The organism is Microcoleus sp. Pol11C2 (assembly GCF_036701505.1).
Classification (GTDB): domain Bacteria; phylum Cyanobacteriota; class Cyanobacteriia; order Cyanobacteriales; family Microcoleaceae; genus Microcoleus.
Genome location: NZ_JAUBQX010000041.1, coordinates 1 through 57,671 on the forward strand (window position 1 = coordinate 1; position 57,671 = coordinate 57,671).

At 46.3% G+C, this 57,671-nt stretch carries 47 protein-coding genes and 3 pseudogenes; 25 read left to right on the top strand and 25 right to left on the bottom strand.

Translation table 11 applies throughout. The features are described 5' to 3' along the window. Positions 1–181 (top strand): annotated as a pseudogene (locus tag QUA42_RS20485) (chemotaxis protein); the annotation flags it as partial. An 81-nt stretch (positions 182–262) separates the two neighbouring features. Here QUA42_RS20485 and QUA42_RS20490 read toward each other — a convergent pair. Further along, on the bottom strand, positions 263–448 hold the full coding sequence (locus tag QUA42_RS20490) for a hypothetical protein (protein WP_333139575.1): 186 nt from the start codon (positions 446–448) through the stop codon (positions 263–265). Between the two features lie 417 nt (positions 449–865). On the opposite strand from QUA42_RS20490, the gene QUA42_RS20495 reads away from it, so the two are divergent. The 5 genes from QUA42_RS20495 to QUA42_RS20515 all read left to right on the top strand — a co-directional run bounded on the left by QUA42_RS20495 (position 866) and on the right by QUA42_RS20515 (position 9,989). Further along, positions 866–3,631, top strand: a complete 2,766-nt coding sequence (locus QUA42_RS20495; RefSeq protein WP_333139576.1) for an HAD-IC family P-type ATPase — start codon at positions 866–868, stop codon at positions 3,629–3,631. Between the two features lie 748 nt (positions 3,632–4,379). Next, entirely contained in the window at positions 4,380–5,774 is a 1,395-nt protein-coding gene (locus QUA42_RS20500) for a CmpA/NrtA family ABC transporter substrate-binding protein (RefSeq protein ID WP_333139579.1), read from the top strand. A gap of 64 nt (positions 5,775–5,838) precedes the next feature. Further along, the gene (ntrB, locus tag QUA42_RS20505; protein ID WP_333139581.1) at positions 5,839–6,684 is read left to right on the top strand and encodes a nitrate ABC transporter permease; all 846 of its coding nucleotides are present in this window, start codon (positions 5,839–5,841) and stop codon (positions 6,682–6,684) included. A 264-nt stretch (positions 6,685–6,948) separates the two neighbouring features. Beyond that, positions 6,949–8,949 (top strand): nitrate ABC transporter ATP-binding protein, encoded by a 2,001-nt coding sequence (locus tag QUA42_RS20510; protein WP_333139583.1) that lies wholly within the window; start codon positions 6,949–6,951, stop codon positions 8,947–8,949. A 194-nt stretch (positions 8,950–9,143) separates the two neighbouring features. After that, the gene (locus tag QUA42_RS20515) at positions 9,144–9,989 is read left to right on the top strand and encodes a nitrate ABC transporter ATP-binding protein (RefSeq protein WP_333139585.1); all 846 of its coding nucleotides are present in this window, start codon (positions 9,144–9,146) and stop codon (positions 9,987–9,989) included. Positions 9,990–10,717: 728 nt separating this feature from the next. On the opposite strand, the gene QUA42_RS20520 is transcribed toward QUA42_RS20515, so the two are convergent. The 7 genes from QUA42_RS20520 to QUA42_RS20545 form a co-directional block, all read right to left on the bottom strand. Further along, positions 10,718–12,484 carry a leucine-rich repeat domain-containing protein gene (locus tag QUA42_RS20520; RefSeq protein ID WP_333139588.1) on the bottom strand — a complete coding sequence of 589 codons (1,767 nt, stop codon included), beginning with the start codon at positions 12,482–12,484 and terminating at the stop codon, positions 10,718–10,720. 115 nt (positions 12,485–12,599) lie between these two features. Further along, the gene (locus QUA42_RS20525) at positions 12,600–13,235 is read right to left on the bottom strand and encodes a DUF6745 domain-containing protein (RefSeq protein ID WP_445301347.1); all 636 of its coding nucleotides are present in this window, start codon (positions 13,233–13,235) and stop codon (positions 12,600–12,602) included. Next, positions 13,168–13,377, bottom strand: coding sequence for a hypothetical protein (locus QUA42_RS27855; protein ID WP_445301348.1), 210 nt, complete (start codon positions 13,375–13,377; stop codon positions 13,168–13,170). Before QUA42_RS27855 ends, QUA42_RS20525 begins: the two co-directional genes overlap by 68 nt. Then, on the bottom strand, positions 13,364–13,657 hold the full coding sequence (locus tag QUA42_RS20530) for a hypothetical protein (protein WP_333139590.1): 294 nt from the start codon (positions 13,655–13,657) through the stop codon (positions 13,364–13,366). The genes QUA42_RS27855 and QUA42_RS20530 overlap by 14 nt, the downstream gene beginning before the upstream one ends. Positions 13,658–14,072: 415 nt before the next feature. Further along, on the bottom strand, positions 14,073–15,824 hold the full coding sequence (locus QUA42_RS20535; protein ID WP_333139592.1) for a leucine-rich repeat domain-containing protein: 1,752 nt from the start codon (positions 15,822–15,824) through the stop codon (positions 14,073–14,075). A gap of 43 nt (positions 15,825–15,867) precedes the next feature. Next, entirely contained in the window at positions 15,868–16,461 is a 594-nt protein-coding gene (locus QUA42_RS20540; protein WP_333139594.1) for a Uma2 family endonuclease, read from the bottom strand. 147 nt (positions 16,462–16,608) lie between these two features. Further along, positions 16,609–19,383, bottom strand: coding sequence for a diguanylate cyclase (locus QUA42_RS20545; protein ID WP_333139649.1), 2,775 nt, complete (start codon positions 19,381–19,383; stop codon positions 16,609–16,611). A gap of 612 nt (positions 19,384–19,995) precedes the next feature. On the opposite strand from QUA42_RS20545, the gene QUA42_RS20550 reads away from it, so the two are divergent. From QUA42_RS20550 to gmk, 11 genes and pseudogenes are all read left to right on the top strand, one after another. Beyond that, entirely contained in the window at positions 19,996–20,679 is a 684-nt protein-coding gene (locus QUA42_RS20550) for a class I SAM-dependent methyltransferase (protein WP_333139597.1), read from the top strand. A 326-nt stretch (positions 20,680–21,005) separates the two neighbouring features. Then, the gene (locus QUA42_RS20555; protein ID WP_333139599.1) at positions 21,006–21,551 is read left to right on the top strand and encodes an RNA 2'-phosphotransferase; all 546 of its coding nucleotides are present in this window, start codon (positions 21,006–21,008) and stop codon (positions 21,549–21,551) included. Positions 21,552–21,622: 71 nt separating this feature from the next. After that, positions 21,623–22,831, top strand: coding sequence for an AAA family ATPase (locus QUA42_RS20560; RefSeq protein WP_333062691.1), 1,209 nt, complete (start codon positions 21,623–21,625; stop codon positions 22,829–22,831). 586 nt (positions 22,832–23,417) lie between these two features. Next, complete coding sequence (locus QUA42_RS20565; RefSeq protein WP_333139601.1) at positions 23,418–25,628, top strand: PAS domain S-box protein; 2,211 nt, start codon at positions 23,418–23,420, stop codon at positions 25,626–25,628. Between the two features lie 26 nt (positions 25,629–25,654). Continuing rightward, positions 25,655–25,948 (top strand): TIGR03792 family protein, encoded by a 294-nt coding sequence (locus QUA42_RS20570; protein ID WP_333139603.1) that lies wholly within the window; start codon positions 25,655–25,657, stop codon positions 25,946–25,948. 50 nt (positions 25,949–25,998) lie between these two features. After that, a pseudogene (locus QUA42_RS20575) lies at positions 25,999–26,274 on the top strand (IS1 family transposase); the annotation flags it as partial. Positions 26,275–26,324: 50 nt separating this feature from the next. After that, a pseudogene (locus QUA42_RS20580) lies at positions 26,325–26,511 on the top strand (ATPase); the annotation flags it as partial. A gap of 704 nt (positions 26,512–27,215) precedes the next feature. After that, the gene (locus QUA42_RS20585) at positions 27,216–28,046 is read left to right on the top strand and encodes a hypothetical protein (protein ID WP_333139605.1); all 831 of its coding nucleotides are present in this window, start codon (positions 27,216–27,218) and stop codon (positions 28,044–28,046) included. Positions 28,047–28,265: 219 nt separating this feature from the next. Then, the gene (locus tag QUA42_RS20590) at positions 28,266–30,368 is read left to right on the top strand and encodes a M3 family metallopeptidase (protein ID WP_333139607.1); all 2,103 of its coding nucleotides are present in this window, start codon (positions 28,266–28,268) and stop codon (positions 30,366–30,368) included. A gap of 997 nt (positions 30,369–31,365) precedes the next feature. After that, positions 31,366–31,632: an extracellular matrix/biofilm regulator RemA gene (remA, locus tag QUA42_RS20595; RefSeq protein WP_006632566.1), complete on the top strand. Its 267-nt coding sequence runs from the start codon at positions 31,366–31,368 to the stop codon at positions 31,630–31,632. A gap of 78 nt (positions 31,633–31,710) precedes the next feature. Next, positions 31,711–32,280 carry a guanylate kinase gene (gmk, locus tag QUA42_RS20600; protein ID WP_333139609.1) on the top strand — a complete coding sequence of 190 codons (570 nt, stop codon included), beginning with the start codon at positions 31,711–31,713 and terminating at the stop codon, positions 32,278–32,280. On the opposite strand, the gene QUA42_RS20605 is transcribed toward gmk, so the two are convergent. Further along, complete coding sequence (locus tag QUA42_RS20605) at positions 32,277–33,011, bottom strand: hypothetical protein (protein ID WP_333139611.1); 735 nt, start codon at positions 33,009–33,011, stop codon at positions 32,277–32,279. The two genes, gmk and QUA42_RS20605, sit on opposite strands and share 4 nt — an antisense overlap. Positions 33,012–33,247: 236 nt before the next feature. On the opposite strand from QUA42_RS20605, the gene xseA reads away from it, so the two are divergent. Together xseA and xseB are read left to right on the top strand one after the other, a co-directional pair. Further along, positions 33,248–34,417 carry an exodeoxyribonuclease VII large subunit gene (xseA, locus tag QUA42_RS20610; RefSeq protein WP_333139613.1) on the top strand — a complete coding sequence of 390 codons (1,170 nt, stop codon included), beginning with the start codon at positions 33,248–33,250 and terminating at the stop codon, positions 34,415–34,417. After that, positions 34,414–34,641 (top strand): exodeoxyribonuclease VII small subunit, encoded by a 228-nt coding sequence (gene xseB / locus QUA42_RS20615; protein WP_242715540.1) that lies wholly within the window; start codon positions 34,414–34,416, stop codon positions 34,639–34,641. The genes xseA and xseB overlap by 4 nt, the downstream gene beginning before the upstream one ends. 85 nt (positions 34,642–34,726) lie before the next feature. Here xseB and QUA42_RS20620 read toward each other — a convergent pair whose 3' ends face one another. The 6 genes from QUA42_RS20620 to QUA42_RS20645 form a co-directional block, all read right to left on the bottom strand. Next, positions 34,727–37,696 carry a CHAT domain-containing tetratricopeptide repeat protein gene (locus QUA42_RS20620; RefSeq protein WP_333139617.1) on the bottom strand — a complete coding sequence of 990 codons (2,970 nt, stop codon included), beginning with the start codon at positions 37,694–37,696 and terminating at the stop codon, positions 34,727–34,729. Positions 37,697–38,012: 316 nt separating this feature from the next. Beyond that, positions 38,013–38,876: a DUF1822 family protein gene (locus QUA42_RS20625; protein ID WP_333139618.1), complete on the bottom strand. Its 864-nt coding sequence runs from the start codon at positions 38,874–38,876 to the stop codon at positions 38,013–38,015. Further along, positions 38,876–39,832 carry a hypothetical protein gene (locus QUA42_RS20630; protein ID WP_333139620.1) on the bottom strand — a complete coding sequence of 319 codons (957 nt, stop codon included), beginning with the start codon at positions 39,830–39,832 and terminating at the stop codon, positions 38,876–38,878. The genes QUA42_RS20625 and QUA42_RS20630 overlap by 1 nt, the downstream gene beginning before the upstream one ends. Before the next feature lie 295 nt (positions 39,833–40,127). Beyond that, on the bottom strand, positions 40,128–40,337 hold the full coding sequence (locus tag QUA42_RS20635; protein WP_333074046.1) for a CsbD family protein: 210 nt from the start codon (positions 40,335–40,337) through the stop codon (positions 40,128–40,130). Between the two features lie 200 nt (positions 40,338–40,537). Further along, the gene (locus QUA42_RS20640) at positions 40,538–41,365 is read right to left on the bottom strand and encodes a PHP domain-containing protein (protein ID WP_333139622.1); all 828 of its coding nucleotides are present in this window, start codon (positions 41,363–41,365) and stop codon (positions 40,538–40,540) included. 218 nt (positions 41,366–41,583) lie between these two features. Beyond that, positions 41,584–41,865 (bottom strand): hypothetical protein, encoded by a 282-nt coding sequence (locus tag QUA42_RS20645; protein WP_333082156.1) that lies wholly within the window; start codon positions 41,863–41,865, stop codon positions 41,584–41,586. Between the two features lie 472 nt (positions 41,866–42,337). Between QUA42_RS20645 and QUA42_RS20650 the strand changes: the two genes are divergently transcribed. Beyond that, on the top strand, positions 42,338–42,664 hold the full coding sequence (locus QUA42_RS20650; protein ID WP_333139624.1) for a hypothetical protein: 327 nt from the start codon (positions 42,338–42,340) through the stop codon (positions 42,662–42,664). A 148-nt stretch (positions 42,665–42,812) separates the two neighbouring features. Here the strand turns inward: QUA42_RS20650 and QUA42_RS20655 are convergent, their stop codons facing one another. Next, positions 42,813–43,280: a hypothetical protein gene (locus QUA42_RS20655; RefSeq protein WP_333139626.1), complete on the bottom strand. Its 468-nt coding sequence runs from the start codon at positions 43,278–43,280 to the stop codon at positions 42,813–42,815. A 55-nt stretch (positions 43,281–43,335) separates the two neighbouring features. Between QUA42_RS20655 and QUA42_RS20660 the strand changes: the two genes are divergently transcribed. Together QUA42_RS20660 and QUA42_RS20665 are read left to right on the top strand one after the other, a co-directional pair. After that, positions 43,336–43,956 carry a histidine phosphatase family protein gene (locus QUA42_RS20660; RefSeq protein ID WP_333139628.1) on the top strand — a complete coding sequence of 207 codons (621 nt, stop codon included), beginning with the start codon at positions 43,336–43,338 and terminating at the stop codon, positions 43,954–43,956. A 58-nt stretch (positions 43,957–44,014) separates the two neighbouring features. Continuing rightward, the gene (locus QUA42_RS20665) at positions 44,015–44,392 is read left to right on the top strand and encodes a VOC family protein (protein WP_333139629.1); all 378 of its coding nucleotides are present in this window, start codon (positions 44,015–44,017) and stop codon (positions 44,390–44,392) included. A 152-nt stretch (positions 44,393–44,544) separates the two neighbouring features. Here QUA42_RS20665 and QUA42_RS20670 read toward each other — a convergent pair whose 3' ends face one another. Beyond that, a complete protein-coding gene (locus QUA42_RS20670; RefSeq protein WP_190661269.1) occupies positions 44,545–44,835 on the bottom strand; it encodes a hypothetical protein in 291 nt (96 codons plus the stop codon). A gap of 42 nt (positions 44,836–44,877) precedes the next feature. Further along, a complete protein-coding gene (locus tag QUA42_RS20675; protein WP_333139631.1) occupies positions 44,878–45,549 on the bottom strand; it encodes a phosphoribosyltransferase family protein in 672 nt (223 codons plus the stop codon). A 193-nt stretch (positions 45,550–45,742) separates the two neighbouring features. Between QUA42_RS20675 and QUA42_RS20680 the strand changes: the two genes are divergently transcribed. Beyond that, the gene (locus tag QUA42_RS20680; protein WP_333139633.1) at positions 45,743–46,420 is read left to right on the top strand and encodes a uracil-DNA glycosylase; all 678 of its coding nucleotides are present in this window, start codon (positions 45,743–45,745) and stop codon (positions 46,418–46,420) included. Positions 46,421–46,522: 102 nt separating this feature from the next. Here the strand turns inward: QUA42_RS20680 and QUA42_RS20685 are convergent, their stop codons facing one another. Continuing rightward, positions 46,523–46,756 (bottom strand): hypothetical protein, encoded by a 234-nt coding sequence (locus tag QUA42_RS20685; protein WP_333139635.1) that lies wholly within the window; start codon positions 46,754–46,756, stop codon positions 46,523–46,525. A gap of 220 nt (positions 46,757–46,976) precedes the next feature. On the opposite strand from QUA42_RS20685, the gene QUA42_RS20690 reads away from it, so the two are divergent. Then, positions 46,977–47,423: a hypothetical protein gene (locus QUA42_RS20690; RefSeq protein WP_333139637.1), complete on the top strand. Its 447-nt coding sequence runs from the start codon at positions 46,977–46,979 to the stop codon at positions 47,421–47,423. A gap of 445 nt (positions 47,424–47,868) precedes the next feature. Here QUA42_RS20690 and QUA42_RS20695 read toward each other — a convergent pair whose 3' ends face one another. Genes QUA42_RS20695 through tyrS form a run of 3 tightly spaced genes read right to left on the bottom strand, consistent with a single transcriptional unit; the run spans position 47,869 to position 50,488 of the window. Beyond that, positions 47,869–48,465, bottom strand: coding sequence for a hypothetical protein (locus tag QUA42_RS20695; RefSeq protein WP_333139639.1), 597 nt, complete (start codon positions 48,463–48,465; stop codon positions 47,869–47,871). Positions 48,466–48,502: 37 nt separating this feature from the next. Continuing rightward, the gene (gene pyrF, locus QUA42_RS20700; RefSeq protein WP_333139641.1) at positions 48,503–49,213 is read right to left on the bottom strand and encodes an orotidine-5'-phosphate decarboxylase; all 711 of its coding nucleotides are present in this window, start codon (positions 49,211–49,213) and stop codon (positions 48,503–48,505) included. A 42-nt stretch (positions 49,214–49,255) separates the two neighbouring features. Next, a complete protein-coding gene (gene tyrS, locus QUA42_RS20705) occupies positions 49,256–50,488 on the bottom strand; it encodes a tyrosine--tRNA ligase (RefSeq protein WP_333139651.1) in 1,233 nt (410 codons plus the stop codon). Positions 50,489–50,665: 177 nt separating this feature from the next. On the opposite strand from tyrS, the gene QUA42_RS20710 reads away from it, so the two are divergent. Beyond that, entirely contained in the window at positions 50,666–52,585 is a 1,920-nt protein-coding gene (locus QUA42_RS20710) for a transglycosylase domain-containing protein (RefSeq protein ID WP_333139643.1), read from the top strand. Positions 52,586–52,711: 126 nt separating this feature from the next. Here QUA42_RS20710 and QUA42_RS20715 read toward each other — a convergent pair whose 3' ends face one another. The 3 genes from QUA42_RS20715 to QUA42_RS20725 form a co-directional block, all read right to left on the bottom strand. Next, positions 52,712–53,035 carry a DUF1825 family protein gene (locus tag QUA42_RS20715; RefSeq protein WP_006632589.1) on the bottom strand — a complete coding sequence of 108 codons (324 nt, stop codon included), beginning with the start codon at positions 53,033–53,035 and terminating at the stop codon, positions 52,712–52,714. Between the two features lie 224 nt (positions 53,036–53,259). Then, the gene (gene lepB / locus QUA42_RS20720) at positions 53,260–53,853 is read right to left on the bottom strand and encodes a signal peptidase I (protein WP_333139645.1); all 594 of its coding nucleotides are present in this window, start codon (positions 53,851–53,853) and stop codon (positions 53,260–53,262) included. A 399-nt stretch (positions 53,854–54,252) separates the two neighbouring features. Then, the gene (locus QUA42_RS20725) at positions 54,253–56,730 is read right to left on the bottom strand and encodes an ATP-dependent Clp protease ATP-binding subunit (protein WP_333139647.1); all 2,478 of its coding nucleotides are present in this window, start codon (positions 56,728–56,730) and stop codon (positions 54,253–54,255) included. Positions 56,731–57,671: the final 941 nt, after the last annotated feature.

Consider the following 57,671-nt stretch of genomic DNA (forward strand, 5'->3'; position numbering starts at 1 on the left):
ATTGAACAATCAACAAATTTCTCTAACGGCTCAACAACAAGCAGTTGCTATTAAACAAGTAGTGGAGGCGATGAACAACCTCAACCTAGCGGCAAAAGAAACAGCTAGTGGTATTAGTCAAACCAAAGTAGGCACTCAACAATTGAACGATGCAGCCCACAATCTCAATTCAATTGTCTAAAGGGTGCTCAGTGTTTTGGACTAAGAGACTAGCAATTGATAGCATTGAGTCATGAATTGAGCTGGCAGTCCTCCCAGCTTGTCAAACCTGCGGCATCCAAGTCAAAACGATCGCAGGCGAGTGCATCGCCAAAGCCAGGGGGAGGGAATTTCTGCCCTTAAACAAATCCTCTTTTGTAACGGACGATCGAACTAACACCCGCCCCAACCCCATTCCCCAGGCTAACAGTACCGAACCCAGCACCAGCTTCACAAGTATTTCCGTCAACTCAAAATTTTGTTGCTTAAACTAGGGTTTTAACATTTATGCGATCGTCCGTGGGGAAGCGGAGGAGGAGGAGGAGAGTGGGAGAATGGCAGCATTTTTCTTTTGCCTCCTGCCTTCTTCCCTCTTTCTTCAACCACACATAAAATTGGCAAAATGTCAAGGGATTTTATCGACTTTCCCCCACTTTAGCCACCAAGTCCCAAACAAGATTTAGCACGGGAAAAAATCCCCAAAATCTCTTGCCACAAACGGCCACATCCGTTGTAATATAGATGTAAGTCACAGCCCGTTAAAGTAATCAACCAACAATTAAGCCGCTCAATATATTCACGCTCCAACGAGCGGTGAGTTGTATTGAGCGTGCCTATTAAGGAGCGATCAAAGCTCGTCAGACACCCCAAATATTCAGGAAGAATCATGCCATCAAGATCCGCCAACGATGTAGACGTAGCAGAGCAATATTGGCACTACCTAGAAATATCCAAGGTTGCAACTATCTTAGAAACCAACCTGGAAAGCGGTTTAGAACCGACAGAAGCCAACCATCGCCAACAGAAATTCGGGCCCAACGAACTAACGGTTAAAGCAGGGAAACCAGCCTGGTTAAAATTTATCCTGCAATTTAACCAACCCCTCCTGATCATCTTGCTGAGTGCAGGTTTAATCAAAGCAGTGATTGGAGAATGGCTAAACGCTAGCGTAATTTGGGGCGTAACAACCACCAACGCTACTATTAGTTTCATCCAAGAAGCTGGAGCCGAGAAAAAAATTGAAGCCCTAGCCCAAGCTGTCACCACCGAAGCCACAGTCATTCGGGGCGGCAAAAAATTAAGAATTCCCTCCAAAGAACTCGTAGTCGGCGACTTAGTAATCCTGACTTCCGGCGACAAAGTACCGGCAGACTTGCGCTTAGTGAAAGTGCGCGACTTGCAAATTGACGAATCGGGACTCACCGGGGAATCAGTAGCTGTCGAAAAAGAATTAGGACAATCTGGAGACATAGTTTTACCAAAAGAAACGCCGCTAGCAGAACGGGATAACATGGCCTATGCCGGCAGTTTTGTCACTTTTGGCCAAGCTAGCGGCATCGTAATTGCGATCGCCAATAAAACCGAAACCGGCAAAATCTCCCAACTATTAGATCGCCACATCGACCTCACCACCCCCTTAACCCGCAAATTCAACCAATTCAGTCAAAACTGGCTGTTATTCGTGTTGGGAATGGCAACCTTGACCTTCGCCGTCAGATTGGGGCGGCCAGTCCCTGCGGGGGTTTCAGCCTTTAAAGAAGCCGTCGAACCCGCTGTCGCCCTGATTGTCGGCGCAATTCCCGAAGGCTTACCCGCCGTCATCACAGTCACCCTAGCCGTAGGCGTTTCTCGGATGGCAAATCGCCACGCGATCGTCCGCAAATTGCCCGCAGTGGAAACCCTCGGCGGCGCTACAGTCATCTGTTCCGACAAAACCGGAACCTTGACGGAAAACCAAATGACGGTGCAAGAAATCTATTCTGGTGGCGAATCCTACTCGGTTACGGGTACGGGATACAGCCCCGAAGGTGAAATTCAACTCAACCAACTGCCAATTACTGTCAGCCAAACTCCAACTTTGCAAGAATGTTTGCAAGCTGGACTCCTTTGCAACGACTCTCACCTGGAATTCAAAGACGATAATTGGATTGTCGTCGGAGATCCGACAGAAGGAGCGTTAATTGCTGCAGGCAAAAAAGCTGATTTGAGCCAGCAAATTTTGTCCAAGTCAATGCAGCGGCTGGATTCAATTCCCTTTGAATCTCAGTTTCAATACATGGCGACGCTGCACCGAACTCCCAGTGGCAAAATTTTGTACGTCAAAGGTTCCGTAGAATCAATTCTCGGCCGCTGCGGTTCCAGTCTCGACACTCAAGGAAATCCGGTAGAAGTCGATCGCGCACAAATTCACCACCAAGTCGATGAAATGGCAAAGCAAGGCTTGCGCGTCTTGGCTTTAGCGAAAAAGGCAGTACCCCAAAACCAAAATTCCGTCGATCACTCGGATTTGGAGTCAGGCCTGGTTTTCTTGGGACTGCAAGGCATGATTGACCCGCCGCGGGCAGAAGCGATCGCAGCCGTCCAAGCTTGTCAAACCGCCGGCATCCAAGTCAAAATGATTACCGGCGACCACATCGCTACAGCCAAGGCGATCGCCCGCCGCATGGGATTCCGCAAAACTAAACACCACAGAGAACTTGTAGCCTACACCGGCGCTCAACTAGCCGAAATGAGCAAGCAGGAACTCGGCGAAGCCGTAGAAGCCGGCTCAGTTTTTGCCCGCGTCGCCCCAGAACAAAAACTCCGCCTCGTAGAAGCTTTGCAGCAAAAAGGCGAAATCGTGGCGATGACGGGAGACGGCGTTAACGACGCGCCAGCCCTCAAACAAGCGGATATCGGCATTGCGATGGGCAGCGGTACGGAGGTTTCTAAGGAAGCCGCCGACATGATTCTTACCGATGATAACTTTGCGTCGATCGAATCTGCGGTTGAAGAAGGGCGATCTGTTTACAAAAATCTGCTCAAAGCAATTAGCTTCATTCTCCCAGTCAACGGCGGAGAATCGATGACAATTTTGCTCAGCACGCTCCTAGGTCGAGAATTGCCGATTTTGTCGCTACAAATTCTCTGGCTGAATATGCTCAACTCGATCACCATGACAGTGCCTCTGGCTTTCGAGCCCAAGTCAGCGGGAGTCATGAAACAGCAGCCCCGACCGGTAAACGAAGCTTTCCTCACCGGAAATCGGATCAAGCGGATCATCGCTATTTCTCTTTACAACTGGACTCTGATTTTCGGAATGTTTGAATGGGTGCGCCAAGCGGATTGGGGAACTTTGGCACTGGCCCGCACGATGGCGATTCAAGCTTTGGTAATGGGGAGAATTTTTTACCTGTTGAGTCTCAGCCAGTTGTTGCCTTCTTTGATTGCTAAGTTTAGCGGTTCTAAGGAAGAAGTTAGTGGCGCTCCCGCCCTCGGTGTGGGAATTGTCCTGGCGGTGATTTTGCAGATAATCTTTGCTAATTCTCCGTTTGTCAATCGCATATTTGAGACGGCTCCAATGAACTTGGATCAGTGGCTGATTTGCTTCGGCGTAGCCCTACCGATGATCGGTGTTGCTCTCTGGGTCAACCGCTTTGACCCGCCCAACTAATCGAACTTGTAGGTACAGCCATTAGGCTGTTCAGAAACCCGGTTTCTTGAAGAAACCGGGTTTCTCTGTTTTACAGAAATCGAACCTGAAAGCCCACGTCATATCATATCCGGTAAATTACTTACGATTAAGTGCCAATTTTAGCCCACCAATCAAAACTACTTAACCTTTTTAAAACAGCAGTTTCGTAAAATGTTCATTATTTCTGTATAGTAGACTACAATTAACTTGAAAAAACAATATATATATTAACAAAGTAAATGTGTACTCACTGCGATGTTTGCAACTTATTGACAATAGATTTGAATTTCCGCCGATCACCATTCGCTACAACCTTTAACCAGCAAGTCTTGGATTGAACCAGTTTTGATAAGCAAACCCGATCGCTCTTCCCAACGGCTCCTTATCGAGAGCGCCGTCATAAAAGATTTACTTATCAATCGAATTTAATAATTGTTTTATAATTTCCGCAAGAGTACGGTAAGCTAATAACGAAGCCAAGGAAACGTGCGGCTCGCAAAAAGTGAGTTCATACAACTGGGCCGATCGAAATATCGATATTAATCAAACAAGTCAAATCAGCAGGGATAGTTTAAAGACTTATACTAGCGATAAATCTTTTTCTCCCTCCTGCCAACCTGCGCTCAAAACAGTTCGCTCAACCCAATTAGCGAACAGAAAAAAAGCGCATGGATAAACTTCAGTGAATGTTGTTACAGAAGATTATGAATTGCAGCGAGGCTAGGCTATGACAAGATTTTCAGATCAATTTTCTGCGCTTTCTCGGCGTAAATTTATCGTTACAGCAGGTGCATCTGCCCTGGGTTCAATACTGCTCAAAGGTTGTTTGGGAAATCCCCCAGAACCCGGTGCAACTGCCGGTGCTGACGGCGCGATACCCGCAGCTACCTCAGTAGTGGCTGTTGCCAACGAGAAAAGAGTCGAAGGAATTGAAAGCACTAAAATCACATTGGGATATATCCCGATCGTCGAAGCAGCACCTTTAATTATTGCCCAAGAAAAAGGCTTTTTTGCCAAATACGGCATGACCGAAGTCACGATTGCCAAGCAAGCCAACTGGGGTTCCGCTAGAGATAACCTAGAAATCGGATCAGCAGGCGGTGGCATTGACGGTGGCCAGTGGCAAATGCCCATGCCTTATCAAATTAGTCAAGGGTTGATTACCAAAAACAGCGTCCAAATCCCGATGTATGTTCTAGCGCAGTTGAACACTCAAGGAAATGGAATTGCGATCGCCGGAAAACACAAAGGCAAAGGCATCGGGCTCAAACTAGATCAAGCAGCCCAAGACTACATCAAAGGCCTCAAACAAGCAGGCACGCCCTTCAAAGCAGCCTACACCTTCCCCAAAGCCAATCAAGACTTGTGGATTCGCTACTGGCTAGCAGCTAACGGCATCAATCCCGACACAGAAGCCGAGTTGCTAACAGTACCGTCAGCGCAAACCGTCGCCAACATGAAAACCGGAAGCATGGACGGTTTCAGTACCGGCGACCCCTGGCCCCTGCGGATCGTCACAGAGGACATCGGCTTTATGTCCGCCCTCACGGGCCAAATCTGGAAAGATCACCCCGAGGAATATCTCGCTCTTCGTGGCGACTGGGTAGACAAACACCCGAAAGCCACCGAAGCCTTACTCGCAGGACTGATCGAAGCCCAGCAGTGGTGCGACAAACCTGAAAATCGCCCCGAATTAGTTGCCATTACTTCGGGCAGAAACTTCTTTGACGTACCTCCGGCAGTTTTGACACCTCCCTACCAGGGCAAGTACATGATGGGTGACGGTCAACCAGAGATCGACGATTTCAAGATGAGTCCGCTGTACTGGAAAGACGATCTCGGCAACGTTTCCTATCCTTATAAGAGTCACGATTTGTGGTTCTTAACCGAAAGCGTGCGCTGGGGTTTCCTGCCAACAAAAACCGTGGCAGATTCTAAGGCAATTATCGATAAAGTCAACCGCGAAGATTTGTGGAAAGCCGCAGCAAAATTAGCCGGAGTTGCTGATGCTGACATTCCGAAAAATACGTCTCGGGGCGTTGAGAAGTTCTTTGACGGTACAGAATTTAATCCGGCTCAGCCAGAAGCTTACCTCAAGAGTTTAGCAATTAAAAAAGTGTGATGGGGTCTTAGCTTCGCATAATTTAGTCTCGAAAAAAATAGCAGGAACATAGGAGATTACCAAGATGGCTGTCAGCACAAATCGGAGAGGCGGAGTCGATGTCCCAGGAGCATTTGGCGAGTTTTGGAAGAAGAATTCCCCGAATATCTTGCCGCCAATTTTGGGGGTAATTGGATTTCTGTTAGTTTGGCAATTCCTGTCGAGCACGGGACTGATCAAACTGCCGGGACCGATCAGTGTTTGGACTGACGAACGGACGCGGATATTGTTGCTGTATCCTTTCATGAATTCCAAAACCTACGGAATCGGCTTGTTTTGGCAAACTTTGGCTAGTTTGGAACGGGTGGCAAAAGGCTACACTCTAGCCGCTGCTGTGGGAATTGCTGGGGGTGTTTTGGTAGGTACAAATCCGCTTCTGAACAAGGCTTTAGACCCAATTTTTCAGTTTTTGCGGATGGTTGCACCTCTGGCTTGGGTGCCCATTGCCCTGGCTGCACTGCAACAAAACGAACCTGCTGCTTTGTTCGTGATTTTTATCACTTCCGTTTGGCCGATTTTGATCAACACGGCTGAAGGTGTTCGCCAAATTCCCGACGATTACAACAACGTGGCGAAAGTGCTGCAACTTTCTCGTCAGGAATATTACATCAACATCTTGTTTCCGTCGGCGCTTCCTTATATCTTCACAGGATTGAGAATTGCGATCGGTTTGGCTTGGCTGGCGATTATTGCAGCGGAAATCGTGATGTCTGGGATTACGGGTATCGGCTTCTTTATTTGGAATGCTTACCAGCAAAACTACATCAGCGAAATTCTGTTAGCGGTGTTCTACATTGGGGCTGTTGGTTTGTTGCTCGATCGCATGATGGCTTGGTTGCAGCAAAAGATTGCTCCCCCTCAAGGAAAGTAGCTAATTCGATGGGTTAACGGTTGACGGTTGACTGTTGACGGTTGACTGTTACAGGAATTACGAACTTCGAGGCTCAGAAACCTGTTTTTTAAACTCTTGTTGAGGGATTAAAAAAAGTATTTTGGTTAGTTCAAAGCCCAGTTTTAGGCATCCAGGAATGTATTAACTATTAGCTGTTATATATCAACAGCAAACAGCGAACAGTCAACAGTCAACAATCAATATCTAACGAAATAACAAACCTACAAAAAAGGCAAGAAAATCATGTCTGTTTTGATTGCAGTAGAACAAGTCGGAAAAGTATTTAATTTAACAGACGGCGGCACATACATAGCCCTCAAAGGCATCGACTTAGAAATTAAAAAAGGAGAATTTATCTCCTTGATAGGACACTCAGGCTGCGGTAAATCTACGCTACTAAATATGGTGGCAGGTTTGGATCTGCCAACAGAAGGATTGGTGACAATAGAAGGACAAAGAATTACCCAGCCAGGTCCCGATCGCATGGTAGTATTCCAAAACTATTCCTTGCTACCTTGGCGGACGGTCAGAGAAAACATTACCCTAGCCGTAGACTCGGTAATGAGCGGCTTACCCAAAGCCGAACGCCTCGAAATCATTCAAAAACACATCGACATGGTGGGCTTGACGCCCCACGCCGAGAAGCAACCCGCACTGCTGTCGGGCGGACAAAAACAGCGCGTGGCGATCGCCCGTGCTCTGGCCCTGCGCCCCAAACTGTTACTCTTAGACGAACCCTTCGGCGCTTTGGATGCTTTGACTCGCGGCAACTTGCAAGAAAAGTTGATGGAAATTTGCCAAGAGTACGAAATCAGCGCCCTGATGGTAACGCACGATGTGGATGAGGCCGTGTTGCTGAGCGATCGCATCGTCATGCTCACCAACGGCCCAGAATCGAAAATTGGCGGCATTCTCGAAGTAGACATCCCCCGCCCCCGCAAACGGATGGAAGTAGTCTCACACCCCAGCTACTACGCTCTACGTAGCGAAATGATTTACTTCCTCAACCAGCAGAAGCGCGTCAAAAAACTGCGGGCGCGGAAAGTACCCGCGATCGCCCGCCACGGCCTAGAAAAAGTCAACCTCGAACTCGGCTTTATTCCGCTGGCAGCCTGTGCTCCCCTCGCTGTCGCCAAAGAAAAAGGCTTTTTTGCCAAGCACGGCCTAGATGAAGTCCACCTCGTGCGGGAAACAAGCTGGCGCGGCATCGTAGACGGCATCGCCGCAGGTTACTTAGACGCAGCTCAAATGCCCTCTGGGATGGCGGTGTGGTTGAGCTTGGGAGGCCACCAAGAGAAGCCGATTCCGACGGTTACAGCCCTCACCATGAGCCGCAATGGCAACGGAATTACCCTCGCGAGGCGGTTTTACGACCAAGGGATCTACACTCTGGCAGACTTTAAAAAAATGCTCCAGAGAACGCCCGCGCAAACGCACCGTATGGGCATCGTGCACCCTTCTTCGATGCACAACCTGCTGCTGCGTTACTGGCTGGCTTCCGGTGGCATTGACCCGGATCGCGATGTGTTGCTGAAAAATATCCCACCGGCTCAGATGATCGTTGACTTGCAGGGCGGCACTATTGACGGTTTCTGCGTCGGCGAACCTTGGAACTTGCGGGCCTCAATGGAAGGAGTCGGCTTTACGGTGGCGACAGATTTGGAACTGTGGCCCGGACACCCCGGGAAAATTCTCGGAGTTCGGGAAGACTGGGCAAATGCTTATCCCAACACTCACATTGCTCTAGTCAAAGCTTTGCTGGAAGCTTGCCAGTATTGCGCCGATCCAAATCACGCCGCCGAGGTTTCGGAAATAGTCGCGGGAAGGGAGTACGTCGCTACTGATAAGAGTTACATCCAACTCGGCGACCCGCAATCAGTTGCTTGCAACCTCGATACTCCGATGCGGGAATACGCCCACCACTTGTTTTCTGGAGAGGGGGTGAATCGCCCAAGCCGCACCGAACAACTGTGGCACATGGTGCAGATGGCGCGCTGGGGCGATACTGTGTTCCCGCGCAACTGGGTGGAAATTCTGGAACGGGTGGTGCGAGTCGGTGCGTTCAGCACGGCGGCGCGAGAGCTGGGGATGGCTGATATTAATTACACTCGCGGTTCTCTCAGCTTGTTTGACGGCTCGGTGTTTAATGCTGACGATCCGATCGGCTATCTCAACAATCTGGCGATTAAACGCGATTTCACGATGGCTGAAGTTGTACTCGATTCCGGCCGCCGAGCTGCTTAGAACGGTTTTAATTTCGATAAAAAAAGGGGAATTGCTAATTGTTAGTTGATTATTTTTAGCTGTTAATTGTTAATTTTCAACTGCTAATTGCTAGTTAGTAATTCCTTCTTTATGACCTCCGTGACATCCGTTAAATCAGTTGCCTAACTTCCTTCTTATATTGGCAAATCACCCACTCACAATTTCCTAAACCCATGCTCAACACCACTAACAACCAGACGAATACCAAAACTCAAATCCAGGGGGGAAAAGGCCGCCGCCAGCCTTTTTTGGTGATGGACAATGTTTACAAAGAATATCCAAATGGTTACAGGGCTTTAGAAAACGTCAATCTAAATGTAGCGGAGGGAGAGTTTATTACTCTGATCGGACACTCGGGCTGCGGCAAATCAACACTGTTAAATATGGTGTCGGGTTTTAGCCATCCGAGCCAGGGCACCGTGACGATTAATGGGCAGCGGATTACGAAGCCGGGCCCCGATCGCATGGTGGTGTTTCAGGGTTACGCTTTGCTGCCTTGGCGGACGGTTTTTGAAAATGTTTATCTGGCGGTTAATTCTGTATTTCCGAATAAGTCTAAGGTCGAAAAAAATGCGATCGTCAAAGAGCATTTGGCGATGGTGGGATTGACAGAAGCTGCTGAGAAAAGACCGCCGCAAATTTCGGGGGGGATGAAGCAGCGAGTTTCGATCGCCCGCGCCTTGGCAATTCGCCCGAAAGTGCTGATTTTAGACGAACCTTTTGGTGCTCTGGACGCAATTACTAAGGAGGAATTGCAAGAAGAGTTGCTGAAAATCTGGAACGATCACCGCTGTACGGTGTTGATGATTACTCACGATATTGATGAAGCGCTGTTTTTGGCCGATCGACTGGTGATGATGACTAATGGCCCGTCAGCGACAATTGGCGAAGTTTTGGAGATTCCTTTCCCGCGTCCGCGCGATCGGGTTCAAATGATGGAAGATCCGGAATACTACAATTTGCGGAACTACGCCCTAGATTTCCTGTTCCGTCGCTTTGCACACGATCACGATGCCTAATCGGTTGGGAAATCAAAGTTAAACAGGAGAATTATGAGACTTCTCGAACAAGTTTAATTCTTGTGCGGAGTAGGGGTTGGGCATCCTGTCGGCCCAAGACGAGCTTTTTTACAGAAGTCTATTGAAAAGTTTAAGCCCCAGTGTTCCCCGATGTCAGGGGAACATCGCTGCGGGCGCAATTTTCCCGATCGGGTTGGGTAAACTGAAGCTTAATGGTGGACGAGAAGTTTTTTCGGACGTTCGGATCTTTTTCCGATATTTTACGTCTACCAGCCAAGAGACCCGATTGCCTAGCTGTCGGTAAGCTGGCATGAACAGAGCCCACCTTCGATCGAGGGTGGGCTTCTTCTTGATGTTATTAACCGTTTGTGGGTGATCGGTGGTTGGTGCATTCCACCCTTGGAACTGGCACATAGTGGGACGTTGATTAGTGTTTGATGAATTAATGTTTTTGTCAAAATAGCGGTTTTCAGTTGAGTGAAGTACAGACGATCGGGTAGGGAAACGGTTTAGCCTAAGTCCGGGGCGGGACTCGGTGACTTTTAACAATTGGTATAAGACTAATGATTGTAGCAAGACTTTTTTAAATTTGTATTACTCCAATACTCCGGACAGTTTTTGAGACAGAGACCCAAACCCTCATTCTACCGTTAGCATTTGACCACACTGAGAAGTCCCAAACCCGCATTCTGCCGTTAGTGATGGAAAACTGTCCGGACTATTGTTACTCAGGTTTGCACGGAAAACTCCTCTGGGTCAATATCCCAATTTACCCAGCGAATTGCCTCTTTAGCAGATGTCACATCAGGCGGCACTCGCAAAGCGTGAATGTGTCCAGTGCTCGGACAAGTCATTTTTAACAAATAAATCGGCTCGACATCGGCGTTATCGATTTTTAATAGCGTGTATTCTTGCCAACTATCTAATTCTACTGCTTGCAATTGTTGGCAAATGCGATCGTAACCAATCCTCTCAATTAATACTCGACGCAGTTCGGCATTTGATTCCGATAACAGCCATTCTGCTTGCCACAAATCCGGGTGTACTTTTCCGTATTTTTTGGGTAATATTACGCCGTGGTGAAAGTATAAACTGTAGCCGTCAGCAAATGCAATCGCCGATTCTCCTTCTGCGTGAAGGCGGTATTCACTGTCGAGGTAAAGTTGGGTGGGGCGCGAGCAAACATAACAGACATTATGAAACATAAAAATCCAGCCACATTCTGCTAAAAGCTGCTTCATGGATTCAACAACTTTGAGGAACTCTGGTCTGAAAACAATGCCCAAGGAAAAAATATAGAAATCAATAAGAGCGAGAGCATCAACCAGGTATGTCCGAGTAACTGTCGCACTTGAACGATTCCAATAGGACAAGTCTCTTTTCATTTTTCGGCATACCTGTTCCTCCCATACGATCGGCCCTTCAGAAAATTGGCGCCGCAATTTTATACTTAATATTAAGGGGTGCAGCGCATTTATCACCTGTTGTTCAAGTCCATCGCGCCAAATCTCATCCTCGTATGTTTTCAGTTTAAATTGTGATAATGCTTCTGTTGGACTATTACAAAAAAGGATTTCTGGTACTCCAAAACCGAGGGCATTGTAAGCGGCTTTAACGGCTGCTGCTGCTTTTTTACTCTCTATGAGTTGGGTAGGTTTTGCGAGAGTTTCCCACTTGTGACGGCCGGCTTCGATAAGTGTTTTATGTTCGGGTGTAATACTTAATTTTAGCTCGGTCACATTAGTCAGAGATAGCAGCGGTGTGTGGTCTGATATTTGATTGTCGCGCAGATCCAGCGTCTTCAAATGAGCCAGAGATTGCAGGGGTCGGATGTCTGATATTTGATTGTTGTGCAGATCCAGCTTCTTCAAATGAGTCAGAGATTGCAGGGGTGTGATATCTGATATTTGATTGTCGCGCAGATCCAGCGTCTTCAAATGAGTCAGAAATTGCAGGGGTGTTATGTCTGATATTTGATGGTTGTGCAGATCCAGCTCAGTCAAATTAGTCAGAGATAGCAGCGGTGTGTAGTCTGATATTTGATTGCCGCGCAGATCCAGCTCGGTCAGATTAGTCAGAGATTGCAGGAAGCTGATATCTGATATTTGATTGTTGGACAAATTCAGACTGGTCAAATTAGTCAAAGATTGCAGGGGTGTGATATCTGATATTTGATTGTCGTGCAGATCCAGCGTCTTCAAATGAGTCAGAGATTGCAGGGGCGTAATGTCTGATATTTGATGGTTGTACAGATACAAATGAGTCAAATGAGTCAGAGATTGTAGAGGTGTGATGTCTGATATTTGATTGCGAGAAATAGTCAGCTTATTCCTGCTTGACAGTATCCCGTTCGCTTCATCAATATCTGAAGTGCCAGCACACTTTAATAGCACCTCAACTGTATGTCTTGCTGCTTGTGACAGGCTGTCAAAGTGCAAGCACCAATCGGCAAAGCTACTGAAATTAATTGGTTGGTTTGCTTGTGGTTCTGGCATAATAAATTTCTACTCAAGTTTGGTAAAATGTCACTCCTGCAGTCCGGCAGTCGGTCAGTCCGTCAGTCCGTCAGGGGTTTCAACCCCTGGCGGCCTGTGTGGCAATGAAAAATCTTCAGGTTTGCACGGAAAACTCCTCTGAGTCTATGTCCCAATTTACCCAGCGAATTGCTTCTTTAGCCGATCGCACATCAGGCGGCACTCGCAAAGCGTGAATGTGTCCCGTCCTCGGACAAGTCATTTTTAACAAATAAACTGGCTTTGCATTACCCACCTGATAAAAACCATCGTCAAACTCGATGCTTAATAAAGTGTACTCCTGCCAACAATCTAATTCTGTCACCTCTAATTCTTGACAAATGCGATCGTAAGTAATTCCCTGAATTAACCCGCGCCGAACTTCTGCATTCTGTTCCTTCAACACCCCCTTAGACTGCCACTGGTGCGGGTGCAGGCTACCGTACCATTCGGGCAAAATCACGCCGTGATAGGCGTAAATCGAAACACCGCCGGCAAATTGTACCGCTGGTGTTCCTTCGGCGTGCAAGCGGTAGTTGCTGTCTGCAGAAAGTGCGATCGGCTTTTCGCAGATAATGCAAACTTTTTCATAGGGATAAATCAAGCCGCAATCCCGGACAATGGATTTAAAAACAATCCAATTTCTGCCGTAGGAATGAGGTAAATTAAGAACCGAAATCCAAAAATCCAACAGACTGCCAAATGATTTCCGGTGCTTTTTTGCCGATCGCACTGTAAGCCGATTTTATGGTTTCCGCAGCTTGCGAGCGATTTATCGGGCCAGTGGAAAGCGAAATCGCTCTCCACTTTTCCGGATAAACTGGAATCAAAGCTGCTTGTTCAGGCGTCAGTTTTTTAACCTTAGTCTGCGACATACCTCCAACCTTGCGGCTCATATTCGCGCTGAATTCGCACCATCCAATTACCCTCGGGAATTGCGATCGCATGGTGTTCTTCGTGACTCAATAAAGCTGTCGGTGAAAGCACCCGCAAGTACAGAGTGCCGTCTTTTTCGTAAAGTTCAGCTTGTCCCTCAATAATCTGGTGAGAATGTCCGGTGACTTCACCTTCGGCTAGAGTTAGGTGAGGTTTTTTTTCTCCTTCGATTTTCGTTACGGGGGTGAGAATTACGTCGCCTTGTCGGATGGGTTGCATAGGTTTTTTCTAAATTTTGTTTGCTGATTAGTCTTGGACGCACGGGTGGTCAGAAACCGGGTTTTTTACAAAAATACTCGATTAGAGTCCTTAATCTCGATAAAAAACCCGGTTTCTTTGATGTTGATGCGTCCGAGACTGGTAGTGTCGATCGATCTTTTCTACCACTTTCTTATACTACATTGGTAATACAGGAGCGTCAAGGGCGATCGACAAACTATATTCGATAACTGTTTGCTGCACTGACAGGCGTTATGTTTGAGGGTAAAAGTGCGATCGGAAACAGTCGCCTGGGTGGGGGCGGGTTGATGTAGATTGTCGGTGGGAGTTGGAGATTGTTGGTGAACCCGCCCCTACAAATATTGCGGTTAATTTGAATCGGGGTTTTAACCGCCGACTATTATCACCCAAAACTTCAAGTTTGCACCGAAAAATCCTCATAATCGACATCCCAATTCACCCAGCGAATCGCTTCCCTTGCAGATTGCATCTCAGGTGGAACCCGCAAAGCGTGAATGAATTCCGTGCTCGGACAAGTCATTTTTAACAAGTAAATTGGCTCTTTTTCAGGAACATCATCATCCCCCTTGAAATCATCAGGATCAAAGCCATCAATATCAGCATCAATTCTGAGCAGCGTGTATTCTTGCCAGCAATCTAATTCTGTGGCTTGCAATTCTTGGCAAATTCTAGCATAACCAATTCCCTGAATTAAGACTCGCCTGAGTTCGGCATTGTCTTCTTCTAAAATCCAGGTAGGTTGCCATTGACTGGGGTGAACTTGTCCGTATTTTTCGGGCAAGGTGACGCCGTGGTAGGAATAGAGTTTGTAACCGTCGCTAAATTCGATCGCGCTTTCGCCTTCTGCGTGGAGGCGATTTTGGCTGTCGAAGGAGAGTTTGGTTGGGCGCGAGCACACATAGCAAACATTCTCACAGGTCAAAATCCAGCCACATTCTACTAAAATCTGTTTCAGGCATTCAAAAGCTTTTTGTGCCTCTGGTTCGAGTACAATGCCCGAGGCAGAAACACAGAATTCAGCAAGAGTGAGAGCCTCAAGCACATATTTCGGAGTAACTATCAACCTTAAGTAGTTCCCATAGCCGGATAATTCTTTATTCAATTGTTGTTTTAGCTGTTCCTCCCATATAATTAATTCCGAAAGTTCCTGCCGCAATTCTGTTATTAAGTGAAATGGGTGCAGCGCATTTTTTACCAGTTTGTCAACTCGCTTTCTCAACTCTGTTTCCTTCGCTATTTTCAGCATTTGTCTTTGTGTTAACCCTCCCTTGGGGCTACTGCAAAAAGTTATTTCTGGGGCTTCTAAACCGATAGCCTCGTAGGCAGCTTTAAGGGCGGCTGTGGCTTTGGGGTGAGAGATGGGTTTGCTAGAGTTGGCGAGAGTTCCCCACTTTTGACGACACGCTTCGATGAGAGCCTTCTTTTCAGCGATAAAGTTTACATTCAGATATATCAAATTAGTCAGAGATTGCAGGGGTGTGATGTCTGATATTTGATTGCTGTACAGATACAGACAAGTCAAATTAGTCAGAGATTGCAGAGGCGTGATGTCTGATATTTGATTGCTGTACAGATACAGCTTAGTCAAATTAGTCAGAGATTGCAGAGGCGTGATGTCTGATATTTGATTGTCGCCCAGATTCAGACAAGTCAAATTAGTTAGAGATTGCAGAGGCGTGATGTCTGATATTTGATTGTCGCCCAGATCCAGCTCAGTCAAATTAGTCAGAGATTGCAGAGGCGTGATGTCTGATATTTGATTGTCGCCCAGACCCAGCTCAGTCAAATTAGTCAGAGATTGCAGGGGTGTGATGTCTGATCTTTGATTGTCGCGCAGATTCAGACAAGTCAAATTAGTCAGAGATTGCAGGGGTGTGATGTCTGATATTTGATTGCTGTCCAGATCCAGCTCAGTCAAATTAGTCAGAGATTGCAGGGGTGTGATGTCTGATATTTGATTGCCGTACAGCTCCAGATACTCCCTACTTGACACTATCCCTATCGCTTCATTAATAATGTAAGAAATGCCCGTGCATTCTAACAGCACCTCAACTGTATGTCTTACTTCTTTTGAAAGGCTGTCTTTGTGCAAGCACCAGTCGGCAAAGCTGCTAAATTCTGCGGGATTTGGCTGTTGTTTTGACATGGCAATATTATTTTAAATTTATTACGAAAATGAGAAGTTTTTGTCAACTTTTCCTCTCAACCGCAGAAATCCCGCGCCGAAACTCCTTAACTGCTTCAACCCTAGAAGCCATCAGCAAGCAGCGAGACAGCAGGTTGATGTCTAAACCGGGCAGAACTTCCCTTTGGTCAATTTTTTCATATCCGTGCGATCGCAAATGATACAGGCCAAATACTCCATCCTCCCAAAACCAAACTTCGGGGACTCCCAAGGCTTGGTAAGGATTCAACTTGCTTTCGTTGCCGCTAGTAAATACAACTTCGATCGAAAGGTCTGCAATGCCTCCCAATGCTTTGCCAATTAAGTAAGATTGGTCTGCTTGTGCGGAGGCTTTTCCTTCTTTTTCCTGCGTAAAGCTTCCTGTGGGAGTAAAATCGATTTCTTTTTCTACAAAATACGTACCCACCCGCAGGACGATGACACCGCTGAAGACTTCATGTTCTTGGGAAACTGCCAAGATTTCTACCTGACCTTTGAAATAAAAAAGTCGGAGGCCGGGGGAATCAGAAAACCCCTGCTCGATTAGCTTAAATTGTTGCCAATCAATCCCGGAGTGAATTAAACGCTGGTTTTTTGGTTTGTCTAAGGTTGCAGTCATGGCACGACCTTCTTTAACTATATTTATAGCAATTTGAATTCACCCAAGTTTGCCAGCACATTTGTATGTTGCGTCTGATCCCAAAAACCTGTTTAAATCGAAAGGATCGATATTTGACGCAGCATACAAGTTGATTTAACTATTATATTATCCTTGAAATGTGGCAACCGAAACGCGATCGCGCCCTGCTTCTTTCGCCCGATAAAGCGACTCATCGGCCATCGCAATTAGCTCCCCCGGCTGCGACTTAGTTTCCGGAATGCAGCAAGCTACACCCAAACTCAGCGTCACATATTCGCTGACAGCAGACTTAGCGTGAGCTATGTGCAAACCCCGCACCTGTTGTGCGATCATTTCAGCTACGCAAGTCGCACCTTCAATATCCGTATTCGGCAAAACTACTACAAATTCTTCTCCACCGTAACGCGCGACTAAATCTGCCGCTCGCTTTACCGAATGCTGGATCACCGCCGCCACTTGCCGCAAACATTCATCTCCCGCTTGGTGACCATAAGTGTCGTTGTAAAGTTTGAAATAATCAATGTCGCACATAATTAAAGACAGCGGTGCTTCTTCCCTCGCCAAACGCCGCCATTCCGTATCAAGGTATTCATTAAAAGAGTGGCGGTTTCTTACCTCAGTCAAACTGTCGTAATTTGCCAAATAATGCAAGGCTCGATTCACTGTTTCTAACTGCTGTTTCTGCTGCAGCAACTGACGGTTGAGTTCCGCCAACTGCTGTTCGGCTGAGTGCGAGCGCAACAAATTTCTCACCCTCGCGAGCAATTCCCTATCGTCAAAAGGCTTTGAAATATAATCATCAGCACCCGCATCCAAACTTTCGATCCGAGATTCCATCCCCGATCGGGCTGTCAAAAAGATTACCGGAGTAGATTTCAATTCTGGCGTGTTCCGAATCTCCTTGAGCAAATCCAGCCCGTTTTGTCTGGGCATAACTTGGTCACTAACAATCAAATTCGGCTGCAAATTTTTGGCTTTTTCTAAACCTTCAACCCCGTCACTCGCGACGGCGACTCGATAGTAGGGATTTAATAAAGTTTGGAGGTAAGCCAGCAGAAAATTGTTGTCTTCTACTACCAGCAACAGCGGTAATTCTCGACTGTCACTTGTTAATTCTTCCAGATGATTTTTGTCGTCAAAACTGTTAGGTTTCGGCAGCGCAGCCTGGGGTGTGGTCGCCCGGACATTTCCCGAACCCCACTCTCCAGAGCCGAACCCCGTCAGTCCAGCCAATTGGGCGATCGCGCTCACCAACTGATTCGCTTCCACCGGCTTCGACAAATGCCTCTGAAACCCCGCCTCCAGCGCTTCGGCCGAATCTTCTTCCTCAATGCCTCCCGTCAGCGCCACGGCCGGCAGCAGTTCTCTGTGCTCGGACATTTCCATTGCTCTGATGCGGCGGATCAAATCGCAGCCGTCGGCTCCCGATACCGTCATATCGCTCACCAACACGTCGGGTCTCGACTCTTGCAACTCGGCCATCGCTTCGCAGGCGCTACCCACCGCTATTACCTTGGCTCCAAATGCTTCGAGGCCAGTTTTGAGAAATTGCCGGATTTCGGCGCTGCTTTCCACCACCAGGACTTCCTTTCCCGCTAGGGGTTTGGAAACCGATCCGGGTTTGCTTCCCTTTTGGGCGATCGCAGCAGTGCGATCGTCGGGTGCATTTTTGTTGGCGCTCGGTAGCAGTACCCCAAAGGTCGCCCCCTGACCGAGGCCGGGACTCGAAGCCCAAACACTTCCCCCGTGCAGTTCCACCAACTGTCGCACAATTGAGAGCCCGAGCCCAAGCCGATTTTGTTCCTTGTTCTGGAAGCTGTCTGCAGGGCGGAAGTAGTCAAAGATGTGCGGCAGAAATTTGGGGTCGATGCCGCAACCGCTGTCGGTGACCCGAATCAACACGCCCGACTCAGTAGGCTTGATCCGCACTTGAACTGGGTATGGTGTCGATTCTGGGGTGAATTTGATGGCGTTGGCCAAGAGGTTCCAGACTACTTGCTGCAACCGTTCTGCATCTGCCAAAACGTAGCTGACGGCGGGGTCGAAATGTTTTTCTAGGCGGAGGTTTTTAGCATCGGCGGCGGGACGGAGGGTGTCGATCGCAGATTCTATGATAGACGGGAGGTGAACTGGGCTGATGTTGAGGCACACTTTCCCCCGCAGCAACCGCGAGAGGTCGAGGAGATTGTCTATTTGTCGGTTTTGTAATTTGGCGTTGCGCTCGATGATTTCCAAAGCGCGGCTGGTGGTGGCTTCGTTTAAATTGCGCGATCGCGCTAGCTGCGCCCATCCCAAAATCGCGCTCAGGGGCGATCGCAGTTCGTGGGAGGCGATCGCCAGAAATTCGTCTTTTGCGCGGTTGGCTTCGGCTTGAGCTGCTTCAACCGCTTTGCGATCGGTGATGTCGAATCCGATCGCCAAATACTGACACGGTTTTCCCTTACAGTCCAACAGTGGAACTACTGTTGCGTACACCCAATAATCAGTTCCATTCTTGGCTTTATTCTTAATGTCTCCTTGCCAAACTTCACCTTTGGCAACAGTTGACAGCAGATTTTTGATTAATTCCGAAGATTTATATTCCGAATGGAGGATGCCGAAGTGGCTGCCGATTAGTTCGGCCTGGGAATAGTTGGAGATGGAGCAAACTTGTTCACTGGCATAGTTGATAATTCCTCGCGCATCAGTCCTCAGCGCCAGTGTCGATCGGTCGATCGCTCTTTTAAAATCTAAACATTCTTGTAGCGACCAATCTAGTTCTTTTGTCGTAGAAAATTGACCGATCCGATCGGGCGCGTTGTGTTGCTGGCGATCGGGCTTATCCTTACTCCGTTGTTGGATTTCCATTGCTTCTATTTTCCCCTGACGGCTGACACCTAATCTACTCGCATCCTGATTCATTATCACAATTTTCTTTCCCGCACCGGCGGGTGTAATATTTTGTATCTCTTAATCTTCCTGAAAAATTGGCAGGTACCACATCCACTCGGGAGTCAACTCAATTTTTGTTTATAGTTGCCTAAAGTTTGTCAATCTGAGGACTGATTTTTTCATATCTAGCCGATCATCGGCTGCTGGCTGATTCCTTTTTATCTTTTATCTTTTCTCTTTTACTAGGGGGAATTACTGAGAAATTTATGGTGTCGATCACACACCGACAGTTGCATTCTTGTTTGAAACAGGTATCATAACCGTCAACTTTTTTCTCACAATTACTCCTACTATCTGGCACAAAGTCTTGTCTTCAGCAGGCTTTCGGGTCTGTAACAATCTGCCTCATCTGCACTGAAGGAGATATATGTGCAGGGCTAGACAGTTCCCAAATCACGAGTCTGTTGGGGCGCACAAAGTCCGTGTCGGGCGATCGTCCGTAACTTCTTTTAAATTATTTTCTTCAACATCTTGACAGCTCTGTATATTTTTTGTATTATCAAATGTAATATGGTTTCCGAGAAGAGAACCGGCAAACTGCCTTGACGCACTCAACTATTAACAATTTGAGGAAAATCGTCTGTGAATTTAGACGCTGTACGCGAGCAATTTGAACGAAGAGCCTTTGATTATGACGGCTTAATTCCCCGCCTCATTCCGCGCTATGGCGAGCAACACGATGTAATATTGCAGTTAATCCCTTCTGAAACTAAGGGTAACATAAAAGTTCTGGATTTAGGCGCGGGAACTGGCATACTGTCGGCTGTGATTCTGTCAGCATTTCCTCAAGCAAAAGTCCTAGCGTTTGACATGGCCCAAAATATGCTGAAAACTTGCCAAACTAACTTGTCCGCTTTCCGAGAACGGCTGACCTTGCAGCAAGGAAACTTTGCCGAAGATGATTTCGGCAGCGGTTACGATTTGGTAGTTTCAGGCTTGGCAATCCACCACCTCAACAGCCCAGGCAAACAACAGCTATTTCACAAACTTTTCCACTCGATGAATCCCGGGGGAATTTTGCTAATTCGAGATATTGTGACAGGTGCTACTCCCCGGCTGACTGAGCAATACGAACAGTTGTGGCGGCAGTACATGAAAGCTAACGGAGAGGACGATGCAGCCTGGTTTCAAAAATATCAAGAAGAAGATATTCCCTCCTCTGTGGAAGAGCAGACAAAGTGGCTTGCAGAAGCTGGTTTTGCCGACGTAGGATGTCACTGGTGCTATCTCAACTTTGCTATTTTTGGCGGAGTTATCCCAAGGTAGAAGGCATTAGACAGAATGCCGAGTTTTTGCTAATTATAAAAAAATAAAGCTCGTGAAAAATCGCCGCTCAAACACTTTTTGAGTCCCCGAAGCAGAACCTAATTATGTAGGTACTTAAGGGCGAGCTTTCCCGCTATAAGTAAGTCGCGAGTAAGACCCTTTTCTACGTCCAGGAATCATTTTCCGAAAACCTGTAAGAGCGGGTTCACTCAAGAACCCTCTGGCAGTGCAAACATATTCAATAAACCCGCCCCCACCCGACGATATAACCCGCAACTGACATTTTGTAAAAGGTGATTTAAAATCTGAATAAATAAAGTAAAATTATGAACGATTCTCGATTAGTCAAAATCAGCCGATATCTCAGCAAACACCTGCGTCACGCCCCCTGGCGCATCGGCATTGAACTCGTTCCAGGTGGCTGGGTTCCTGTTAGCGAACTCCTCGATGCGTGCAAAAAAAATAACTTTCCTGTTCAGCTTGCAGAACTCAAAAAAGTAGTCGCGCAAAACGACAAACAGCGCTTTTCATTTGACTCCACAGGGACTCTAATTCGTGCCAACCAAGGACATACCGTAGAGGTTGACTTGCAGTTAGAACCCGCTGTTCCCCCGCATATTTTATATCACGGAACAGGTAGCACTGCCGTCGAGTCTATTCTCAGTCAAGGAATTAGGAAAATGTCGCGGCATCATGTTCATTTGTCCGTGAATATCCAGACGGCGCGCCAAGTAGGTGCAAGACATGGCATCCCGGCAGTCTTTACTGTAGATGCCGCAGCTATGCAACGCGATGGTCATACATTTTACTGCTCGGAAAACAAAGTTTGGTTAGTAGATTTTGTGCCGCCCGCTTATCTCAAAAGAAGTTGATAAATTTCAGTTTTTTTGTAGAATGTGTACCACAAAAACTGTAAAATAAGAGTAAGTAGGAGTTTTGCAAAATGAGTGCGGAAGATATGGGCGATCGCGAAAACAATTTTCATCAAAACAATTCTCAAAATAGAGGTCTGCTAGGCTCGGGTTGGCGACCTTTTTATCGTCAATTTGATTGGGAACACCTGGTACATTTAGCGTCTAGCGACCCCCAAGAACTAGCTCAAAAAACTTTAGGTGCAGCTAGCGATATTGCCGACGCAATGGGACGACACCAATATACTTGGTGGGCCAATATTTTAAATGTATTTTCGGAAAATACTCGCTACGAAATTGATGAATTTTGGGATTACATTACTCCGCAGCCAGTTTACCCGGATTACCGCTACAAAGACGTTTTAGTTACCGAAACGCCTGTAGTGCAATTGGTCAGCCGCGCTAGCATTCCCATCGACTACGTTCTCAACAAGCTCCAAGAAATTACTGTTTTCAAAGTTCTGGCTTTGCTAGGGAAACCGGATACAATTACCCAGTCTTTTATGGAGCGACATTTTTCTTATCCCCCGGAGCGATTTGTTAGCTGGGAACGCTTGGAAGTTTTGGGTACTGTTTATGCTTCTTGGGCTCGATTCGGCTGCTGGCTACAAATTGACAGCTACGACAGGGGAAGACGCTGCTACACTCTAATTTGCCAAGATATTGCGCCACTCGTTAGCAAGGCAACTTATAATTTAGCGGTGATTCTGGGCGGGTACAAAAGCCGCGTCGGACAGGTTCACAGCCAGTTCCCAATTCGCACGTTTTCTGCGGAGGTTCAAAGTTTTACGGATACTGTTCAGCAGGCAATTTTGGATCAAAATCAGTTGGCTGTTTTGGTTAGTGGCGAACCGGGTACTGGCAAAACTGCTTGGACGCAAGCGGTAGCAAAGGAAATTTTAGTGCCGCTGGGTTATGTAATTTTTATCTTAGATCACGATGCTGTGGAAAATTTTGTGCCACCGAGTTATTTAGAGCGGATTTGTATTATTATCAATGAGGCTGATAATTTGGCTCAAGATCGATCGACTGCAGAAGCCCAACGTACTAACAAAACTGAACACATTTTGAGTTTGCTGGATGGAACTTTGTATCAAAGCGTCATCGACGAACACGGCATTCAATTTCAGCAAAAACTCGTAGTTTTGATGACTTGCAACACCACTGAAAGATTAGATCCTGCAATGTTACGGAAAGGGAGAGTGGATTTTACCAGTGAATTTACGCACAAATTTGTTTGAGCGCTCTCTTGCATTCTCAAGCTATCTGGCGATCGCACTTGCTACACGATCTCATACCATGTTCGATGTGGGATTTTCAATGAAAGAATTGGGAATGACTGAGGAAGCTCATGATTTGGATCGCGGGCATACAGTTGCATTCTTTTGGGGGCTTGTATAAAATACCGAACAATCACCAGGAAATCTTCTGAATATCAAGGTGTGGGGGACACTTTCTTGGGTACCTCTAGACCATTGCTGTCAACTATCGCCTAAAACCCTTTTTCTCTCTCGTTTTTTGCCTAGTCTCGCTGCCCTCTTGCGCCCCGGAATAGTCGGGGGAGACAAGAGATCACTCCAGTCCCCTCCGACTATTATTCGGGGGGCGCCAGCGCGATCTATGCCTAATCGTCAAACAGCAACCGGGCACTAGCTTTGGTCTTAAATTGACACTAATGCCTATAGACATATCCCCATCAAAAATGATATCAATGATGGGTGACACCCTCTAAGGGTATCGTCCGAGAGAGCAAATCAGGGAAAAACAGCATTTTTGGTCTCAAACAGAATTTTTCAAACTTGACAGCTATGGAGGAAATCCCAAACCGTGCAAACTAAGCCAGTTCAGCAAAAAAGTCAGGGACTGGGAAGGTACGTTGACGGGACTTTCCCGATCGCCCAACAACCCGCAGAGGCAACCGTGTCCGAGAGTAAAGACAGATTTCGGCGGTTTGTGGAGCGCTCCGCCGAAGCCGTGGCAATGGTAGATTGTGAAATGCGCTATCTGGCTGTTTCTCGTCGCTGGGAAACAGATTGCGGGTTGGGCGACGGCGAGGCGATCGGCCGATCTCATTGGGAACTGTTCCCGAATCTCCCGGAATATTGGCAGCAAAATGCCCAGGCTTGTTTGACGGGAGTTTTGGAATACAGCGAGTTTGTGGCAGGGCGATCGATCGCATCTGTATCAGGAAAAACCGCAAGTGGCTCTGTCAGCGAGTCGGTAAGATGGGTATTTCAGCCTTGGAAAAATAGCGAAGGTGCGATCGGCGGTTTGATTTTGTTGGCATCTAAGATAGGTGAGGCTCCTGCTCAAACCAATTGCTCTAATAAATTTCAGTCCGAGGTCAAAAGCAAGCAGTTAGGAACAATACCACAACTAACTCAAATTGCCCTCGAAAATGCTGCTGATACAATCTTTTTTAGTACCTCCGACGGTCAAATTTGCTACGCGAACAAAGCCGCTTGCCATCTTTTCGGCTACTCGGAATCGGAACTGCTAAACATGAGGGTTAGCGACATCGATTCGCATTTGCCAGCATCGGATTGGCGAGAACACTGGGCTCAACTCAAGCAGCAAACCAACCTCACTTTTGAAACCAGTTACAAAACCAAAGACGGCGCCAGTTTTTCCGTCGAAGTTAAAGTCAATTATTTAGAATACGGCGGCTGCGAATACCGCTGCGCGATCGCCCGCGACATTTCCGCTCGCCTCGCAGCAGAATCAGCGCTCGTAGAGGCGAAAGAGCAACTTCAAGCCGTTTTGGACGCCGTGCCGGGATTAGTTTCTTGGGTAAGTTCCGATTTGCGCTATTTGGGAGTAAACCGACATTTAGCTAGCGCTTATAAAATGCCGTCCGAACTATTTATCGGTCAAAAAGTAGGTTTTTTAGAGACAAGTCCCAAATTTAACGATTTAGTATACGATTTCTTTGCGAACCATAAAAAGAAAACATCTCAAGAAGTAACAGCGAGCATCAGAGGAGAAAATAAAACTTATCTAATAGTGGCTCAAAAATACCATAACAATACGGCGGCGGTATTTGTGGGATTGGATATTACAGAAAGCAAACAGTCTCTTTTAGCTTTGCAAGAATCCGAAGAACGCTTGCGACAACAAGCTGCTAAATTAGAGCAGACGCTGTTAATTTTGCAGCAAACTCAAACTCAACTGATTCAAACAGAAAAGATGTCATCTCTGGGGCAGTTGGTAGCAGGAATCGCGCACGAAATCAACAATCCAGTTAGTTTTATTTCTGGCAATGTCAGCCACGCCACTGGCTACATTCAAGAACTGCTGCGATCGATCGACCTTTACCAAAAGTATTATCCCCATCCAGTGCCGGAAATTCAAGATTTGATGGAAGAATTAGACTTAGAATTTATCAAAAAAGATTTGCCAAAACTGCTAAATTCAATGAAAGTCGGTTCGGAAAGGATTCGCGATGTTGTGCGATCGCTCCGCTTGTTCTCGCGTACCGACGAAGCCCAAATGAAGCCTGCTGATATCCACGAAGGTTTGGACAGCACTTTGCTGATCTTGCAAAATCGCCTGCAAGCTAAAGGGGGACGGCCGGGTATTTCTCTAGTTAAAGAGTACGGAGATTTGCCACGAGTTCACTGCTATGCCGGACACTTAAACCAAGTGTTCATGCACTTGTTGACAAATGCGATCGACGCTTTGGAAGAAGGGGGGAGAAATGCCGAAAATTCTGGTAAAATTAAAAATCAGTCTTACTTGTCTTCAGCCAGGTCGAGTTCTGAAATATTCAATCCCGAAATTCGGATTCGGACCTCCATGGTAGGGGAAAACGAAGTTGCGATCGCCATTAGTGACAACGGCCCTGGCATGACTGAAGAAGTCCTCGATTGCATCTTTGACCCTTTGTTTACTACTAAATGTCCAGACACGAGCACTGGTTTGGGTCTAGCCATATCCCAGCATTTAGTAGTAGAAAAGCACGGCGGTAAGTTGCACTGTATTTCGCGTCCGGGAGAGGGAACGGAGTTGATCATTAAAATTGCGATCGGCAACGATTAATTAGCTATTTACAAATAGGAAATAAGATGGTAATTGAGTGGCTAAAATTTAAAGTACCTCAAGAAAACTGGGAGCATTTTATTCAGCGAGATCAGGAAGTTTGGACGGCGGGACTAAAAAGTTTGGACGGTTTTTTAGGCAAAGAAGTTTGGGTAGATCCGGTGGAAAATGAGGTGGTGATGGTGATTCGCTGGGAAACTAGGGAGAAGTGGAAGTCTGTGCCACAAAGCACAATTGAGGAGTTGGATGCCAAAATGGGCGATTTGCAAATTGCGATCGCCGAAAGTCGCGAATATCAAGTTCGCAAGTTTTTGCATTAGTCATCAGTCATCAGTCATCAGTCATCAGTCAGCATTTAGGAACTCAACGATTGTGGGATTCTATACCGACAGTTCCAGAGTCAAGGTGCTTGTTTTTTCACCGACTTTTGGAGTGCTTATCAGAGAGTTTTTCCAAAAAACAGACACCAATCAGTAGTCAAGGAAAGTGGCAAGACTTCCTATATAGAAAGATTTAACAATACGATGAGACAAAGAATATCTCGTTTAGTCAGAAAAACTCTTTCCTTTTCTAAAAAGTCTCCAATCATATTGAAGCAATCGGGTATTTTATTCATGAGTATAACGCCTGTTTATCTATAGAGTGAAAGCCTTATTTTTTCATGACTATCCAGGACTACCCACTTCCGAACTATAAAAACAAGTTATGTCATTGTTGGCGACAGAAAACCAGCCAGTAAAGCTCGCCAAATTGCTACAAAACGGACAAATATCATCATCAGATTTGCTAAACGCATTGCAATCTCTATCGCAGCGCGATCGAAAAACAGGAAAGTCTTTACACTTTGCCCCCTGTACTGAAGCAATATATCAAAGGGTTATAACCAAAATAGTCCTGGACGCATAAATACCAAAGAAACCGGGTTTTTTATCCAGTCTGCGGGCTGCGATGCGTCTTCTCGTAAAAAACCCGGTTTCTGAACCCCATGCGTCCAGGACTAATTTTAAGAAAGTTTTGCATAGAGAGCTGAAATAAAATTCACGCTTAAAAAGCCTACTCCTAGTACGAGAATGATAAAGATGGCGATACTGAAAATAGACTTTAGCCGATCGCCAATTCCAGGTTTTTCTGAGTTCATTGGTCAATTTTTACAGTAAATTTGCTCCGGGCCATTGAGAAATAGTAAATTATACCAATGCGCGAACAAAAAGGCAACTCCCGACAATCTCCAAACGACAATCTCCTCAGTAGGTCGCCTTTTGTTAACTTTTAATCTAAAATCTAAAATCTAAAATAGTCTTAGGCATTTTTCAGTTAGCCTGGACAGCTATTGTCGATCGCCCTCACCCCATGACCCTAACTCCTGTAAAATAGAGGGCGCGTTGGGGCGAACCTTTTAACAGCCGGAATTGGGCGCGATCGTCACAGGCTCCCAAATACATAATAATATGGCAGTCATCCTTAACTTACTCACAAAGGTAAAAATAGAAGAGTGCCAAGAAATAATCTAAAACATATAACTGAAAATAAGGATAGAAATCGATGCTCCACCCAGTCTCGCAACCTTACCCACAACGAGCAAATACTATGACCCAAAGAGCCGTGCGGAAGCCAAAACCCTCTGTTGCAAACCGCTTGAGACCAAGTTTTCCTCAAAGGCACTGGCTGGAGCTGGCAGAGTACGCCTCTCTGGCGGCCTCTGGTGTGGGTTCCCTGGCGGTGGCAGTGTCGGGCCAAGCTTTTTACGGGGTGGCTCCCCTAACTTTGGCTTTGTCGCTGAATGTTGCTAACCGATATCGCTTCGAGCAGCAAGTGCGGGTGCATCAAAATTCGGAAATGGCTCAAGTCCAAAAGTCTGTCAATAAAGTCGAAAAAACGGCGGTGACGGTAATTGTTAAATTACGCAGGCAGTTGTCTGCAGATATTGCAGCGCTGCGCCAGCAAATGGCGGTAATGCCTAGGGCAGAAGGCTTTGAGGATTCTCTCGACATTCAGCGGCAGTTGCTGAGTTTAGGAGAGTCGGTAGCTTCTTTGCAAGAAATCGTGGCGTCTGCTGTGCTCGATGTCCGCCAGCAGGTGAGCGAACAACTGCAAGATTTATCGGTTGGCCAACGGGCGAATCTCCAAGCTGTGGAACAGGCTATAGAGCAACTGCAAAGCGCGACGCAAGGCTTGGCAGAAACTTCTATCACCAGAGACGACTGGGAAGTAGTAAATACTCGATTTTTGGAAATCCAGAAAGTCATGGCCAATTTGCAAAGCCAATTGCAAGCTCCCCCGCACCAATCGACTGCAGATTTGTCTCTAGTCCAAGCTCAAATCCACCGTTTGGAACACGAGCAGCAAGAAGTTGTCAAACCTCATCTCAAGCGCTTAATCTCGGTTGTCAAGGAGTTGCAGCACACACAAGATAGTTGACAGTGGACAGTTGACAGTTGACAGTTGACATTAGTGATTAGTGATTAGTGATTAATCATGAGTCATGAGTCATTAGTCATCAGTCAGAAGGAAGATTTTTCGACTCAGAGATTCTGCGACTCACGCCCGATCGAGTCCAAATTTTTCGACAACTGTGTTACAAAATGAAAAGCTAATCTGTCTAGTTCACCTGTTTTCAACCTGTTACAAGAAAATTAAATGACTGCAACCTTAACTATTGCTGATAACCCGTTACTAATCGGTCAAGGATTGCCTCCATTTGACGCGATCGAACCAGAACACGTAGTGCCCGCTGTTACCCAACTGCTGACCGAACTAGAAGCCTCGCTAGCTGACTTAGAATCGTCTGTAGAACCGACTTGGAGCGGCTTAGTAGAACCATTGCAGCGACTCGGAGAGCGTTTAAATTGGAGCTGGAGCATTGTCGGACATTTGATGGGTGTGAAAAATAGCCCGGAATTGCGATCGGCTCACGAAACAGTGCAGCCGGAAGTAGTAAAATTTTGGAGCAAGCTCAGTCAAAGCAAACCGCTTTATGAAGCTTTTAAAGCGCTGCGGGCTAGCGAAAATTGGGATAGCTTAGAGTCAGCTCAAAAGCGAATTGTCGAAGCCGCTCTCCGAGACGCCCAACTCTCCGGCGTCGGTTTAGAAGGCGAGCAAAAAGAGCGTTTTAATGCCATTCAATTAGAATTGGCAGAAATTACTACCCAATTTTCCAATCACGTTCTCGACGCTACCAAAGCATTCAGTATCACCCTCACAAACAAAGACGAAATTGACGGTTTGCCGCCGAGTTTGTTGAGTTTAGCAGCTCAAGCCGCTCGCAGCGCCGGCGAAGAAAATGCGGATGCCGAAAACGGCCCTTGGCGGATTACTTTAGACTTTCCGAGTTACGGCCCTTTCATGCAGCACAGCACCCGCCGCGACTTGCGCGAAAAGTTGTACAAAGCTTTTATCGGCAGAGCAAGTAGCGGAGAATTGAATAACTGGCCGTTGACCGATCGCATTTTAGCTTTGCGCCAGGAAAAATCTGCTTTGCTCGGGTTTAGCAGTTATGCCGAATTGAGCTTGGCGAGCAAAATGGCTCCCGACGTTACTGCAGTGGAAGCTTTGTTAGAAGAATTGCGCCAGGCTAGTTATGATGCTGCTGTCAAAGATTTAGAAGATTTGAAAGCTTTTGCTGCCGAAAAAGGCGCACCGGAAGCTGGAGATTTGAAGCACTGGGATATTGGTTTTTGGTCGGAACGGCGCCGGGAAGAAAAGTTTGCTTTTAGTGCCGAAGAATTGCGGCCTTATTTTGCTTTGCCACAGGTATTAGAGGGGTTATTTGGGTTAGTAAAGCGGCTGTTCGGCGTGACAGTAACTGCTGCGGACGGTCAAACTCCTGTGTGGCACAAAGATGTGCGCTATTTCCAAATAGATGATGAAGCAGGAAATACGATCGCCAATTTCTATTTAGACCCCTACAGCCGCCCCGAGGAAAAGCGCGGCGGTGCTTGGATGGACGAGTGCGTAGTGCGCGCTAAATTTGTCGAAGCAGGCAAAACAACTACGCGGTTGCCGGTGGCTTATTTGGTGTGCAACCAAAGTCCTCCGGTTGACGGGAAACCGAGTTTAATGACTTTCTTGGAAGTCGAAACTTTGTTTCACGAATTCGGTCACGGTTTGCAGCATATGCTGACAACGGTAGACTATCCGGGGGCTTCGGGCATCAATAATGTTGAGTGGGATGCGGTGGAATTGCCCAGTCAATTTATGGAAAATTGGTGTTATGATCGCGCGACTTTGTTCGGGATGGCAAAGCATTACGAAACCGGGGAAACTTTGCCGGAACACTACTACCAAAAACTGCTAGCAGCGCGCCACTACATGAGCGGCACCGTCATGCTCAGGCAAGTACATTTTAGCAGCGTTGACATCGAATTGCACCACCGCTATCGATCGGGCGGCAGCGAAACTGTGGCCGATGTCCGCAACCGTATCGCTAAAACTACCACTGTTTTGCCTCCTCTGGAAGAAGACGCATTTTTGTGCGCTTTTGGACACATTTTTGCGGGCGGCTACGCGGCGGGGTATTACAGTTATAAATGGGCGGAAGTGCTCAGCGCTGATGCTTTTGCGGCGTTTGAGGAAGCGGGTTTGGAAGATGAAAGTGCGATCGCCTCTACAGGCAAGCGCTTCCGAGATACAGTGTTAGGATTGGGCGGCAGTTTGCACCCGATGGAAGTGTTTAAAACTTTCCGGGGACGCGAACCGAGCACTAAAGCTTTGTTGAGACACAGCGGTTTAGTTGCAGCTTAATTTAAGTGTGGAATAACTGGGGATTAATGCGGCTGAATTTATCTGCATTAATCCCTGTTTTTTGTTAACCAAAATTTACGCATATCCTGTATGCTTAGGGTGCGGTGTGCATGAAGTCTTACCGCTATAATTTATATCAAATCAGGTAGCATCGGAATTATTCATCTCTCTGTTCTCTGACTCTGTGTTCTCTGCGGTTTAATCATTCCAATTCAACCGGAATTCATCTCATGCGTAAAACCCCTTTATGCCTAACTTTTGCTGAATTCAAAATATTTGTAGTAAAAACTAAAGTGCTCATATTTTTCTACTAATTCCCCCAATTATTGCAACATATAATCCTGCGACCATCTGTAGGGAAACGGCACTGCCGTGTCCGGCGCGAGACTATGCAAGTTTTCATATTTGTTAGAAAATTGATAATTGTAGCCACACTTTTTTATTGGTATTAATAACACTAAAATTTTCACTACAAACCCATTTTATTGTAGAACATCATGCAATAAAAATCTGTAGTTTGGCACATCATCCCCCATTTTTTGGTGAAAAATCGGGCATAAAGTGCGATCGCCAGCAGCTTTTAGTTGAGGTTGGAAAGCTCCTCAAAGCAGCATCAGTCTCAATACTGTTAGTATAGACTTCGATTTGGGAATATTTACTGTTATTGAGCACTGATTATACTCTAATTACATTTCGCGGAAATTAAATTTATATTTCGCAACATTTACGGGTTGTTTTCTTTATACAGCTAATGCTTTTATTTGCAAATAAAAATCGACGCTTTTACCGAATCTTTAAGATAGAGTGGCAACAGCGAGTCTTTTTTAAATTTTTGATAAAGCACGGGGTACTCGGCGTCAAAAGGGTGAAAATTTTAGGTAGAAACTAAAAAACTTAGTTGGGATTAATTTGAGGATTCTCAGAAAAAATCTTTGTATATTATATGATCAAAAGTAAGGATTGATAGTCAATCGTTCACCTACAGATTAAGAATTTCATGGATATTCAATTAATTAATATCGGTTTTGGTAACATTGTGTCTGCTAATCGAGTGATTGCCATTGTCAGTCCCGAGTCAGCGCCAATTAAGCGGATTATTACTGATGCGCGGGAGCGGGGACAACTGGTAGACGCAACTTACGGCCGCCGCACGAGAGCGGTAATTATTACAGATTCGAGTCACGTCATCCTCTCGGCGATTCAGCCGGAAACGGTTGCTAATCGTTTTGTGATCAGCAAAGACGGTCAAGGTCGGGATGATTGAGGTTGGTCAGTTGCAATTTGAGCGCTTACGGTCTAAAGTAAGCGGAAACTTAAATTGTTACACGTTTCTATTCTAAAAATGAAATCCGGTAAATTAATTGTTCTGACGGGGCCTAGCGGTGTGGGGAAAGGCACCTTAGTACGATCGCTCCTCAATCGCCATCCCGAATTGTATCTTTCGGTATCGGTGACAACTCGATCGCCCCGTGAGGGAGAAATTGAGGGACAGCATTACTATTTTGTCAGCCGCAGCCGTTTTGAACAAATGGTTGAGGCTGGAGAGTTGGCGGAATGGGCTGAGTTTGCCGGTAATTTTTACGGTACTCCTTATTTTGGTCTCAAGCAAGGAATTGGTGAGGGAAAATGGGTAATCCTCGAAATTGAGTTGGAAGGGGCTAGGCAAATTAGGAATAAGTTTGCAGAGGCGCTGCGAATTTTTATTTTACCTCCTTCTTGGGAAGAATTGGAGCGGCGGCTGCGGAGTCGCGGTCAAGATTCCGAAAGTGCGATCGCCCGTCGGTTGGTGCGGGCTAAAGAGGAAATTGAAGCAGCAGGGGAATTCGATTTCCAAGTGGTTAATGACGAATTGGAAGTTGCTTTGAAAAAGCTAGAATCAATACTTAATTTGGTTGAGCTTTCAGGTAACTAATGACTAATTACCCATTTCTGCGTCCTGGCTAAAACTTCGCTACTTTGTTTGATAGCAACACAAACTTTTAAATTCAATTCCACCATACTCAATGAAGGCGAAATTTTCCTCAACGGTTCAATTTCGCGAGCAGAACAGCCCAACATTTCCATATAAGCTAGCGTCCAGCCAATAGCTGGAATATCGCCTACATTGCCTTCTCCGGCGCAAAGGTAACAACCCAATTCGCCCTCCGGCCCACACTCAGGACAAACCCAGTTGCCCAGGTGTGAATGGGGCAGATTTGTGCGGGAGGCGGATGCAATTGTTAATGCTTTAATATGATTTTGAACTACTTGTTTAAAACCTCGGTTTTGGTTGCTGCGCTGGTCGGAATGTGTGTGCGATCGCCCGATTGCTACTGCTTGCTGTTGTGGCGCAGCAAGAGATGCTGTTTCGTTCTCCCTGGTTACTCTAGATTCGCCTAGGTTCGCAGTTAGCTGAATACCATAGTCTTTGGACTCCGCAGTCTGAGAGTGGTTGAGTGCGCTGGAGGAATCGGGTTCGGAAGTTGTGAAGGATTGTTCTATGCGATCGGCAAAATCTTGCATTGAGAGGTGATGTTCGATCGCCAAAGACCAAGTTCTTTTATGTCGGAGGTCGCCATATTTTCTGGCTTCTTCCTCAGTAATGCCGATCGCCGCAGCCTCTTGGCGCAGCACATTCATCGAAGTCATTGTATCTGATATCATTAGTTTGTTTGCAGTTAAATTTACGATTGCCCGCTCAGCCTACAAATAAATTACCTTAGATATACTACAATAGTCCGGACTATTTTGAGATCCTACTCGGAAACCCTTGATTTTCCGTTAGCAAGTGGATTCTGCACTCGCCCTTAAACCCTTATTTTACCCTTGCCAATCGCACACTGTCCGAAGCATTGATAGTAGCCTAAATCTAAAATCTAAAATCTAAAATCTAAAATTGGATGACTTCAATTCTTCCCGATACAGCTTTATCTGTTGCCGGACTAACATCATACCTGCAAGACTTGTTAGAGGGCGATCGCAACCTGCAATCAGTTTGGCTGACAGGCGAGGTGTCGAACGTTTCGCACCACCCCAGCGGCTGCTTTTTCACTCTGTGCGACACCGACAAAAGCGCTGCTATTCGCTGCGTAGTGTGGAATTCTCAGCGGCAAAAATTGGTGCAAATCCCGGAAAAAGGAGAACAGTTGCTGGTTTTAGGAAGCATCCGGGTTTACAAAAATCGCGGCGAGTACCAGTTGACTGTTGTGCAATCGCTACCGGCTGGGGAAGGATTGCAGGCTTTGCGGTTGCAGCAATTGCGATCGCGCTTGGATGCTGAGGGTTTCTTCGATCCCGCCAGAAAGCGCCCGATTCCCGCACACCCACAAATTGTGGCCGTGGTGACATCCGATACCGGCGCTGCTTGGGGAGACATTCAGCGGACTCTAGCTCAAAGATATCCGGGTTTGCAGGTGTTGCTATCGCCGACAGGAGTGCAGGGAGAATTGGCTGCTGCTGCGATTGCTAGGGCGATCGCCCGTGTAGAATTGGACGGTAGGGCGGATGTGATCATTTTAGGGCGGGGCGGCGGTTCTGCGGAAGATTTGGCTTGTTTTAATGATGAGAGAGTTGTCAGGGCGATCGCCAATTGTGCGATTCCAATTATCACCGGTATCGGGCACGAAAGAGACGAATCTCTCGCCGATTTAGTAGCAGATAAACGAGCCCACACTCCCACTGCGGCGGCCGCTCAAGCTGTACCCATTTTAGCAGATCTTTACTTTGAACACAAGCAAAGAATGCTCAATTTAGCAAGTGCTGTGCGGGCCAGATTTCAGACAGAAGAAGAGCATTTGCAACTGTTACAAAATCGATTAAAACGCTTACCTGCGACATCCCAAACTTTGCGGCAAGCAACTGGTAAACTGGAAGTATTGCAAGAAAAATTATCCGCACTGAATCCGGCAGCGGTATTGCAAAGGGGTTATGCCGCGGTAATCCAAAGTGACGGTACGATCGTCCGCACAACTGACGGTTTGGAATTGGGAGAGGAATTGACTGTGAGGTTGAGTCGGGGCGTGCTGAAAGTTAAGATTGTAGAAGTATTGGATGCAGAAGAAAAGTTATGATTGATTCGCAGTTGCGCCAGTCTGACTGGAATTATGAGGAAACGGTCGATCGAATTGAAGCGATTATCGATCGGGTGGAATCGGGAGAGTTGCCTCTAGAAGAGGTTTTCGAGCAGTTTGGGGTGGCTGTGGAGTGTTGGCAGGAGTGCGAAAAATTTTTGGCGCGGGGGAAGGAACAGATGGATTTGTCGATCGAGCTTTTGGCTGCGGAACCCGATTTTTAAGCGCAGGTGAACTACGAAAAGACGCGTTGCAGCCGAAAGATTCGGTAAAAAACCCGGTTCATTCAGCCGCAGTGCGTAAGTCTTGTCAATGCAAACCCTGACAAATAAACCCCGCCCAATAACTCAAATCATCAAAAGGATTTGACATAGTGTAAATATTTTCTTTCAAACTTTCATATCCTTTCTTCTGTTTCTGAATCTGATTCTCCCGCTTCGTTATTTTCTTCAACTCCGCCCCCAACTCCTTAAACTCATCCGTCCCCCTATTGTAGGATTTATGCCGCAATTTTAACTTTTGTTTTTCCTTTTGAACCACAGCAAATTTTGACTTTAAATCCCCAATAATTCTCTGAAGCAACGGATCGATTTGCGGTTGATAAAGCTCTTTCAACTCCGCACCCGAAATTGTCCGCAACCTCACCTGTGCCCGCCACAAAGCCTCTGGACGACTCAAACCTTCCCGACGATACTGATAGTAAAAAATCGCAAACAACGAAGTAGCAAAATCATCCACCGCCCACAAAGTGCTGACCACACTCCGAGCTCCCGCACACAAAAACCCCGTTCCCAAACTAAGAAGATTATCCGTAATTTCCGTCCCTGCTAAATTAGTTTCGCAGCAGGACATAAACACATCGGATAACTGCGGCAAGCGCCAACCAGGTGTCATCAATTCCCCTAATGTGATACTCCCATCTCCTAAAAACAATCGCGATTCTAAAGGATTGTCCAAACGCGAGACAGCGTGGTGACTGGAGTGGATTACATTCACCTTTTGGGCGAGGTTTCGATAGGCTGCGACTGTTGCTTGTTGACTTCCTTTTAAGCGCTCAGGTTTGGTCACAATTTCGGCAATTTGGTCGCACTCAAAAGGAGTAAAGTACAAATCATCAGTGGCATTTTCCACAATTCCGTATTTGGGCGATTCGATGGTTTCGTCTTTACTGCAATACTCCAAAATTCTGCAACTGGGAACGTAACGAATCAGGAAATAATCGCTAAGAACTGTCCCCAGCCTACCCTTGCTAAGGGGGAGTTGGGAGGGTTCTATCGGCAATGCCGCCAGCGGAATCTGATGCAAATACAAATGCGGAATCACAATCAATTCCTCAATCCCATCCAAACAATTACCAATCAACTCATCAACTTTCAACCGCCGCGACAACTGAGACAAAAACTCGCCCATCCCCTGTTGCCAAATTTTCCGATCCTGCAAATAAGGCGACAACCAACTCTCAAAAATCCACTTCTGAAAATTTCCCAAACCCTCTCCCTGACAAGTGTGAATCTGCGGCGCTTTATCCTTGTAAATCACAAAAACATGACTGTCATCAGTCGTGGTATAAAAACAAAGAATAGCCGTCTGCGAATTGTCAATGAGTTGCTGCATCGCCGCAAACTGCATCGGATCGACTTGAACTTGTCCCGCTAAAACCGGATCTAAACGGCGGATGTTTTCCCAGATTCGCTGTTTCTGGGCTTCCAATTCTTGAATCTTCTCCGTGTAAGCAGACAACTCTGCCCGACTGCGCGACTGACTCCCCACACAGGCTAATTCTTTATTGCCTTGAGAAGGTTTGCGGAGTTGTTCAACTTCTGCGTCAATTTCCCGCTGCTTCGCCTCAAATTCCTGCAAATATTTTTGCACGGCGGGCGGAATTTGGCCGCTAGCATACAAATCATTGCTGTGCATTAAATCGACTAACCGCTGAGCACGGGTTCTGTCGCAGTATTCTATGGCTTTTTCCAGTTGATTGCTGTTGACGCAAGCTTGAATTGCCTTTTCGTAAACATCGATCGATCCTGCTAAAATCTGCTGGCGGATATCGTCGGAAGTTGCCCAAATTCTGGTTTTTTCTACTGCTTGAATTGCTTTCTCAAATCCTTCAAGCGCGATGTCCCAAAAACCAGCAGTGAAAGCGGTATTGCCGAGGTTTCTACCTGATTGCAAGCAGTCTAAAGGGAAAGCAGTAGGAGTGCGAATTTCTAATGCTAAGCGAAAACAGGCGATCGCATCTTCTATATTCTTTGCCCTGGCTCCTTCTGTGTCACCATAGGCAGTACCCAAATTGTTTTGAGTCATTGCCCAATCTTCGGGATAATCCTCGCGAGTATAGACATCTAAAGCTAGCAGATAACAGGCGATCGCATCTTCTATATTCTTTGCCCTGACTCCTTCTGTGTCACCATAGGCAGTACCCAAATTGTTTTGAGTCATTGCCCATTGTTCGGGATAATTCTCGCGGGTACGGACTTTTAATGCTTCCCGATAACAGGCGATCGCCTCTTCAATATTCTCTGCCCTGACTCCTTTTATTCTCTTACTATAGGCAATCCCAAAATTGTTTTGAGTCAATGCCCATTGTTCGGGATAATTCTCGGGGGTACGGACTTTTAATGCTTCCCGATAACAGGCGATCGCATCTTCTATATTCTTTGCCCTGACTCCTTCTATTCTGTCACTATAGGCAGTCCCCAAATTGTGTTGAGTCATTGCCCATTCTTCGGGATAATTCTCGCGGGTATAGACTTCTGATGCTGCGCTATAACAAGCAATGCCTATTTCTAAATTCCATGCACGCCGCCCCAGGGGAAACTGAGAAATTAAGTTGCCAAAATTGCCAATAACTGCTGCTAGTGATGCAGCTTCTTCTGAGGTAACTTCTGTAAATCTGGATGTAGCCCAAGCTTGTAAGATTCGAGCAAAATTTAAATCCAATTTATCGAAGTTTTGTTGTAAAATAGGATAAACAACTTGAGGATTTCTGTCACTTTCCATCGTTGCTTGCAACACCTCCCCCAAGAAAAATAAATACTCTTCAGGAGTTGCTGTACTGGTGACATAATTTGCCAAATGTGCCGCTAGATTCTGCAACCAAGCTGCCTTGAAGTTGCCCTCTGCTGCCATCTTCTCCGCTTCCGCTGCCATGACTTGCACAAAATTGGCATCAACTAAGCCTCGATTGGCGTTGATAATATCATTTACTGTACCGCTAGGGCACTCAACCAGAGCTTGAATCAGTTCGAGATAGGCGGCGAGGCGTTGTTCGTCCATTAGAGTTTACCTTTCATTCTGTAGATATATCGATCGGCAATTTGGGGGAGAATTATGCAGATTCCTGAAAAAGGCTAGATATTTGTCTTTGGAATGTTGTATGGGCGGTTTCACCAACCATCAGCGCCAAAAACAAACTCGAAAACCCGCCCCCACCCCATGCAAAAAACCCAAAAACGCAATATTTTAATTGTTTTTTCGTATTGATGACTTGTAGGGGCGGTTTTTTTTAATTTTTGATTTCTATCAGATATAGTTAGTGAACCCGCCCCTACAAGTCATGAAAATTTATCCAGATTTATGGTAGATTGCCGATTTATGACAAGGCCAAATCATCACCATCTCCCCAAATCTCAGCCAACTTCTCCAACAAATCTTCAGCAATCAGATTCAGTTCCGCTTTCACATCCTCCTCAATATCTGAAGCTTTCTCAACAGGTGAAGATTTATCACGAGAGAAAGATATATCTCTATTTCCCAAACCTCCACTGCTAGAACCACTTCCGGCTAAAGCCTTCCCTCCTTCATATCCCCAGTCAGATTTCTCACTACTGTGCAAAACTTTATTCAAAATTGCCACAATTTCAGAAATAGATTTGTTTTGCAATTTTTCCCGAACTTGTGCTTGTACGGGGTCATCTTCTCCCAAATCAGATAGCAACTCTTCAATTTCACCTTGCAACAGCGGAATTGCCAACTCAATCCGATCCAAATAATCCCACAATTCCTCAACTGGTTTGAGATTAGTTAGAGAAATTTCTTCCGTTTCCTCCAGAATTTCCACAGCCGGAATAAAGCCCAAAAGTTTCACCTTATCGAAAGGTTCGGCAAACCCAACAGCGATATAAGCAATGCGATTTTCCCGCACTTCCGGCAGAGAAATCGCCGATTCTCCGAGCTGAACCGGACAGCATTCTATCTTGCCAATCCCCGGCAAAACCAAATCGCCGACATCCAAAACCGCCCGCCTTGCTGGATTCCAACTATCACCGCCATCAATATCGGTTTCCATTTCCATCCATTCCAAGAAATAGTTAACCGCCCAAACCGCCAGGGTATTGAAATAAACCCGCTTGCCTTTTTGCGGATTAGCTTGCTCTGAAGCAAATTGCAGAGCCAAATTGCGGGCAGTTTGCTCCAGAGGAATTTCTAACAAATAAGTATCTCTGCTATTCACCATTATTCCTCGGGTTGATATCCAAACTTAAGTGCAATCTCTTTGACGAGAGCCAAACCTGTTCTTTTCCAGTGAGAGTTAAGAGTTTGATAGTCAATGTTTAACTCTCTGGCAATTTTAGACAATTTATCTGGAGGGTCTTGCAACAGCAATCGCAGTGCGAGTACGTGAGAATTGGCATCCGGTCGAGGGCGGCGATTTTCGGGATTATTTGGCTTCTTCTTATCTATTTTTTCATTGGGATAACTGTTTCGCAGTTCTCCAATCGGATCGTCTTCAATACACTGCCATAGTTGGCGGCCGATGCGCTGCTTATTTTGAGCTTGTTCTCTCTCGATGAGTTGCTCAATTCCATTTTTCGTGGTATGGTCTATCGGTTCTTGAGCCTCAAATTTTTCACCTCGCTTGCTCGTAATCGGAGCATCAAAACTAAGAGTAAAAATCTGTTGCTGCATCCGACGATATTGCTCATAGACTTTGTTCTTGAGAGTTTTATTGAACCGCTGAACCACTCGGGTTCGCAACACATCAGCAGCGAGATTGTCGAGGTCAATTCCCCTCAAAAATGCCGATAGCGTTTTGAGAAAACCGCAATAAGCTTCCTGCATCATTTCCTCTAAATCAATATTAGGATAAGGATGCTTGCGAATTCCGGGCAAATGGGGAATGAGTTGGCACAATTGATTTTTGAGTCTTTCTTGTTCCTTACTACTCTGTTGCGAGTCTTTCAAGAGTTGTAGAAGTTGGCGTAACTGTTCGTCGGTGTTCACAGGCACGTTCGGATGACATCGAGATAATTCGATTATCCCAGGGAAAATAGCGCTGTAACGTGCGAGCAATAACAAAGTCAAGGAAATCGGTTTGAGTTCCCAACCCGTGGGTGGAAGCAACAAGTTGAAACTTGCCCCTACAGGAACTAAACCTGCTAAGGGTTCGACGGGCGTATCATGTCTCGTCATAGTCCAGTTTTTGCGTGTTGATACTCTGATATCGCAGGTTTTGGCGGCTTTATGCAGAATTGAGCAAAAATTTTTCGTAAAGGTAATGCAATAAGGACTGAAGTCCTTACTACGAAATTAATCCGGTGTAAAATTAACAATCATAGGGACTTCTCCATGGCGCTTTTGAAGAGATATCGCAGGAGTCGCCCCGTTTTATGCACATTCCAAAAATAAATCATATCAAACCCTATTGATAGCAAAGGATTTGATATGAAGCGAATTCTATTAGCCAGGAGTTGGTATAGCGCGGTTTCTACAATTTGTCGATCGACCTTTTGGCTTGATCTGCCAGATTTTTCACCGCATTTTTTGCATCTTCTGCTGCGTGGCGGGCGGAGGCTTCCGCTTGTTTGGCTTTGCCTTCAACCTGGTCTTTTCTGTTGCCCGTGATATTACCGAAAATTTCCTGAGCTTTGCCTTCTAAATTTTTGCCGATCGCCTTCGCTCTGTCTTCTGCACTCATAATAAGCTCCGTTTGGCAAGTTGCTATAGTAACATTGTAAAATTAACTCGCCTGCAATTGCCTTTAACTTCATATTAATTTATATTCTGCTTGACCTCGGTCTTCTTCTAAGGACTTACTTCGTGCAAATTCCTCACTCAAGAAGTAAACAATTCCTTTTTTTGACAACTGTATACGTCGGCAAAATTCGTCCTAAAAAACTATTTCAAACTCGCCGCCGCAACTTTAATCGGTTCGAGCAATTCTAACGGCAAATGCAGCATATTCAATTGGGTGCTATCTCCTGCTTTCCTTTCAGGATCGGGGCCGTGATAATCGCTGCCACCAGTTGCCAGCAAACCGTAATTAAGGCACAAATCTTTCAACTTTTGGATTTGGCTGGAACTGTGGCTGGGATGGTATACTTCAACTCCCATTAAACCAGCATCTACTAATTCTTTTAAGACTTCCTCAACAGCGCCGCCGCGAAATAAATAAGGGTGAGCCCAAACTGGTACTGCGCCACAACTTTTCAGTAAATCGATGCCTTCGACGATCGAGAATTTCTCGTAATGAACATAAGCCGGGCCGTCATCTCCAAGCCAGCGATCGAATGCTTCCCGCGATGATTTCGCGTGACCGGCTTTTACAAGTGCAGAGGCAATATGAGGCCTTCCCGGTGCCATTCCTGGGGATGTTTTGGGCAGTTCGATCGCGTATCCCATTGCTGCTAATTTTTCGACCATTTCCTGCGATCGGCGAAACCTTCCTTCCAGGCGATCGTTCAAAGGAACGCGCAACTTATTTGCATCGGGATAAAAACCTAAAATGTGCAGAGATCGGCCGTTGTGAACGGTGCTGAGTTCGAGTCCTGGCACGATTTCGATACCGTGCAAAGCAGCGGCGGCGAAGGCTTCATCCCAACCTGACATCGTATCGTGATCGGTGACGGCCAAGGCGCGAACCCCCGAAGACGCCGCGGCGGCTACGAGTTCGGCAGGGGTGAGAGTGCCGTCGGAATAAGTAGTGTGGCAGTGGAGCTCTAGCATTTTTTCGGGTAAGTTAAAGTCTGTAAAACCTGCAATTATTCCCCTCACTCACGCGACATATATCGTCCCTGCGATCGACAAGTTTTTGGGTAATTTCAATCTGTTAGCTGTAATAAGTTTTCGCGCCTTTAATTGGGACATTGCTGTTTATTAAAAGCTTGCGTGGGGTGGGCATATTGCCCGTCTTTGCAGTTGAATTTAGATGCCGAACACCTTAGCTATTTCTTAATTTCTCGCATTGGGTAAAGCACACCCTCTGGCAATTTGGGAGGAACCGGCGATATTTCAATACTTTGTATGTTGTGAACTGGGATAACTACCAGTTTATCTGCCAATTCGAGAATTATCGGGTCTGCTGTCAACATTTTGTGCAGGCGAGTGCCTAAAGTTGCTTGCTCTCCTACTGTTCCCTCTGGCGCAATGAACTGGAAGTGTTGCTGTTTGCCGTTGGTATAGTGGATTGTCAGATTGATAATTCCTTCTTGGTTGGTTGCTTGCATAATTTTTTCCCCCTAACAGTCGATCGGGACTTGGCAAAATTAACAATAAATCAAAACGGGCGATCGCACTACGATTGGAAAGCTCGTTGCAAAGCTTTTGACTAAACCAGGCTGTCGCTACGAAAGTCCGCTTACTGCTAATTTTATCACAAAAACTGTACTGAAAGTTACCAACTTACCCAGTATACAATTGCCAGTCGCGCTGTCTTCGCTCCTCAATGCGCGAGCTCCTTCGCCAGCAATATTTTGTCGATCGGGCTTTCTTGTATGCCACTTGGCCAAGTGGCTCAATTTCGCCTGTCTAGCGACTTGACTCAAAGCGGTCTCAATTCATACAGCAGAGGCATTTGAGCGCTTTGGGTGTCATGGTTTTTCGAGGTGGGAACTGTGGAGGTTAGGATAGTGGCATTCTGCGGTCACTGACCTAGAGGATTTTTTTATAAATTAATAACATAACATTCAGGTACAGCTTATGAAATCCACACTTTGTTTTCCCGAAACTTCTCTTTACTCTAACGCAGTCACTGTTAATAATAATGCTATTGACTCTTGTATCCTTGCAGCTTGGATTGACTTAGTAGGAGGAGATTTTGAGAGCTTGGGAGGAGATGATTGGCTTCCTTTGTGTGGGGACATTGATGACGGCGAAATTTATCGGGAATGGTTTTTGTGGCAAGACAGCGAAGTAACTCAAGAATGGGAAGCTTACGATCCCATTACTAATTATCGAGTTGTGGCCTCAAGCCGAGAAATGATGATTTCTAAAATCGACAAAATAGAAGATTCCAGAACAATTTAGTTGACCAGGAGAAGGTTAAATCTTGATTTTCAACTTTAATAAAAATTTTGTAAACCAACCCGGTTTCTCCCAACCACACTCAAGAAACCGGGTTTTTCCGACCACAAATCTAGGGTTTGGTTGAGTTCCACTGCCCCAACATAATAATTTAGGTCGCTACTGCTTTTTGTTTTTCTCGTTCTAATTTGCGCTGCTTCAAGGCTGCCAGATTTTGTTTAATCGTGTCGATCGCAAATCCAGCCCCCTGCTGTTGGTATAATTCGCTGGCACGGATAAAATCTGCAACGGCCTCCTCGTCCGATCGCAAATTCGCACAAGCCAAGCCGCGATTGTGGTAAGCTTCTGCCAAAGTTGAAACTTGTTCTAAAGCGCTGGTAAATTTATCTTTTGCTTTGCGGTACTTTCCTGACTGATAAGCCTCAATTCCTTGTTGAAAATAAACGGAAGCTTTGCTGCCACTGTCGGTATCTGGAAATTCTGGGTAAGTTAAAATTGGTTCTTTAAAGAGTACAGAAATGCTGCCCTTGCCGAAGTAAGCCCAAGTCATTGTTCCCAACCCAATCCCCAGCACGAGGGCAATAATGACAGACAGAGCAATAAAATTGGTGAGTTCCATAGAGCAATATTTGTTGTATTATAATATGATAAGTTAATTCCTAACTTCTGTACCAATGGCTGCGCGGATTTACCTCAACTGCAAATGGTTTTTCGGATCGCTAGCCTTAGTATTGTCGATCGGCTTAATTACTGCAACTGCAAGTTCTGACGCAGCAACCAACGCGCAAACTCAAGCAGGATGGCAATTGTTGCAGCGGGGGGAGACAGGGTTGGTGGTAGCAATGCGACACGCGATCGCCCCAGGTACGGGAGATCCTGCTAACTTTAAGTTGGGTGACTGTTCCACCCAGCGCAATTTATCAGCACAAGGAAGAACGCAAGCCAAGCAAATTGGAGCCGAATTTCGCAACCGCAACATCAAAGTTGCCAGAGTTTTATCCAGTCAGTGGTGTAGGTGTTTGGAAACAGCAAAACTGATAAATATAGGCAAAGTCGAACCGTTTCCAGCGCTGAACTCGTTCTTTAGCGACAGCAGCAAAGAAGCCAGACAAACAGCAGCAATTCGCAAGTTGATTGTTGACAACCGCAACACTAAAGGCGCGGTTATTATGGTAACTCATCAAGTAAATATTACCGCTATCACTGATATTGTACCGCAAAGCGGCGAAGCTGTGATTCTCAAAAGCGATCGACAAGGTAAAATCCAAATAATCGGACGAATTGGAGGATTTTAAATAGATAAAAAGTTATAATATTATCAATTTCCATTACCAATTCCCATTGCCAATTTATATGAGTTTCCAATACAGCGCCGCCCTAGTGACTTTAGCAGACCTTGATAAGGAAGTTCTCGTTAAATTTTACAAAAATTTTCTCGACATAGAACCAAACCCTTATATTCCCAATACTTATGCTGAATTTCAACTCCCAGGCTTAAGACTCGGCATATTCAAACCCAAAGATTCCCACAAATCGGAATTTGCAAATCGATCAAAAACAGGCATGAGTCTGTGTTTGGAAGTCAGCGATCTCGAAACTGCGATCGCCCGAATTTGGGCTTTAGGTTATCCGCCCAACGGAGAAATTATTAAAGCTTCTCACGGTCTAGAAATCTATGCCTTCGATCCTGCAGGCAACCGCATAATTTTACATCAATCCAATCAGCGGTAGAGACTGTAGAGAAGACTGGACGATTTCAATCGCTACTACACTTGCTTCTCGTCCGAACTAAGAGTGGCTAAGAAATTAAGGGGATATTTAAGGCGGACTGGGTATAAAACCAGCACTTACCATTCAAAACTCAAAACTCAAAACAGCCTTAACTATCTAATCAGTTCAGCAAAACTATAAAAACTGATAATTAATAACAACAATGCTGTCAGATGAGTTAGTTGAAACTGAGGTCGCGGGCCGATTGATTCCCGCACCAAAATTGAAAAAGACGAACCAATTATATAACTCAGAGACAGCGTTAAATACTGCCACTGCAATGTTACACTCCACAGCCCGAGCAAAATCATCGCCAAAGTTAACATTACCAGCTCAACAAAGCGAGGCGGATTGTGCTGAGTAGACAGAATCAAAGTGTCCAACCAATATTGCCAAGGTCTCATGTTTTAGCGATCGAGCTTTTAGATTTAGCCTTCTAGCTTAACCTACGATCGCCATTCAGTTTGTTGCTGCAAACACCTTAAAGCCTCCGCCGTCTCAACCTGCGGAAATTGCCCGTAAAAGCGACTGACACTGTAAAAAGGGTGAGGAGTCTCCAGAACGATCAACTTATCGCCCATTTGGGCCAAAAATCCCATCAAATCTGCCGGGGCGACAGGCGCGCAAATCCATAAAGCCAGCGGTTGCTGCGACTCCAAAGCCTTAGCCGCCACAGCCATCGTCATCCCCGTAGCAATCCCGTCATCTACCAAAATCGCCAAAGCCCCAGCGGCGCTGATATTTGGGCGTCCTGGAGACAAATCTGCCAGCAGAGATTGAGCATTATTTTGAGCCAGGGGCAGTGCTGATTTTTGCAAGCGTAAATTGTACTGCTTTTGCTTTTCCCAGAGGACGTGACCATCAGCAGTTGCAGCCCCGATCGCCAATTCTAAATTATCTGGGCGAGTAATTTTCTTGGCAACAACCACATCCAAAGGACAGCCCAAGCGACGCGCAATCGGGACAGCAACGGGCAAACCCCCGCGCGGCAAGGCGTAAACAATCGGTTTCACCGCCTTCTGTGTCATTAAACTCAACTTGCCGAACTCGTCCACAACTGCCTCGGCCAGTTTTTCGCCTGCATCGGCGCGATCGTCAAAAAACGGGTTAGAGAACATATTTTTGCCTGTACGAGCTCAACCAAAGAATTGGAGATTGTGCCAGTGTTAATTGGAGATTGTACGCGCGAGCGTAGCTATCCCGTAGGGAATCGACAGCATCACATACAAGCTTCTAGCCAATCTCAAATCACCAAACCCGATCTAAACTATAAACTCTAGACTCCAAAATATCTCCCTAATTGTAAAATGTATGTCCAGCGACTTGCAACTCAGCCTTTTTGACAACAATCAAAGTGCCACTTTCCAAACAGACTCAATACCAGCAAATGCCAAAATTCCGATTCCTCCCGGCACTTATCAAAATATGGAACAAATCGGCGAGCACTGCAACCGCTGCTACCGCTGCGAATTGGGCAATACGCGCACTCACGCCGTCATCGGGCGCGGCAATCCTCAAGCCTCAATTTTGATTGTGGGAGAAGCGCCTGGACAAAACGAAGATGAAACCGGATTGCCCTTCGTCGGGCGATCGGGCAAACTGTTAGATAAGATTTTAGAATCGGTGGGATTGAGTGCAGAAACCGACGTATTCATTGCCAACGTCATCAAATGTCGCCCTCCCAACAACCGCCCTCCGACAGCAAAAGAAATCGAAGCTTGCAAACCATACTTGCTCGAACAAATTCGCATCTTAGACCCCAAAATCATTTTATTAACTGGTGCAACAGCCCTCAAAGGTTTGTTGAGCGACAAACGACCCATTAGTAAAATCCGAGGTCAATGGATTGAATGGGAAAATCGTTTGTGTATGCCAATTTTTCACCCATCGTACTTGCTGCGAAACCCCTCCCGCGAACCGGAGACTCCTAAATGGTTTATGTGGCAAGATATGCAGGCTATTAAGGCTAAATTGGATGAATTAAAATAGCAATTGTAATATTTTTTTGTTGTGCTTTGTATGGGCGGGTTTCCCCAACTATAATTGGTTAAAACAGATAATCTCGTAAACCCGCTCCCCACTGTAAATCGCTCAACCAAAAATTCGTGGATTTTCTGATACCTCTGTCAGGAACAGGCATCTTGCCTGTTCCACAATAAAATTATTTTCTGTCAGGAACAGGCATCTTGCCTGTTCCACAATAAAAATTATTTCATGTGGGGTGGGCGTCTCGCCCGCCCGCAAGATGGGGAGCGTGTCATTTTTGCGACGAGTATAAATACTGGTGAACCCCACCATGACTTTTTTGCCGATCATCAGTATCAATAGTCGGGATAGTTTTTATATGGCCCAATGGCTTATGCTCGCTTGACTTTGAGCCACTGTGGATAATTAAATCAATGTCAGCTCCACGCCTGACTTACATTTAATTCGACTTTTTTATGATCCTTACCCTGCAAAGCTTGTAGTATCGTTCCAAAAACTGTCCGGAGTATTGCAGTATAATAAAGAATAATTATCATCTCTTCCCATTTGATATATAATCATGAACAACTTTATTGAAGCTATTGGTGGACTAATAGGAATCCTAGCTTTTGTGAAAGGCATTCTTGAGTTCGTAGATCTCAATAGGATACGTAGATATGAGAAGTTTCATGAGATGAGCAAAAGATTCGATGAGAACGAGTCAATCCAGAAAGTCTGTGATCTTTTGCAAGATAGCGCTAGCAGCATATCAGTCACAAAACAGGAAAAAGAGGTATTTATCTGCTTTTTGGAAGAGATTTACTTTATGATTATGTCTGGTATAATGAAAAAGGAAATTGCACTGTACACATTTGGCTATTATGCAAGAGAAGCAATGCACAACCAAAGATTTTGGCACGATCTTGATAGTGGGGAAGAGTATTACACAGTCTTCCATAAATTCTGTCGAATGGTCTCTCTCTTTGAGCCAAGCAAACTCGGAGTCAAGGAAACGCTGAAATACTGAGCACAATGAAGATAAATTCTTAGGTCACAATGTACTTTTGACGGGTTATCCTTTGATTTAGAATTGAGTATTTCCTAATTTAGAAGGTCAAACATCTTCGGAATTTCCAACTTATCTATTTCCACCTCGTGATTTATTAACAGCGGACATTCTACTAAATATTATAATAAATATTATAAAAAAAGGTGTTATTTAAAAAAGAGGTACAAGTAATGACACAGGTATAAGTCCTACAACGATCGGCACTCCAACCCAAGGGTTAGAACTAACAAAAGACATGAAGCCGCTCCAATCCAGACTGTTAATTAGACCCAAACCCACAACCAACCGCAAGATGCCTGTTCCACAATAAAATTATTTTCTGTCCGGAACAGGCATCTTGCCTGTTCCACAATAAAAATTATTTCATGTGGTGTGGGCATCTCGCCCGCCCAAAAAATACAATTTAGTTGCGAGACAACTTATTTTTTGCATGACAATCGCGCAACCACAAACGAATAGCCTCACTAATTTCGCTGGCACTATCTTGACTTAATAAAGGACGAATATTCGCCGCAGTACCAAACCGAGAAACAATTTTTACTAATTCCCACCCCTTCTCAGTTTGAGTTAAAAACAGCCAATGATATTGCTGGATTTCGACTCGTTCTCCCCCGCGATACTGCCGTTCCAAAGTAGTAATGAAAACTTGACTGGCATTTTCAGGAAGCGCAGCTTCAAAATTTAAAGGTAACGGCTCAAACTCCGGGCGGCCGGCTACAATTATTTGAGGCAGCGCGTAACCGGATGGTGTGTTTTTGTTAGAAGAAAAGTGCGATCGCACGATTACGCGATTAGCATAACTCGGCAAATCTTGCAACAGGCGATCGACCAAAGTTTCTAAATCAGCGGGACAGGGCGATCGCACTAACAAACCATACCGACTTGCATTGATACTGTTAGTATGATTTGTCACCAAATTAAGTGCAAAAGTCGGAGTTGCAACCGCAGATATCAGCAGATAAACACAGATAAACGCAGATAAAATTTTATTGGCGTTCATCGGCTTTTATCGGCGGTAAAAAACAACATTTCTATTGTTACTCCAACTCTTCACAAATACGGGTAAAAGCCGCCACTGGATCGGGCGCAGCAGTAATTGGCCGCCCAATCACCAGATAATCCGCACCAGCTTTTAAAGCGGCCTTTGGAGTCATCGATCGTTTTTGATCGCCCCCATCAGCCCATTTCGGACGCACACCGGGACAAACTAACAGAAAATCATCCCCGCAACTCATTCTTAACTGTTCCACTTCTTGCGGAGAACAAACAGCACCAGCTAAGCCCGTTTCCTTAGCCAACAATGCCATGTGCAAAGCATATTCCGGCAACTCCAAAGGTATTTTCAACTCAAAAGCCAACTGTCGCGAATTCAAACTCGTCAACAGAGTAATTGCAATCAACTTAGGACTCGGTTGATCCACAGCCGCCGCCCCTTCAGTCAAAGCCAACTGTGCCGCTTTCAAAGCATCTTTACCACAAGTAGAATGGATCGTCAATAAATCCACATTATACTTAGCAGCAGTCCGACAAGCACCAGCCACAGTATTCGGGATATCGTGAAACTTCAAATCGAGAAAAATCCGCTTTTCCCGCTGTTTTAAAATTTCCAAAATCCCCGGCCCGGAACTCACAAACAGTTCCAAACCCACTTTCCAGAAAGATACTTGCGGCAGTTTGTCCAGAAGTGCGATCGCCTCTTCTTGACTCGAAACATCCAAAGCAACAATAATTCGATTATCAGCGTTCATCAGCGTTCATCTTCAGTATTCATCTGCGGTTAAAAAAGAGATTCAAGACACCAATCGCACAAACTTATTCTTCCCAACCTGCAAAACCTTACCGCATAAATCAGCCGGTGATTCAAAAGTAAGATTAACATCAGAAACCCGATCGCCCTCCAACTTCACCCCGCCGCCCTGCATCAACTTCCGCGCATCACCGCTGCTTTTACACAGCCCGCTAGCACTCAGAATATAAAACAACTTAGCCGGAAACTGCACACTTGCCAAAGAAAACTCCGCCACAGCATCAGCTTGTCCCGCAGCACCTTTAACCAGCGCAATTGCATCTTGTTGTGCGCGTTCCGCCGCTTCCTTCCCCCGATACTGGCGCACCACATCCAAAGCCAAAAGTTTCTGTTTTTCTCGCGGATTTTCGGGCAATTCATCAAGTGGCAAATCTGTCAATAGTTCAAAATACTGGGCGATCGAACTATCAGCAATTTTCTCCAACTTAGAATACATCGTCAGCGGGTCTTCCGACAAACCCACATAATTGTTCAAAGACTTCGACATCTTCTGCACCCCGTCAGTCCCGATCAAAATCGGCATCAGCAAACCAAACTGCGGTTTCATCCCAAAATGTCGCTGCAAATCTCTTCCCACCGCAATATTAAACTTTTGGTCGGTTCCCCCCAACTCCACATCCGCTTCCAAAGCCACCGAGTCGTAACCCTGCATTAGTGGATACAGAAACTCATGCAGATAAATCGCATTTTCCTGCTGCATCCGATTATCGAATCCCTCTTTAGCGAGCATCTGCTGCACCGTCATCGTCCTCAGCAGTTCCAAAATCTTCGCCAAGTCCAATTTCGATAACCACTCGGAGTTATAGCGAATTTCCAAACGTCCTGGTGTGTCAAAATCTAGAATCGGACGCACTTGGTCTAAATAAGTCTTGGCATTTTCCGCCACTTGTTCGGCCGTCAACTGGCTACGCATCTCCGACTTACCTGTCGGATCGCCAATTCTGGCGGTAAAATCTCCGATCAGCAGTACGGCTGTGTGACCGGCATCTTGAAAAGCTCGCAGCTTGCGGACGCAAAGGCTGTGTCCCAAGTGAATGTCACTGCCTGTCGGGTCAATTCCCAGTTTGACGCGCAACGGTCGATCGGCTTTTGCCAGCAGTTGGGCTAAATTTTCGTCAGGGTTGCTAGAATCAGGTCGATCTGGAAAAATCTCACTGACGCCGCGGTAAAGGGCTGAAAGGTTAGGAGTTATCATCGGGGAGCGATCATCCATCATATTATTTTGCCAAAGTGCAGCAGAATTAGTTACACTCACTGGTTGACGCATAAAAACATAACTATCAAGCTACTATAATCCCAAAGCTGACCGGCTTTCCTTAGCTGACAGTCTCTAGGGTTCGCATCTAAAATTAAAAGTCTTAAACCCCAAATCGAGTGAGGAAGTGAAATCCACGTGTCAACCAACGCAGTCCGCAATAACACGGAAAACTCAGCCCCCGTATTCGAGTTTGTTCAGTCAGTCAGTAAAGTGACCGCCGGAACCATACTCAGCATGACAATGCTTGCCAGTTCCGTAGTCGCTGGCGGACTGGTTGGCTTAGCGATCAGCTTCCGCAATTTGCCAGATGTTCGGATCTTGCAAACCTACTCTCCCACAGAAACTACCCACATTTACGACATCAACGGCAAGCCGCTAGCCAGCATCCACGACGAAGCCAACCGGGATGTCGTACCCCTTGACCAAATCTCCCCGAACCTGAAACGAGCTGTTCTGGCGATCGAAGATAGCAACTTCTTCACCCACAAAGGCATCAACCCCGGCGGGATAGCCCGAGCTCTCATAGCCAACATAGAGAAAGGTAGAACCGTTGAAGGCGGCTCGACTATGACTATGCAGCTAGTCAAGAACCTGTTTCTATCTCCCCAGTCAAAACTTAGTCGCAAGGTAGCTGAAGCGGTAATGTCTATCCGCTTGGAGCAAATTCTCAACAAAGACCAAATTCTGCAACTATACCTGAATCAAATCTACTTAGGTCACAACTTGTATGGCGTAGAGACAGCCTCTCGAAGCTATTTCAACAAATCAGCAAGTAATTTGACTCTCTCAGAAGCAGCGATGCTGGCCGGCTTAATTTCTGCCCCTGAAGAGTACAGTCCTTTCGTCAATTACAAGTTGGCAAAAGAGCGGCAAGGCCTCGTTTTAGACCGCATGAAGGATCTTAAATGGATTACGCCGGCCCAAGAAACTGCTGCCCGCCAGGAAAAAATTAAGCTAGGTAAAATCACCTCTTTTGGTGGCTCTCAAGTTCCTTACGTAACACAAGCCGTAGTCCAGGAACTGACAAGGCGTTTTGGGCGAGATGCCGTGGTTAAGGGAGGAATGCGCGTTCAAACCACGATCGACCTCAGAATGCAGCGCATAGCCGAAGAAACAGTCAAAGCCTGGCACAATCGGCTTTACTACCAAGGGCTGTTTTACGATCGCGAGGAAGGTCAAATTGCCCTAGCCGCCGTCGATCCCCGCACCCACTTCGTCAAAGCAATGGTTGGCGGCGTCGATTATGAAAAGAGTCAGTTCAACCGCGCCATTCAAGCACGCCGCCAGCCCGGATCTTCTTTTAAGCCTTTTATCTACTACGCTGCCTTTGCTAGCGGCAAATACGGCCCGGATTCAGTGGTCTACGACTCCCCTGTCGGCTACCGCGACGGCGACGGCTACTACTACCCTCAAAACTACGGCGGCGGCTTTTCCGGTGCCGTCAGCATCCGCAGAGCTTTAGAAGTATCTCTAAACATTCCCGCCGTCAAGCTTGGCCAAGAAGTCGGATTGAATAAAGTGATTGAGATTTGCCGCGTGCTCGGCATCCGAAGTCCGATGGAACCGGTGATTTCTTTGCCATTGGGTGCCGTTGACCTCACTCCTTTAGAAATGGCCGGAGCTTTTGCTACCTTCGCGAACAACGGCTGGCATTCTGACACCACGTTTATCGTGCAAGTTACTGACAGCAGCGGCAATGTCTTGCTCGACAATACGCCCAAACCCAAATTAGTTCTCAATTCCTGGGCCGCTGCATCGGTCAACAGCGCTCTACAAGGGGTAATTAGCAGCGGAACCGCAAGGGCGGCTCAACTTGGCCGGCCGGCTGCGGGGAAAACTGGTACAACTTCCTCAGAACGGGATATCTGGTTTGTGGGTTACGTGCCGCAGTTGTCGGTGGCTGTATGGATGGGCAACGACAATTATAGACCGATGAGCTACGGTGCTACTGGCGGTACTATTGTCGCCCCTGTTTGGCGTGATTTTATGAGCCAAGCTTTGGAAGGCGTTCCCGCAGAAAGTTTCAAACCTGCTTCATCTTTTGAGCGACCTTAATTATCAGTCATTAGTCATGGGGCATGGGGCATTGGGCATTGGGAAGACTTTCTTTTTCTTCCTTCTTCCTTCTTCCTTCTTCCTTCTTCCTTCTTCCTTCTTCCTTCTTCCTTCTTCCTTCTGACACTAAGATTGTTTTTCCAGCTCAGATTTCATCCGCTCCAGCGTTGAGTTCATTTGCTCAAACATCTGCTGGGGCGTGATGCCAAATTGATTGAGCTGTGTTTTTAACTGCTCTACAGTCATCTGAGCCATGAAGTCCTCAGACAGCTCAAAGCGCTTCATAAAAATACGGTACCGTTCCATCATCGATTCCATCTGAGCGATGAACATTTTCTTGCCTTCGCGATCGAATTTGCCGTAATTGCCACCTAGTTTGATGAGAGATTGATAGTCTTCAAACAACAGCTTGGCTTCTTGCTGAACAATTTCTGAATCAAAAAATCCCATAGCTTTCCTAATTTTTTAATATTCTACTAATTTTGATCTAGGCGAGAAATCCCGCTGCTTTTTCTACTATTTTATCAGTTGCCGGAGGAAGTCCCTACCCCTTAAGGCGCAACAATAAGTAGAAATTTCCGTACAGGATAAGGCATGGGAATGGGGCATTGGGCATTGGGCTTGCGATGACAACAGTCAACTGTCAACAGTCAACTGTCAACAGTCAACTGACTTTAAACTTCCCCGATGCGTTCTAGAGGCCAAAACCGCACTACAGCGCGGCCGATGATATTCTGCTTAGGTAAAAATCCCCACCTGCTGGAATCGTTGCTATTGTTGCGGTTGTCTCCCATCACAAAGTATTCATTTTCTGGGACGCGATAAGGCCCCCACTGGTATTTAGGAGGTTCGGCAATATATTTTTCGACGAGGGGTTTGTCGTTGAGATAAACTAAACCTTTTTTAACGGCTACGGTTTGACCCGGTAAGCCAATTACCCGCTTGATGAATGCTTGGTCTTGGGTAAAGCCTTGTTCTTGCAACTTTTCGGGCGGGGCAAATACTACGATGTCGCCAGTTTTGGGAGGTTCTAGGTAGTAGGAGATTTTTTCGACTACGACGCGATCGCCCACGTGCAAAGTGGGTACCATAGAATCTGAGGGTATGTAGCGCGGTTCGGCGACCAAGGCTCTAATCACTATTGCTAAACTCAAAGCAATAATCACTATCTGAAGATTTTCTCGTTGCGACTTCCACGCTTTCTGCCACCAGCTTTCAGGCGGATTTTCTGCTACTGGTGTACCCAACTTATTTTTTTCAGATGTCATGAAAGTCCTCGCTAAATAGTTGCCATTAATTATCTGATTAAGCTCGCTCAGCATTTAAATTGCATCTCAAAAAATACTCAAACCATGAGCTGGCTGGGCACGCAAACCCGCCCCTAGTATACAATTTAAATGCAGTACAGCTTACCATTGAAGTAGGTCACTGTTAATTACTAGACGTGAAGTGCAGGCCTTTGTAAACTATCTTGAAAGGCATCTGCGTTGCCTTTACGGTTTCCCTATCAATCAAAGATTTATGCAATCAATCTTTGATTGATATTAACTCATAAAAAAGGCAGAGAATTTAAATTCTCTACCTTTTTTATGTGAGGATTTTGAGTTGTTTGCGATTGCGAGATTGGTTATTTGCAAACTTAACTCGCGATCGCACGCCACTCAATCTTACTCAGCGCCTTGGGGCAGCAATTCCCGCTTTTGACCTTGCAGCACCTTAACAATTCCGTCCTCGCCCACATCCACAACAGCGGTGTCACCGTCTTTGATGCGGCCAGAAAGGATTTCCTCAGCCAAGCTGTCTTCCAACAAGCGCATGATGGCGCGGCGCAGGGGTCGGGCTCCGTAGCTGGGGTTGTAGCCTTCTTCTACCAGCCGTTCTTTGAATTTTTCGGTCACTTCCAGGGTGATTCCCTGTTCTGTCAAACGACCGAACACTTCTTTGAGCATGATGACCGCGATTTCCTTGACTTCTTCCTTGTTCAACTGGCGGAAGACGATAATTTCGTCAAGTCGGTTGAGGAATTCGGGGCGGAAGTAGTTTTTGAGTTCTTCGTTAACCAAAGAACGAATGCGGTTGTAATTGGCATCGGTTTGGTTGTCGCTGAACTCGAAGCCGAGGCCGCCGCCACCTTTTTCAATCACCTTAGAACCGATGTTTGAGGTCATAATCAGCAGCGTGTTTTTGAAGTCCACGGTGCGACCTTTGGCATCTGTTAAGCGGCCGTCTTCCAATATTTGCAGTAGCATATTGAAGACATCGGGGTGGGCTTTTTCGATTTCGTCGAACAGCACGACGGTGTAAGGACGGCGGCGGACTGCTTCTGTGAGTTGGCCGCCTTCGTTGTAGCCGACGTAGCCCGGAGGAGAACCGATGAGTTTGGAGACGGTGTGCCGTTCCATGTATTCGGACATATCCAGCCGAATCATGGCGTCTTCGGAACCGAAGAAGTAGCCGGCTAGGGCTTTGGTGAGTTCGGTTTTGCCGACGCCGGTGGGCCCGGAGAAGATGAAACTGGCGATCGGGCGATTGGGATTTTTCAAGCCGACGCGAGCGCGACGGATGGCGCGGGAAACGGCTTTCACTGCTTCTTCCTGCCCGATCAACCGCTGGTGCAAGGTATCTTCCATGTGCAGCAGCTTTTCGGATTCGGATTCGGTCAGTTTGTTTACCGGGACGCCCGTCCAGCTTGCCACGATTTGAGCGATGTCTTCTTCGGTGACTACTGGCGATGGGTCGGTTTCGCCTGTGCGGGCAGAGTCGGTTTTTTTGGCTTGGGAAATAGCGCGAATTTCGGCTTTGATGGTCATTTCCCGATCGCGCAATTCGCCGGCTTTGTCAAAGTCTTGAGAACGCACCGCTTCGTCTTTATCTTTGAGGACTTGGCGCAGTTCTTTGTCAAGTTCTTTGGCTGCGGGGGGCAGTTGGGAGTTGATCAACCGGACTCTAGAACCAGCTTCGTCTACCAAGTCAATTGCTTTGTCTGGGAGGAAGCGATCGGAGATGTATCGGTGAGAGAGTTTGGCTGCAGCTTCGAGGGCTGTATCCAAGATTTTCAGCTTGTGGTGCTGTTCGTAGCGTTCTCGCAAGCCGAAAAGAATCTCGATCGTCTCGTCAACGGTGGGTTCGCCGACCATGACGGGCTGGAAGCGCCGTTCTAGGGCTGCGTCGCGCTCGATGTGCTTGCGGTACTCGTCGAGGGTGGTGGCGCCGATGCACTGGAGCTCGCCTCTTGCCAGAGCCGGCTTGAGAATGTTGGCGGCGTCGATCGCCCCTTCAGCCGCACCTGCACCGATCAAAGTGTGCACTTCGTCAATCACCAAAATAACGTTACCCGCAGTGCGGATTTCGTCCATGATTTTTTTGAGGCGTTCTTCAAATTCACCCCGGTATTTAGTACCGGCGACGAGCAAGCCGATGTCGAGGGTAACGACGCGCTTTTCTTCAAGGATATCTGGGATGTCGTTGTTAGCGATGCGCTGGGCGAGACCTTCGGCGATCGCGGTTTTACCAACTCCGGGTTCGCCAATTAGCACCGGGTTATTTTTGGTGCGGCGACCGAGGATTTGAATTACCCGTTCGATTTCTTTTTGGCGTCCGACTACTGGGTCTAGTTTGCCATCGACCGCCATTTGAGTCAGGTTGGCTCCAAATTCGTCGAGAGTTGGAGTTTTGGTGCGAGCGCCGCCGCCAGTGGCTGCGACTTCTGCGGTTTCTCCCAGCATCCGAATCACTTGGGTACGGACTTTCGACAAGTCTACTCCCAGATTTTCTAAGACTCTAGCCGCTACTCCTTCACCTTCGCGGATCAGGCCCAGCAGCAGGTGTTCGGTGCCGATGTAGTTGTGTCCGAGTTGGCGAGCTTCTTCTAGGGATAGTTCTAGAACCCGCTTGGCGCGGGGGGTGAACGGAATTTCGACTGCTACGAAGCCGGAACCGCGCCCGATGATTTTTTCCACTTCAATGCGCGCGTCTTTCAGGTTGACGCCCATTGATTTGAGGACTTTCGCTGCAACCCCGGTTCCTTCTCCGATCAGACCCAGGAGGATCTGTTCTGTCCCTACGAAGTTGTGACCCAGGCGGCGAGCTTCTTCCTGGGCCAACATGATTACTTTTATTGCTTTTTCTGTGAAGCGTTCAAACATGATTTATTCCCATCACCTGCTGCTATGTGCCCGTTTCGAGGTCACGCTCGCACAACGAGCGTTTGTGTTCGAGTGTTAACTCGTACTGCTTATTCTAGCGCGACACTCCCAACCTATCTGCCGCACTCGGCTGCGGTTGCAGATTCCAGGCTCATGTTGCAGGGTGGCTTTCAACTGGGAAGACCCAAATGGTGGCTGACCTACAACCTCCCCTAGACTGCAAGAAGATTGCTCTTCTCGGCCCGTGCCCAACCTACGACTGCGTATTGATGGATTCTAGCATAATCTTTTTGGCTGTCATGCAGGTGCAAAATGGATATTTCTCGAAGTGTAGGACAGTTTTTTTACAAAAGTTCTTGGTTAGATGGGCAATCGATCCCCTAAACTCATCCTTAAGCTGCAGCCACTCTCAAAAATCTGTTGGTTTGGGAGAACGAGAGCGAGCTAGACTTTCTTTATTTAAAAATATTGCGCCCGATCAGTTGGAGATTTGGGTATTTTTCATGTTGTCAGTTGTGCGATCGCTCCTGTCTCAAGTACAGGACTTACCCAGGCACAGTATATTATTATGTAGTTTGCACACAAGTACGATCGCACCCCGCTTGACTTGTCAGGATCTCGGGGCATTAAAGGATCTCGCCACATCCAAGGCTCACGTGTACTTGGTATCTGCAAAAATTTAAACACAAAGTCAATAATTTCCCAGCCCAGAAAAAAGTGAAACTTTTCCGCGTTACTGTTTCTGCCAACAGAACGGAAGATGTAGTAACTAATGACTTAGCTCAAAGTGACACAAGGGATGTCATAAAAATTTTTACTTTCTGGAGGGAAAATCGAAGAATTTCAGGTAAGTGCTCAAACAATTAAAACTATAAGACCGTTCTTTTCGATCGCAATCTGGCGACTGAATAAAGTTCTATTTTTACCCCAAGAGATTTTTT

Coding starts and splice junctions, on each gene's coding strand:
- QUA42_RS20640 (WP_333139622.1), bottom strand. CDS start 41,365: ATGCTAGAGCTCCACTGCCACACTACTTATTCCGACGGCACTCTCACC.
- pyrF (WP_333139641.1), bottom strand. CDS start 49,213: ATGAACGCTGATAATCGAATTATTGTTGCTTTGGATGTTTCGAGTCAA.
- xseB (WP_242715540.1), top strand. CDS start 34,414: ATGATTGATTCGCAGTTGCGCCAGTCTGACTGGAATTATGAGGAAACG.
- QUA42_RS20520 (WP_333139588.1), bottom strand. CDS start 12,484: ATGCCAGAACCACAAGCAAACCAACCAATTAATTTCAGTAGCTTTGCC.
- QUA42_RS20540 (WP_333139594.1), bottom strand. CDS start 16,461: ATGACTGCAACCTTAGACAAACCAAAAAACCAGCGTTTAATTCACTCC.
- QUA42_RS20645 (WP_333082156.1), bottom strand. CDS start 41,865: ATGCAAGCAACCAACCAAGAAGGAATTATCAATCTGACAATCCACTAT.
- gmk (WP_333139609.1), top strand. CDS start 31,711: ATGAAATCCGGTAAATTAATTGTTCTGACGGGGCCTAGCGGTGTGGGG.
- QUA42_RS20585 (WP_333139605.1), top strand. CDS start 27,216: ATGACCCAAAGAGCCGTGCGGAAGCCAAAACCCTCTGTTGCAAACCGC.
- QUA42_RS20670 (WP_190661269.1), bottom strand. CDS start 44,835: ATGAGACCTTGGCAATATTGGTTGGACACTTTGATTCTGTCTACTCAG.
- QUA42_RS20665 (WP_333139629.1), top strand. CDS start 44,015: ATGAGTTTCCAATACAGCGCCGCCCTAGTGACTTTAGCAGACCTTGAT.
- QUA42_RS27855 (WP_445301348.1), bottom strand. CDS start 13,377: ATGTCGCAGACTAAGGTTAAAAAACTGACGCCTGAACAAGCAGCTTTG.
- QUA42_RS20515 (WP_333139585.1), top strand. CDS start 9,144: ATGCTCAACACCACTAACAACCAGACGAATACCAAAACTCAAATCCAG.
- QUA42_RS20570 (WP_333139603.1), top strand. CDS start 25,655: ATGGTAATTGAGTGGCTAAAATTTAAAGTACCTCAAGAAAACTGGGAG.
- QUA42_RS20495 (WP_333139576.1), top strand. CDS start 866: ATGCCATCAAGATCCGCCAACGATGTAGACGTAGCAGAGCAATATTGG.
- xseA (WP_333139613.1), top strand. CDS start 33,248: ATGACTTCAATTCTTCCCGATACAGCTTTATCTGTTGCCGGACTAACA.
- QUA42_RS20635 (WP_333074046.1), bottom strand. CDS start 40,337: ATGAGTGCAGAAGACAGAGCGAAGGCGATCGGCAAAAATTTAGAAGGC.
- QUA42_RS20630 (WP_333139620.1), bottom strand. CDS start 39,832: ATGACGAGACATGATACGCCCGTCGAACCCTTAGCAGGTTTAGTTCCT.
- QUA42_RS20545 (WP_333139649.1), bottom strand. CDS start 19,383: ATGAATCAGGATGCGAGTAGATTAGGTGTCAGCCGTCAGGGGAAAATA.
- QUA42_RS20530 (WP_333139590.1), bottom strand. CDS start 13,657: ATGCAACCCATCCGACAAGGCGACGTAATTCTCACCCCCGTAACGAAA.
- tyrS (WP_333139651.1), bottom strand. CDS start 50,488: ATGATGGATGATCGCTCCCCGATGATAACTCCTAACCTTTCAGCCCTT.
- QUA42_RS20590 (WP_333139607.1), top strand. CDS start 28,266: ATGACTGCAACCTTAACTATTGCTGATAACCCGTTACTAATCGGTCAA.
- QUA42_RS20690 (WP_333139637.1), top strand. CDS start 46,977: ATGAACAACTTTATTGAAGCTATTGGTGGACTAATAGGAATCCTAGCT.
- QUA42_RS20680 (WP_333139633.1), top strand. CDS start 45,743: ATGTCCAGCGACTTGCAACTCAGCCTTTTTGACAACAATCAAAGTGCC.
- QUA42_RS20620 (WP_333139617.1), bottom strand. CDS start 37,696: ATGGACGAACAACGCCTCGCCGCCTATCTCGAACTGATTCAAGCTCTG.
- QUA42_RS20725 (WP_333139647.1), bottom strand. CDS start 56,730: ATGTTTGAACGCTTCACAGAAAAAGCAATAAAAGTAATCATGTTGGCC.
- QUA42_RS20660 (WP_333139628.1), top strand. CDS start 43,336: ATGGCTGCGCGGATTTACCTCAACTGCAAATGGTTTTTCGGATCGCTA.
- QUA42_RS20715 (WP_006632589.1), bottom strand. CDS start 53,035: ATGGGATTTTTTGATTCAGAAATTGTTCAGCAAGAAGCCAAGCTGTTG.
- remA (WP_006632566.1), top strand. CDS start 31,366: ATGGATATTCAATTAATTAATATCGGTTTTGGTAACATTGTGTCTGCT.
- QUA42_RS20675 (WP_333139631.1), bottom strand. CDS start 45,549: ATGTTCTCTAACCCGTTTTTTGACGATCGCGCCGATGCAGGCGAAAAA.
- QUA42_RS20650 (WP_333139624.1), top strand. CDS start 42,338: ATGAAATCCACACTTTGTTTTCCCGAAACTTCTCTTTACTCTAACGCA.
- QUA42_RS20655 (WP_333139626.1), bottom strand. CDS start 43,280: ATGGAACTCACCAATTTTATTGCTCTGTCTGTCATTATTGCCCTCGTG.
- QUA42_RS20560 (WP_333062691.1), top strand. CDS start 21,623: ATGAGTGCGGAAGATATGGGCGATCGCGAAAACAATTTTCATCAAAAC.
- lepB (WP_333139645.1), bottom strand. CDS start 53,853: ATGACATCTGAAAAAAATAAGTTGGGTACACCAGTAGCAGAAAATCCG.
- ntrB (WP_333139581.1), top strand. CDS start 5,839: ATGGCTGTCAGCACAAATCGGAGAGGCGGAGTCGATGTCCCAGGAGCA.
- QUA42_RS20625 (WP_333139618.1), bottom strand. CDS start 38,876: ATGGTGAATAGCAGAGATACTTATTTGTTAGAAATTCCTCTGGAGCAA.
- QUA42_RS20500 (WP_333139579.1), top strand. CDS start 4,380: ATGACAAGATTTTCAGATCAATTTTCTGCGCTTTCTCGGCGTAAATTT.
- QUA42_RS20535 (WP_333139592.1), bottom strand. CDS start 15,824: ATGTCAAAACAACAGCCAAATCCCGCAGAATTTAGCAGCTTTGCCGAC.
- QUA42_RS20555 (WP_333139599.1), top strand. CDS start 21,006: ATGAACGATTCTCGATTAGTCAAAATCAGCCGATATCTCAGCAAACAC.
- QUA42_RS20510 (WP_333139583.1), top strand. CDS start 6,949: ATGTCTGTTTTGATTGCAGTAGAACAAGTCGGAAAAGTATTTAATTTA.
- QUA42_RS20605 (WP_333139611.1), bottom strand. CDS start 33,011: ATGATATCAGATACAATGACTTCGATGAATGTGCTGCGCCAAGAGGCT.
- QUA42_RS20695 (WP_333139639.1), bottom strand. CDS start 48,465: ATGAACGCCAATAAAATTTTATCTGCGTTTATCTGTGTTTATCTGCTG.